Source organism: Veillonella sp. CHU110, assembly GCF_003992255.1.
Lineage (GTDB): Bacteria > Bacillota > Negativicutes > Veillonellales > Veillonellaceae > F0422.
The window spans coordinates 57672-115342 of the sequence record NZ_RQVA01000002.1 but is presented as its reverse complement, the minus strand read 5'-3'; the positions used below and the strand labels follow the sequence as shown (position 1 = coordinate 115342).

Below are 57671 nucleotides of genomic sequence, written 5' to 3'. Positions count from 1 at the left end.
GATCAGTTTGAGAAGGAATATGTTGCGGTCTTCTATTTGCTAGTAAATACTCGCCATAGGCTACATAGCGTAATTACTTAGCGAACCATTTGTCATAAATTTTTTGGTACGTTCCATCTTCACGCATTTCTTTTAAAACACCATTTACTTTATCACGTAATGCTGTATTAGATTTATTGAAACCAAATACTGTGCCAGGAGCTTTTGTACCTTCACCTACTAATTTAAGATCTTTATCAGCACCTTGTTTTAAGTAGTACATAGCTACTGCTTGGTCAAGAATAGCACCATCAATAGTGCCTGCTTTCAACTCCATGAAGATATTACTATTAGAATCCAATTCTTTTACATCCGTACCTGGAATTGCTTTTGCCATTTCTACAGGAACAGTACCGATTTGTACACCTACACGTTTATTAGCAAGATCATCCATTTTAGTGATATTTGTGTTATCTTTACGAACGATAGTAATGAAACCGCCTTCATTGAAATATGGATCGGAGAATGACAACGCTTGCTCACGTTCTGGTGTCGCATTAATACCCGCTGCAATCATATCAATATTGCCAGATTGTGTAGCTGGAATCAATGCATCAAATCCCATGCTGACAAACTCAAGCTTCAAGCCCAAACGCTTCGCTATTTCTTCGCTTAAATCCACATCAAAGCCGATGTACTTATTGCTATTTTCTTCAGCGAACTCAAATGGAGGGAATGTAGTTTCTGAACCTACTTTTAATACCCCTGCTGTTTGTGTTAATTGTGCTTCTTTTTTTGTATCGCTACCACAACCAGCTAATAAACCAACGCCAAGAACTGCTGTACATAGGATTAATCCTAATTTCTTCATACCAAACATAATAACCTCCCATAAAAATATACAACTTCTTTGTTTATTTATACAAGATTATACCATAATCAAACAAAATTGCAAGACCTTTTTTTTACAAAAAGTACGATTTCTATTTAACTATATATTCCCAACCATAAGAAAGGCGCAGACATATTTCTGCGCCTTGTATAGTATATTGAAAATTTTATAATTATAAGAAGTCTTTGATTTTATCGCGTTTACCACGATTTCTTAGTTTCGTTAACGCTTTTCCTTCGATTTGACGAATCCGTTCCCGTGTAACACTAAAGAATTGGCCTACCTCTTCTAATGTACGTGGTTTACCATCTTTCAAGCCAAAACGAAGCTCCAATACTTGTTGTTCTCTTTCAGTAAGACATGTAAACACTTCTTTGATTTGTTCACGAAGTAAGATAAAGCTAGCTGCATCATCTGGTGCTACTGCATCTTTATCTTCCAAGAAGTCGCCCAAATGGGAATCTTCTTCTTCCCCGATTGGAGTTTCCAAAGACACTGGTTCTTGAGAAATTTTTTGGATTTCACGAACTCGTTCCACTGTAATTCCCATACCTTCGGCAATTTCTTCTGGACTTGGGTCACGACCCAAATCTTGTAATAATTGACGAGAAATACGAACTAATTTATTGATGGTCTCTACCATATGTACAGGTATACGAATCGTTCTCGCTTGGTCCGCAATAGCCCTTGTAATAGCTTGGCGAATCCACCATGTAGCATAGGTGGAGAATTTATACCCTTTTGTGTAGTCAAATTTATCGACTGCTTTAATAAGGCCTAAATTTCCCTCTTGGATTAAGTCCAAGAATAACATACCACGACCTACATAGCGTTTTGCAATACTTACTACTAGGCGTAAGTTAGCATCAATCAATTTTTGTTTTGCCGTATCACCTAAACGAACTTCTCGATACGTCGCATCTTCTTTAGCCCCAGCTTCGATTTGTTGTGCTAGAATAATTTCCTCATCACCAGACAACAAAGGTACACGGCCAATTTCTTTTAAATACATCCGCACTGGATCATCAATATTCAAGCCTTCAGGAATGGAAAGATCTAAATTGATTTCTTTTCCTTCCTCTTCATCTTCCTCTGTGATATCGATATCGCTGCTCAAATGTTCAACATCTACATCAACTTCAATGTCCTCATCTAATAATTCTTCATTGATCGGCAACTCACCTTCAGAATCGTGATCATCCTCTTGCATCACTTCAATTCCTAAATTATTAAATACTGCATACATACCATCTAGTTGTTCAGCTGTTACTTCCACTTGCTCCGAAAGAGCATCAGAAATTTGTTTAGATGTAATAGCCCCTTCTTTCTTTGCTTTCTCCAATAGGATCGCTATAATTTCTTGCACTTGCGATTCTTTTTTCTTCTTTGCCACGATGCTCTTCCTTTCATTCTATGCGGACCACTGTTTAATTAATTCCTGTAAATCCTGACATATGCGTAATTCTTCTATAAATCTTGGATCATTGGATCGGCTTAACTGATCCGCTAATCGACTATGTTCCTTATACTGATTGCGCAGTGATTTCAAACGTACACTGCGGATGAGTCCATGTAATATGTCTTCTCTCATTTCCCGTTCGATAAGAACAGACCACTTACCAAATAAGTGCCATGACTCTGTATCTAACTGTGCTTCTAATGCCACCTCTGAAAGTTCTTCTCCACTTTCAACAATCTTTCCAATCCCTTTATAATACGTAATATTAAAAGGATTAGTTAAGTCCTCTTCACTAATGTATTGGTGCACTAGTGCATAGATATCCTTATCCCTACCTGCCCAATACAGCAATTCCTCTTCGTCGGTAAACGTTTCCTGTTTAGGCGCTTGCACCTGCTGTTTTACTTCTATTTTTCCCTGACGAGCGAACTGTCTAAAGTAGGTAAGAATCGTACTCACATCCATCCATAGTGGAAGGGCTAATGCTTTTAAATATTCCTCGCGTCGCACCTGGCTTTCATGCCCTGCAATGAACGGAAATAGCTCTTCTAACACAGCCCGTTTTCCCTCTGGTGAATTCGTATCATGATGTATTAAACTTTCATTCAGTAAAAACTCAAAATCACTAGGCGCTGCATCCACCAATTCTTGCCATGCCTGTGCCCCATGATTCTTGATATATTCGTCAGGATCCTTACCATCTGGCATAGATAAGACTTTTACTGAAAATTCTGTATTTTGCAGTAGTTCTATAGCACGCTTTGCCGCAGTTCGACCAGCTCCATCCATATCATAGGCCAATACAATTTCTTCAGCTTGACGCATTAATAAACGACCATGATCTTTTGTATAAGCCGTTCCCAAAGAGGCCACCACATTGGTAATGCCAGCATTGTGAGCACTCAGCACATCCATATACCCTTCAACAAGAATGGCTTGCTTTCTTTCTCGAATGGTACGGTACGATTGATTAAATGCAAATAATAGATGCCCCTTATTAAATATCTCTGACTCGGGAGAGTTCAAGTATTTGGGGTTACTGTCATCTAATACACGTCCTCCAAATCCTAATACGTGTCCTTTTGCATCCATAATAGGAAACATAACCCGTTTTCTATAATAGTCGTAGATTTTCTGCTGCTCATTCTTGCGACACAATCCTAGTTCTACCAGGACATTGGCATCAATCCCACGTCCTGTAAAGGCATGATACAGTTTATCCCACCCATCTGGGGCAAACCCAAGTCGAAACTTTTCTATGGTATCCATCGTAAGACCTCTACGCAACAAATACTCGAGGCCCTCCTTACCTAATTCTGTTTTTATTAAGCAATTATGAAAGAACGTAGCCGCTAGTTCATTGATTTCATAGAGTAACTCTTTATGAGCCATGCGCTTTCGCTCTGCCGAAGATACATTGCGTTCTGGTAAGGCGATATTCGCACGATTCGCCAACCGCTCAATAGCTTCGGGGAATGTTAAATTATCATATTTCATCAGAAAGCTAATAACATTACCTGATTCACGACAACCAAAGCAATAAAAAAAGCCCTTTTCAGGGGTCACACTAAAGGAAGGCGTCTTTTCATTATGAAATGGACAACAGCCCCAGTAATTTTTCCCCTTTTTCTTAAGTGAAATATGCTCAGAAATGACAGATACAATATCATTAGCATCTTTGACTTGTTCAATTATTTCATCGCTAAAAAACTTGCTCATGTCATTCTCCTAAATTATCGACTATACGGATTACAAAATTTTAATTTTCCCTATTTAATAGTATTCTACATCAACAGAAAAACTCCTACTTGTGGTGCTTTCTTTTTCTTCACAATATATATGCAAAATTTATATACTCTGAAAAAAAAGAAGTTAGAGCAGCCGAGGCTGCTCCAACCACTTATGCAGATTATTTTTTTGCGTAATCTACGACTCGTGTTTCACGAATTACCACAACTTTTATTTGTCCTGGATATTCTAATTCGTTTTCAATGCGTTTTATAATATCACGCACTAATAAGTTAGCTTCTACATCGTCTACTTTATCAGGTTTTACCATCACGCGGATCTCGCGACCTGCTTGGATAGCAAAGCATTTTTCAACGCCTTCAAAGGATTCTGCAATCTCTTCTAACTTAGATAATCGTTTCAAATAATTTTCTAATGTTTCACGGCGTGCACCTGGACGCGCTGCAGAAATAGCATCTGCTGCTGCCACTAACACAGCCTCTACAGATTTGAACTCTTCATCACCATGATGAGCACCGATACAGTTTTGTACTAATGCACTTTCATGATATTTCTTGGCGATATCTACGCCGATTTCTACATGAGATCCTTCAATTTCATGAGTTAAGGCTTTACCAATATCATGTAACAAACCACCGCGTTTAGCTAACACAACGTCACAGCCTAATTCTGCTGCCATCATGCCTGCCAAATGAGATACCTCAACAGAATGTTTTAACACATTCTGTCCATAGCTTGTACGATATTTCAATCTACCAAGTGTACGAATTACTTCTGGATGTAAACCGTGTACATCAGCTTCAAATGTAGCTTGTTCACCAGCCTCTTTGATTGTGTTTTCCACCTCACGGCGAGCTTTCTCAACCATTTCTTCAATACGAGCTGGATGGATACGTCCATCTACAATCAATTTCTCCAATGCAATGCGAGCTACTTCGCGACGAATCGGATCAAATCCAGATAAGATAACAGCTTCTGGTGTGTCATCAATAATTAAATCGATACCAGTCAGTGTTTCTAAAGCACGAATGTTTCGGCCTTCACGACCAATGATTCGGCCCTTCATTTCATCATTAGGTAATGTAACTACTGATACAGTAGATTCTGCTACATGATCAGCCGCACATCGTTGAATCGCCATAGAGATAATTTCTCTAGCATTTTTTTCTGCTTCTTCTTTTGCTTGTTGCTCTAATTCTTTGAGCATCACAGCAGTATCATGACGAATCTCTTGTTCCACTTTTGTAAGCAAAATTTGTTTTGCTTCATCAAATGTTAAGCTAGAAATACGTTCTAACTCTTCCATTTGTTGTTGATGTAATACTTCGATTTTTTCTTCCGCTTTTTCTAAATTGCGTTCCTTATGATGTAAGGACTCTTCTTTACGCTCAATACTATCAAGCTTTTTGTCCAATTGCTCTTCTTTTTGCAATATGCGTCGTTCAAGACGTTGTAACTCATTACGTCGATCCCGATTTTCTTTATCTACATCAGCGCGCAATTTGTGAATTTCTTCTTTTGCTTCCAGTAATGCTTCTTTTTTCTTAGACTCTGCTAAACGCTCTCCGTCTGCCACAATTCGTGCCGCTTCTGTCTCAGCCTTATTCAGCTTACCTTCTGCAATATTGCGACGCAATAAATAGCCTACTCCAAGACCAACTAATACCATTACTACGGCAATAATGCTGTATTCTAAAATCGTTTTCACCTCCTACATGCATAAAAAAAGGAGAAGTCGATACATCCGCTTCCCCGGTTTCTCGCCCATTTTGCTTTTTTAAATTTTATTTTGCTTATTATTAAGGCTATTATAATTGTAGTCCATACACAGTGGAATGTCAAGATAAAGCCCCTACTCAAGGTAGGGGCTCCATTCATGACATATACTTTGAATTGTACTCACAGCGAATCCTCTGTTCTTTAAAAAATAAATTATTTTTTTCTTATTCAGCTTCTCCGCTTCGCCGCGTTCTATTTCTTCTAGTAAACTTTCATCAGAAATAGAAAATCGTTGGTCTAGCAAATTGACAGCCACCGAACATTCATCATAGTCATCTAATATGCAAGACACGTCCAACCCTCGTTCACGCATCTTTTCACGGATATAATAAGTACTATATTTTTCAGCCTCTATATACGATCGCAAGGCTTCTTCTGCTAGTTCATCATCATCCAAGTACGACAATTCTATTAATTTTTCTTCCACTTCCGCAATGAGTTCACTGGGTACGGACCTTTGTGATAATTTACGTCGTAATTCCAGAGTACTTAACGACCTGGGGCACAATAAACGCAAAGCCTGATCTAAAGCACTAGAGAAATTCCAATCCTTATCACCACTTCTAGAGAATGCCATTATTCTATATCTGCTGCCACTGTATCAGTAACTGCATCAGCTTCATCGTCATGTCCAAGGACATTCAATGGTTCCGCTGCTAATGTATCACGAATGATAGAGTCAATTTCTTGGGCAATTTGAGGGTTTTCTTTCAAGAATACTTTAGCCGCTTCTTTACCTTGACCCATACGTTCTCCATTATAAGAATACCAGGCACCAGACTTTTTAATCACTTCAATATTGGCACCGATATCAATCAATGTACCTTCATAGGAAACACCTTCCCCAAACATCAAATCAAATTCTGCGACTTTGAATGGAGGGGCTACTTTATTTTTCACAACTTTTACTTTTGTACGGTTACCTACATGTTCTTTAGCAGAAGTCAACGCTTCCCCTTTACGTACATCTAAACGGATAGTAGAGTAGAATTTTAAAGCACGACCACCCGTAGTTGTTTCTGGGTTACCAAACATAACGCCTACTTTTTCACGTAATTGGTTAATAAAGATAATAACCGTTCTAGTTTTACTGATGGAGCTTGTTAATTTACGCAATGCTTTACTCATCAAACGCGCATGTACCCCAACGTGAGCATCTGTCATCTCACCATCAATCTCTACTTTAGGTGTTAAGGCCGCTACGGAGTCCACAACGATTAAGTCTACTGCACCAGAGCGAACCAAAGCCTCAGTAATTTCTAATCCTTGTTCACCATTATCTGGTTGGGAAATCAACAAGCTATTGATATCTACACCTAATTTTTTCGCATACACAGGGTCTAAGGCATGTTCCGCATCGATAAAGGCAACAACGCCACCATTGCGTTGCGCTTCTGCTGCTGCATGTAAAGCCACCGTAGTTTTACCAGAAGATTCTGGTCCATAAATTTCAATAATACGGCCCCGTGGGAATCCGCCTACACCAACTGCCAAGTCCAAGGCCAACACACCTGTAGAAATGACTTCAATGTTCATTTTATCAGCCGCTTCGCCCATGCGCATGATTGCACCTTGACCGAAATCTTTTTCAATTTGTTTTAAAGCCCCTTCTAAGGCTCTCATACGATCTTCTTGAGATCCACTTTTCATATCAATTGCTGCTTCTTTTGCTTTATCCTTTGCCATTGTTCTACCTTTCTATTAATTCTTTATATACATATTGAATCGCTCGTTCCGCTACACTTTTACGGATACTGTCACGATCCCCTATAAATATCTCTTTATGTACAGTAATACCTCGTGGTGCACCAATACCGATATACACAAGACCTACTGGCTTTTCTTGACTGCCACCGCCGGGACCTGCTATCCCTGTGGTCGCAATAGCATAGTCTGTATGTAATACACGAAATACACCTTCTACCATTTCTGTAGCGGTTTCTTCACTGACAGCACCATGTACTGCCAATGTATCTGATGATACGCCTAATACTTGTTCTTTCACCGTATTCGCATAGGAAATAATACCACCCTGATAATATCCACTGCTACCACCTAAGTCAGTCAATGTTTTTCCTACTAGGCCGCCTGTACAAGATTCAGCAGTTCCTATGGTAACGCCTCTTTCTACAGCCAACTTGTGAAAGTCTTCCAACACCGATGTATCTAAACTACGGATATCTTTCAAACGTTCTAAGAGGATAGATCTCCATGGACCTAATTTCTCTTGACAGTCTACTTTTGATTCGCCTTTTGCAGTTAAACGAATTTCAATATATCCTGGTTTGATCAATAGTGCTATAGTTGGGTTCTGCTGATTCTGAATCAAGTCTTGCAACAGCGTCTCGAGTTGCATTTCACGATATCCATACACAGCATACCGCTCAGAATAGATAATTCCTTGTTGTCCAAAGCGTTGTTCTAAAAAGGGGCTCACACTTTCTACAAAAGTTCCTTGTAATTCTGATGGAGGACCTGGTAATAAAATATATACCGTGTTATCCTGCTCCACTACTACTGCTGGTGCTACTCCTACTGGATTATGTAATACCTTCGCCCCTTCTGGTAAATACCGATCTCGGTCAGATTCGTAAGGTTTCACCCTACCTTGTTTCTCATAAAAGGAATCTACCTCACGACCTGCTTCTTCATGAAATACCAAAGGCAATCCTAGCGCATCTGCTAAGGATTTACGAGTAATATCTCCCTGGGTTGCACCTAAGCCTCCAGAACTGATCACAATATCTGCTCGCTCCCCTGCTCTCTGAAACACTTCTTTCATACGCTCAGGATTATCCCCTACCGTCGTTTGGTATGACACAGAATAGCCCCGACTGTTCAATTCTTCGCTAAGCCATTTTACATTTGTATTGACAATATGTCCTAGTAATAATTCCGATCCTGTAGAGATTAATTCTACGATCATGCTATCACCATCCTATACAGTTTCTACTACCACGTCATAAGCGAAACCTTGTGATACTTTTACAGTCACAATATCGCCTTCAGACAGTCCAGTTACATCTTCTACATACATGTTGCCATCCACGTCAGGAGCCTGCATTTGTAGACGACCTCGTGCCAAAAACTTACCTGGCTCTACTTCATCGATAGATTCTATCATACCTTGATGAATCGTTCCCTCTAAGTCACGATTATGTTCCTCTGAGACTTGTGCTTGGATCGCCATTAATGTATGGTATCGTTCTTCTTTCACTTCCTCTGGAATTTGGTCTTCCATCATACCCGCTGGTGTGCCATCCTCTTGGGAATAAGTAAATACACCCATATGATCAAAGCGGATGTCTTTGACAAAATCTGCCAATTCTTGGAATTGTTCTTCCGTTTCTCCAGGGAAACCTACAATAAGGGATGTGCGCAATGTAATATGTTCACTGCGATTGCGAATTTTATGTAATAAGGCCACAATGTTTTCCCGTGTATCCTTACGATTCATACGTTGTAACACAGTATTGTTAATATGCTGTAGTGGCATGTCGATATACTTGCACACCTTTGGTTCTGTCATAATTGTTTCTAACAATTCATCAGAGAAATGTTTTGGATACAAGTACAACATGCGAATCCATTCGATACCATCAATTTTTGCCAACCGTTTCAACAGCTCTGAAAGCAACGGTGTACCATTGTTCAAATCAGCTCCATAGTACGTAGTATCTTGGGCAATTAATACGACTTCTTTCACGCCTGCTTCTGCCAACTGTTGCACTTCTCGTTCAATGGACTCTATAGAACGACTACGATAGGCCCCACGCACTTTTGGGATGATACAGAACGTACAGCCATTATTACATCCTTCAGAGATTTTTACATACGCACTGTAATCCGGTGTCGTCATCATACGCGGCATACCTTCATCATACATATTTGTCATACTATCCATGATACAAATACGTTGACCATTTTGAATAGCCTCCACAGCTTCCATAATACGATTCCAAGATCCTGTACCAATGAGGGCATCAATTTCTGGAATTTCTGTAAACAATTCTTCTTGGTATTGCTGACTTAAACAGCCCGCCACGATAAGACCTTTACAGTCTCCATATTGCTTGTATTGACCAGCCTCTAATATAGTATTAATCGATTCTTCTTTTGCTTTCTCGATAAATGTGCATGTGTTGATAATAATTATTTCTGCTTTTTCTAACTCTTCTGTGATTTCATAGCCATTATCTTGTAAAGCTCCTAGCATCACCTCTGTATCCACCAAATTCTTGGCGCAACCTAAACTAATATAACCTAACAACTTACTCATGGTGTATCCTTTCTAAAACGCACTTGTCGTATCCATTCTTGTAATAATTTTGTTTCCTCTGCCTGTGCAATACCACCGGTCCACAATACTAACGGATTCCCTTGCCTATCCTTATGAGATGCTATTGTATCTATCGTTGCTATATAATGCACATCGTTATCTTTCCATATGGCTTGTAGTCGCTCTGAAAGCAACCATGTAATAAAGGCTTTACTTTCACTTTCATTCGTAGTGCCTTTTAAAATGGCAACCCCCATCATATCATAGGGCGTACCCTCTCTAGGATATAGTATAGTCAGAGGATATTTATGAACTTCATATAATTTGGCATCAGAATATCTACCAACGCCAATGTCAACATCACCGATAGCTGCCATACGCACAGGAGATGGTAATTCCTTTGCATACTGCACAATGTGCGGTCGCAAACTGTCAAAGTACGATATAGCTCCTTCTTGTCCATAAATACCACCAAAGGTATTTAGCAATGTAATTGCCCGTTCATCCGCCACAAAGTCTGTCACTGCAATGCGCCAAGGTCCTGTATAGGCCAAAGAAAACCATGTATTGACGTATTTCCCTTTAGCATTATAAAAATCATTATGGACTGCAAATACATACGGATCATACCATATACCCACCCACTGTTCATTGGTTCCATGAAAGGTATCCTCTACATTTTGAGTGATATTTGCAGGCAATCTATGAAACGCTCCATGCGTGACACCTTGTCCTAGATTAGGCACAGTAGAGATAACTAGATCTCCTTGTTGCTCTCCTTCTGGCAAAGCTAATCGAGTCCCCATTTGCTTTTGACCTATAGGAATCATATGAACTTTAACTTGGGCTTCTTTTTCATAGGCTCTTCCAATCGCCATCATCAAGTCAGGATCACCATCTGTATATACAGTCAGTTCCGACCGAGTTGGCACCACCAAATGATCTGCATCGGCTTGCTTCAATTCACTTAGCCACAGGCCTGCTCCAAAGAGTCCTCCCAAGACTATTATAAAGATACAAACCAATCGCACTCGTTTCATAGATTCACCCCCTTTTAAGTATTAGCGACACATATCTGAAATTCCTCTATCCTTACTTCTTCTTTTTCCTTACACCTATACCAATTTTAGAACCACTATTTTTCTTTTGTCCCCCTTTAGACATTCCTTTTCGAACGCCTCCACCGCTTGCATATTTCCCATCATGTGAAGTTTGTTGCTGTCTCGATGTGGCTGAATTTCTCTTAATATATCTAGGAGGAATTAAACAGAGTGGTCCAAATCCAATTAAATCTCTTCGATTCGCTTTTAGCAAGGCTTCTTTGACAAGATCGTAATTTTCTTCTCGTTTATATTGCATCAACGCCCGTTGCATAGCTTTATCTCTACCTTTTTTAGCCACATAGACAGGTTCCCCTGTGAGAGGGTTGATCCCTGTATAATACATGGCTGTGGATAAGCTACCGGGTGTAGGAATAAAATCTTGTACCTGTTCTGGTGTCATATTTTGATCACGCAAAAATTCAGCTAATTCAATAGCATCCTCTAAGGTACATCCTGGGTGAGAGCTCATAAAATAAGGTACCAAAAATTGTTGTTTACCTAATTTGCGATTCGCCTCATCAAACCAAGATTTAAATTTTAAAAAGTAACTTTTATTCGCTTTTCCCATAATGGTCGTCACATGTTCTGACACATGTTCCGGGGCCACCTTGAGTTGACCACTTACATGATGCTCACAAAGTTCTTTTACAAACTCTTTGTTATTATCATCCAATACATAGTCATAGCGAAGTCCAGAACGAACAAATACTTTCTTTACACCTTTTACGTTACGGACCTTACGCAAAATGCTCACATAGTCATCATGATTTGTATTTAATTGAGGACATGCTTTGGGCGCTGCGCATGTTTTCCCTTTACAAGCACCTACTTTTAATTGCTTTTCACAGGCTACATGACGGAAATTAGCAGTAGGTCCCCCTACATCATGAATATATCCTTTAAAGCCATCCATCGTCGTCATTCTCTTAGCTTCCTCTACAATAGATTCGTGGCTACGATTTTGAATAATTCGTCCTTGATGACTTGTGATGGCACAGAAAGAGCAGCTACCAAAACAGCCGCGATGACTGGTGATACTAAACTGCACTTCTGCTAAGGCCGGCACTCCACCAGCCCCATCGTACATAGGATGCCACTTTCTCATATACGGCAAGCTATACACATGGTCCATCTCTTCTTGTGTGAGAGGTAAGGCTGGGCTATTTTGCACTACATATCGATTACCATGACCTTGTGCAACAGCTTTTCCATAGTATGGATCTTGTTCATCAAATTGTATTTTAAACGCCTTTGCAAAGGTATTTTTATCTGTGGAAATAGCTTCATAAGAAGGACATTCAATGGCTCCTTCTGGGATTTCATTCGCCACGTAGCAAATACCTTTGATAGTCGGTAATTGTTTTCCAAGTTTATCTGTATCCAATGCCTCTGCTAAGGCAACAATTTGCTTTTCACCCATACCGTAGATAAGGACATCTGCCTTGCTATCAATGAGCACTGATCGCCGAACTGTATCTGACCAATAATCATAATGGGCAAATCGTCGCAAACTCGCCTCGATACCACCAATGACAATCGGCACACCCTTGAAAGCTTCTCGCATACGGTTTGCATATACTACCGTTGCTCGATCTGGTCGACGTCCTGATTCTCCGCCTGGAGAATAGCCATCATCACGACGATGTTTTTTGGCTGCTGTAAATTTATTGAGCATACTATCTAAATTACCTGCTGTCACCAAAGATGCTAATCTTGGCTTTCCCAGTACTTTAAATGCATTCACATCATTCCAATCAGGCTGAGCTATGATTCCCACTCGATATCCATGGGATTCTAATAATCTACCAATCACAGTCGGCGCAAACGAAGGATGGTCTACATAGGCATCGCCACTAATAATGACAAAGTCTAATTCTGCCCACCCTCGTGCATCCATTTCTGCTTTCGTAGTAATTAAATATTGTTCTTTCATACGATTCCTTATACTGTATTACACGAAAAATAGCCAACCTAAGAAAAGGGCAATGATGAGTACTAAAACTGCTAGTATAATACGTTCCTTCATCAATGTACGTTGTCTTCTCGCTCGTCTTCCTTGGTACGTCAATCGTTGCTTAGGCTCTTCTAATATGTCTTGTTCACGTCCTATCTCTGACTTATCTTGTCCCTTAGCAGATATTCTTCGTTTAGGAATCGTTAATGACTCACCAATACTATTTTTAAAAGCATCTACCATTCTCCGACTATCAATTCCTAAAAATTCACTATAGTTTTTGATAAAGCCTTTTATATAAATACTTCCTGGTATCTGGTTAAACTCATTATGTTCCAACGCATGTAAGTAAGCTACTTTTATATGTAATACATCTTCTACTTGTTCTAATGTGTATCCGCGTCGCTGACGCTCTCGTCTAAGTTCTTCGCCAATCGATGCCATAGAACCTCCTATATATATAGGTGCCATCTACATAACGCAAATGGCACACTACTCTAATCTACTGTAAAATTGGGGAAATATAATTCTCGAATTTGATCTTCTCCCATTAATATATCTCGACCTTTACTACTATTCGTAGGTGGTCCAATAATCTTCATATCTTGCATCGTATCGATTAAACGACCAGCTCTAGAAAAACCTACACGCAATCTACGTTGCAAAATAGAAGCAGAAGCACTTCGCTGTTCCAACACAATTTGTACAGCTCGTTCTAACAATTCATCCTGCTCTTCATCAGTGCTCACAGCATCTGAAGTTTCAGCACTCCTATCTGTTTCAGCCATCATAGCCTCATCATATTCAGGCTGTCCTTGACCTTTCACAAAGGCAATCAATTCTTCTACTTCTTCATCAGAAATAAAAGCACCTTGGATCCGAATTGGCTTATTCGCTCCAATTGGATTGAACAACATATCGCCACGACCCAAGAGGCGTTCTGCCCCCGCTTGGTCAAGAATGGTACGAGAATCGATTTGAGTGGCTACTGTAAAAGCAATACGGCTCGGCACATTGGCTTTAATTTTACCTGTAATCACATCTACCGACGGGCGCTGCGTTGCCAATACCATGTGGATACCTGCAGCACGTGCTTTGGCAGCCAAACGGTCAATAGACTCTTCCACATCAGGATTTGTCATCATCAAGTCCGCTAATTCGTCGATAATAATTAAAATTAATGGCATTGCTTTGGTTGGGTTTTGTTTATTATAGCTTGCCACATTACGTACACCCGCAGTAGCCAATGTCATATAACGAGCATCCATTTCACGGACCGCCCAGCGAAGCACTGCAGCAGCCTTATTCATATCTGTCACTACGGGCAGCATCAAATGAGGAATACCATTATATACAGATAATTCAACCATTTTAGGATCTACTAAAATCAACTTTACTTCATCAGGCTTGCGGCTAAACAAGATACTAGAAATCAGTGTGTTCACACAAACCGATTTACCAGATCCTGTAGAACCTGCTACCAATAAATGAGGCATTTTAGCCAAGTCCGTTATAACCGGCATATCCGCAATATCTTTACCAAGGCCTACCGGAATACCACCACTAGCTTGTTGAAACTCTTCGCAGTCAAGTACATCTCGTAAATGTACAGCTGATACATTTTTATTGGGAATTTCAATACCCACTGCAGACTTTCCTGGTATAGGTGCTTCCATACGAATATCAACAGCGGCTAAGCTCATTTTCAGATCATCTTGTAGTCCCATAATACGACTTACTTTTGTCCCTTTTGCAGGCTCTAATTCATAGCGGGTCACCGTAGGGCCTTGCGTAGCATTGACAACCTTTGCGGTAATGCCAAAATTATCTAATGTTTCTTCCAATAATACCGCATTATGAGCCACTTCTTCACTTGTGACAGGGTTTGATTTTCCTTGTGAAAGCATCGTTAACGGAGGGTATTGATATGGCTTTTCAATCGTCCGTGGACGAGCCACTCCATCTATACTCACCGCTACAGCAGCAGTATCCTCTTTGGTTGTTTCTATCGTTGGCACTTCCACCAAAGGCTCTACATAATTTGTAGCCTGTAAAAATGATGGCGGAGTGATAGGATCTAATGTCGTAGATCTCTCTGTTCCATACGGTTCTTCATCTACATCGGTGCTATAGATATCTCCTGATGTATCATTTGATGAGAAATCATCTGTAACTTCATCTTCACGAGGTTCCAATTCAGGAATATAGCTATCTTCATCATCGTCTTCCACAGGATTAGGATCCATTATTACTTCTGTATTAGACTGCATTGGTTCTACTGTAGCAGTATCCTCTATACTTCCATCACCATGTTCTGCCAACTCCACTACAGTCGTAACTGACGTACTATCAGCATCTTCTGCCTCTATACCTACAGATCCTTCGGATTCTAGATCAGACGTTGTATCTTTGTCTTTAGGGTAACGCATATCCTTTTCACGGTCATAGGCTTTACGACGTTCTTCACGCCATTCTTCTTTCCATTCATGTACTTGCTCACGAATAGCCGTCGCTGTTTCACTTGCCTTTTCTTGCGCTATTTCCAACCCTATACTAGCTGTGTCTTTCGCTTTATGAAGGCCCTGGCGAAGGGATAACCTAGTCACCCCAAGTATACATAATATGGCAATGACAGCCGTTACAAAAATGCCACCCATATCCCCTAAGAGTTTTCTAAATAGCATACCAAAGAGGCCCCCTATAACGCCTCCATTATCTGCTAATGCAGTGGTTGCTAACTCATCACCGGCTGGTACTTTCCACAATACCATTTGCACCATAACTACTAGCAATACAACTGTATATAAAAGACCTTTTCTCGTAACAGAAGCTAGTTTCCCCTTATATAACCAGCACCAGCCATTGTAGAGAAGCCATACTGCTACAGCCCATCCACCTAGGCCGAACCCATAGGTAAAAATACCGCTAATGACACTTCCCAAGGTGCCTGTATCGACGCCCATCATACCGATGAGGCCTACAATAGCAAAAGCCATCACTAGGAGCCCCTTTATTTCTGTACGATTCGTAGGCTTCACGTTGTTTGAAGTACTCTTACGTTCCGTCTTAGAGCTTCTTCCTGTGCTCGATCGTTTCGATTGTATCTTCTGTTTACCTTTCTTTTCCTCAGCCATATTACACTCCACATTTCCGTTCCTATCATATACCTTAGCACTTAATTATACCATTTTCACCTATGAAAGTATATCGAAAAACCTCAACATTAGTTGGTACAAATACATTTCTAGAGAGTTTCTATTATTTCGATTGTTTCCTATCTTCCCATTGTTCAATTAACGCTCTTTCACAGCCACGGTCCAATGGAGTATACATCATTTCACCTGCTAAATTATCCGGTAAATATTGTTGCTGTACATATCCATTCGGATAATCTTGTGCATACCGATAACCTACACCATGCCCTAACTGTTTAGCCCCACCATAATGGGCATCTCGCAAATGCATCGGTACCTCTCCCTGTTCCTTATGCCGTACCACTTGTATGGCCCTATCAATCCCCACATAAGCAGAGTTACTCTTCGGTGCTAATGCAATATACAACGCCGCTTCCGACAAAATGATTCTCGCTTCTGGTAATCCTACCATATGTGCGGCTTGCGCTGCTGCATTAGCCACTACGAGCGCTTGTGGATCTGCTAAACCTACATCTTCTGCCGCACAAATAATGATACGCCGCGCAATAAATACTGGATCTTCCCCGGCCTCAATCATGCGTGCTAAATAATACAATACTGCATCTGGATCAGAACCTCGCATACTCTTAATAAAAGCAGAAATTACATCATAATGGTTATCACCTTTTTTATCATACCGGTATACCCTACGACCTAACACCTTCTCAAGTATGTCTACAGTAATTTCTCCTTGAGATCGAACCATAGCCCCCACTTGTTCCAAAATATTCAAGGCCATGCGAGCATCTCCATCTACAAAACGGCCTATATCTTCCAACAGTTCGTCTGTAGCAACAATCTCTTTCTTGCCTAGACCATATTCTGTATCTGTCAATGCTCGTCGTAAAATAGCTACTAACGCTATGGGTTGTAATCGTTCTAATGTAATCAAACGCAACCGAGACAATAGGGGGCGATTTACTTCAAAAAAGGGATTTTCTGTGGTCGCTCCGATCAAAATAATTTGTCCGCTTTCTACGGAAGGTAATAATACATCTTGCTGACTTTTATTGAAACGATGAATTTCATCTAAAAATAAAATTGTTCGTTGCTGTAAGGAGTTACGAAACCGTACCGCTTCTTCTATTGTGCTTCGCAACTCTCCAATCCCAACATTAGTTGCATTGAGCATAACGAATCGACTACTAGTTAATTCTGAGATAATCTTAGCTAATGTTGTTTTCCCTGTTCCCGATGGCCCATACAATAGTAGTGACGGTACCGTATCTTCTTCAATCATAGATCGAAGAAATGTCCCTTCACCTACCACTTTCTCTTGTCCAAAAAAATGATCTAACGTCCTTGGACGCATACGCACTGCCAATGGCTCAAAGGGATCCACCGATTCTATAGTCTCAAACAAATTCATCTTCACACCTCCCTATTTAAAGTTTTTTTCGTAGTATTTCCAAACTGCTATTTTACAAACACAATCATCTAAAACTCAAACATACATACCTTTATTATCTGTATTTTCATTATACAATTATCTAGTTATATAGTCTATATGTTCTTATTAATACAAAAAAAATAAACCACCATTAGGCGGTTATATAAAAGCCCCACTATGCCGTATCCATACCGTGTTTTGATCCTGCAAAGGCAGGTGGGTTTCCTCCTCGTAAGTTTACAGTCCTCGTAGAGGCAGAGCGCCCTCACAAGAGCGAGAATCCCTAAATTAAAATGTTGGCTCAAAACTGCGATATAACACGCACATAGCAGGAATTTCTTTACCCATAGTATAGCAGAAAGGAACGGCCATTTCAAGAAGAAATACACCGTTCCTTTCCTTACAAGTATAACAATTTTCTATTGGACAAATTCGATTATACTAATTTTTCTTTTGTCACATCTGTTTTGATGTATAGTTCACGTAATTGTTTAGGTGCTACTTCAGATGGAGCTTGGCTCATCAAGTCCGATGCGCTTTGTGTTTTAGGGAATGCAATCACATCACGGATGGATTGACGTTTCGCCATCAACATAACAAGACGGTCTAAACCAAAGGCACAACCACCATGTGGAGGCGCACCATATTCAAAAGCATCTAACATAAAGCCGAATTTAGAACGACTTTCTTCTGTGCTTAAGCCGATCGCATTGAATACTTTTTCTTGTACATCAGATTGGTAAATACGGATGGAACCACCACCGATTTCAACGCCGTTTAATACCATGTCATAGGCAATGGCTTTAACAGCGCCTGGATCTGTGGCTAATAATTCCATATCTTCTTCACGTGGAGATGTGAATGGGTGATGCATTGCTACGAAGCGTTTATCTTCTTCATCGTATTCAAACATAGGGAAATCTGTTACCCACAAGAAGGCTAATTTATTTTCATCAATTAAGCCACGACGTTTACCCATTTCAAGACGTAATTCACCAAGAGCTTTTGCTACAACTGCAGGTTTATCTGCAATCATCAATACCAAGTCACCTGGCTCTGCATTCATTGTTGCACCAATGTTGCGCACTGTATCTTCGCCTAAGAATTTCATAATTTGAGATTTGATTGTGCCATCTTCATTGAAGCAAGCCCAAGCCAAACCTTTGGCACCATAGATGCCTACGAAGTTTGTCAAATCATCTAATTCACGACGTGGAATCCCTGCATAACCTTTCACCACGATACCTTTTACTTGACCGCCGTTGTCGATAACAGAACGGAATACTTTAAACTCAGTATCTTTCACACAGTTTGTTACATCTGTGAAAGTCATGTCAAAACGGATATCTGGCTTATCAGAGCCGTATAAGTTCATCGCATCATCCCAAGTCATGCGAGGCATTGGCAATGGAATCTCAACATCTTGTGCCGCTTTGAATACATGGGCAATCATTTGCTCTTGCATATTCAAAATTTGTTCTTGATCCATGAAGCTCATTTCAATATCGAGCTGTGTAAATTCAGGTTGACGGTCTGCACGCAAATCTTCATCACGGAAACAACGTACAATCTGGAAATATCTTTCATAGCCAGCTACCATCAAAATTTGTTTAAAAATTTGTGGAGATTGTGGCAATGCATAGAATGTACCAGGATTCACACGAGATGGAACTAAGTAGTCACGTGCCCCTTCTGGTGTACTTTTTGTCAACATAGGTGTTTCAATTTCCAAGAACCCATTGTTATCAAAAAAGTCACGCATTGCTTTTGTCACTTTGTGACGCAAGATCAAGTTCGCTTGCATTTCTGGACGGCGAAGATCTAAATAACGATATTTTAAACGAATATTTTCATCTACATCGATATTATCTTGGATATAGAATGGAGGTGTTTTCGCTGCATTCAATACGCGCAACTCTTCACAGTACATTTCAAACTTACCAGTTGGCAAGTTTGGATTCACAGCCGCTGCATCACGTTCTGTAATCGTGCCACGTACGCACAACACATATTCGTTACGTACATCTTCTGCTTTATGGAAAGAATCCATATTGTGATCTGGAGATGCCACGATTTGCACCACCCCAGAGCGATCACGTAAATCAATAAAAATCAACCCACCATGGTCACGACGGCGCTCTACCCAACCGCAAAGTACCACTTCTGTTCCCACTTGTTCTGCACCGATTAATCCACAATGGTGAGTACGGTGTAAACCTTTCATAGTTTCCATTCTAATTTCCTTTCACTAATTCAGTTATACGGTTTGTAATCTCAGCTAAGGATACTGTTTCTTGTTCAGACGTATCCATATATTTTAAGATGACTTTACCTTCAGCTAATTCATTATCACCAATTATAATAACATATTTTGCGTTAATTTTGTTAGCATACTTCATTTGACTCTTCATAGATTTACCAGAGCCTTCCATTTCTGCCTTTACATAAGCATTGCGCAAGGCATTTGTAATTCTAAAAGCTTCCTTCTGTGCCATTTCACCTAAGGCTACTACAAAGACAGAATCTTCTTGTTGTTGCTCTGGCAACAAACCTTGTTTTTCTAGAGCCAATAACAAGCGCTCCATCCCCATCGCAAACCCTACAGCTGGTGTATGTGGACCATCTAGTTCTTCTACTAGACCATCGTAACGACCACCACCTGCAACAGCACTTTGCGATCCTAATGGAGTATACTGTACTTCAAAGGCAGTTTTTGTATAATAGTCTAAACCACGAACTAGGCGTGGATTTAAGGTAAACTTCTCTCCTGCTGCCGTCAAATATTCTTTTACATGATGGAAGTGATCTTGACACTCTTCACATAGATTATCGCTTAACTCTGGTACACCCACCGCTAACTGTTGGCATTTTTCTTCTTTGCAATCAAGAATGCGCAATGGATTTTTGTACAAACGACTTTGGCAAAGTTCACATAATTCTTCTTTTTTAGGCTCAAAGAAAGCAATTAATTTTTCTCTGTATGCAGGGCGGCATGTTGGGCACCCTACAGAGTTCATTTCTACATTTAAATCTTTTAAACCTAAATCACGTAATAATTGCAATACCAAAGAGATACATTCCGCATCAGCACTTGGCGCTTGTGTACCCAATAGTTCTACCCCAAATTGGTGGAATTGACGATAGCGTCCTGCTTGTGGCTTATCATGACGGAACATAGGCCCAATATAGAACCATTTTGTAATGGATTCTTGACCATAGATTTTATTTTCTAAATAGGCACGTACTGCCGAAGCTGTTCCTTCTGGGCGCAATGTATAGGATTGATCTTTTTTATCCCCCGTAGGAAAGGAGTACATTTCTTTTTGCACAATATCTGTCGTTTCCCCAATACCACGCAAAAATAAGCCTGTTTCTTCAAACATAGGTGTACGAACTTCTTCAAATCCGTAAGTCTTACATAATCGACGAATTGTATTTTCAATATAATACCAATTGCCAAGAACACTTGGTAATAAATCTTGTGTTCCTCTTGGTTTTTGAATAGCCACTAGCTGTCCCTCCAATGTTCTTTACTTAATGTATTACGTTTTTCCAATAACCGATTCATGTCTTGTATATATGTATCTACATCTTTCGGCATATATTGTTTCTTTTGTCTAAAATCTTGACCACCAATCCATTTCGATACACTACCAGGACCAATGGAAAGTATAGACTGGCGTTCTTCTATCATTTGTATATTATAGATACTTTCATAGTGAGGCAAGGTATAGCCAATATTCTCCATTTGCCCTACCATATACTGTTGGCGATACATATAATAGGGTATATATCCCATACCTAACAGAGCCTCATGAGTGCTATCTAACATGTGTTGCACTAGATGCTCGGAAGGAATCTCCTGAGCATAGGAGCTGGCATACAAAGGACTTCCCTTCTTTAATGCCAATGTATGAATCGTCACATTATGTGGCCGTAACTGATCAATATACTTCACATTCTCTTCCATATCTTGTAAGGTCTGCCGTGGTAATCCGGCAATGAAGTCCATATTAATCGAACAATCCATAAAAGAAACAATGTATTCATACATTGTTAAGATATCCTGTACTGTATGACCTCGCCCTATGATGCGAAGTATATCGTCTTGCATTGTCTGTGGATTAAGACTGATTCTCGTCACTCCCGCTTCTATCATAGAAGTAATCTTACTGTGACTCAGCGAGTCTGGACGACCTGCTTCTACGGTAAACTCATGACCTGTCGGAATCAACTTTTGCAAGGAATGCAATACCCTGTGAAAGTCACCATCACCTAAACTAGTAGGTGTACCTCCACCCATATATAGGGATTGTACTCCTAACCCATGATAGGCAATGCACTCGTTCATATTCGCTATATCTTGTAGATAGGCACTAACAAACTCTTGTACCTTTCCATACCCTTGGATAAGCCCATAGGGAAATGAGCAATAGGTACAATGAGTTTCACAAAAAGGAATCCCACTGTACATACTGACTTCCTTAGGGGACACTGTAGCTTGCTCCACATAGAGGCGTTCTTGCTTCACTACTGTTTCCAATAAATTCCATTTCTGAGGACTAATACCATGCGTTGTTTCTAATTCATCACGAACTAAATCTAACGAACCCAAAGAGTCCCATAATTTATGAGTTAATTTTGTTGGTCTAACACCAACGAGCGTCCCCCAAAGACTTTCTGTAGTCCCCAATAGTAATCGCAGTTGCGTCAATAATTGACGACCTATGACTTTACGCCCCTCTACAGTATCTTCTCCAAAAAGAGAACGTACTAGCACATAGCCCTTATATATTTCTGATGGTACAGCTGTATCAACACAATGCAACTGCGACTGAACATCTGTATGGTAAAACACCTTCACCTCTACAGCATCAATATGGTCAGCAGTGTCTATAGATGTTACATGAATCATAAAGTCTGGATTTTCTTTATTCGAGAATAATCCCACTGCTCCACACTGATGAGCTACGATAGAACCCAGCTCAACAGGACCTTCATAGTGGTATGTATTATTCATGACCCTTTTCAGCTTCTAATGCTTTGGCAGCTTCGTGACAGTCTCCACAGAAACCATAGACTTTCAATTGATGATCGGTAGTATGGAAGTTTAATTTTTTAGCAATGATAGATTCTAATGTTTCTAACATATCATCTTCAAATTCTTTGACACAGCCACATTTTACGCAGATTAAATGATGGTGGAAATGAGAAAATTCATCACTATTTAATTCATAGCGATTACGACCATCACCAAAATCTAAACGTTTTACTAAATCTAACTCTGTGAACAAATCCAATGTACGATAAATCGTAGCTAATCCAATATCTGGATTGTTCTTTTTCACTAAAATATACACATCTTCTGCGCTGAGATGTTTTTCTTCTGCTTCGATGAATGTTTGCAAAATGATTTGACGTTGTGTAGTCAATTTATACTTTTTATCTTTAATGCGCTCTTTCAATTTGTCCATTGTTGCTTGTACTTCTGTTGTTTTATCCATGATGTTCCTCTTTCTGTAATCTATAATATGTATTAAAATACCATAAGCGTTTCGCTATAATTTGTGTGGTCGCCGTAACTGGTACTGCTACCATCATACCGATGATACCAAAGAAATAGCCTCCCACGAAAATTGCCGTAATAATCACTAATGGTGGCAATTTTATGACATGCCCCATAATTTTCGGCATAATAATTTGTCCATCTAACAACTGTAAAATACCATATGTAATAGCCACTTTCACTGCTAGAGGACCACTAATAACAGCCCCTAAAATAATGGCTGGTACAGCACTCAAGAAAGGTCCAATAATAGGAATCCATTCTGCAATGCCTGCTAGTACGGCAAGTACCAATGGGTATGGTAAATCGTACACATAACAGGCAATGAAGGTAAGGCAAAACATATTGGTTGCCAGTAACAACTGACCTCGCAAATACCCTCCTAATGTACGATGAATATCTGTCACCACTTCTTCCAAGTGCGTGGAGGTAGGCTTTGAAAAGATTCCTAAAATTGCTTTTTTAATGTCACGTCCATCTTTTAATAAGTAGAACGTTAGAATTGGCACCAATAAAAGCTGCAGTAATGTACTGGCTAAAGAAACAATAGCAAGCACACTTCGTTGCGCTAAGTCGACACCATAATTGCCAATTTTTATAAGTGTGGAGTTGATAATACCATCAAATTGATGAGGAATAATACTTTCTCCATCCACCCCTTGTAGCCCTTTCACCACAAGAGCAAATTGGTCGAGTACGTACGGTAAATTTGCCAATAATTTTGTTAATTCCCCAATCACAGGCACGATCACATGACGTACTAGTAAGAAGGATAACAAGATGACAATCACAAAGGAAGGAATGATGGCAATCCATCTAGGACAGCCTTTCCAATACTTTTGAAGTCCTTCTTGTGTAAGATTTACCAAAGGCCACAAAATTAATGTTAGTACAATGGCCACTATTAAGGGCATAACGACAGGCAAGGCAATCGAGATTCCTATAGTGGCTAAGACTAGCAAAATACAACGCAGCCAATATTGTATGGATTGTTTTCCCATCCTATCACCTATCGCACAAAAGGATTATACTGCTTTTCTTCACCAATTGTCGTCTCCGGTCCATGTCCTGGATACACCTTTGTATCATCTGGTAATGTATAAAGCTTTTCCTTGATGCCTTTACTTAACAACTCAAAATCTCCATTAGGAAAATCTGTTCTGCCTACAGAGCCTTGAAATAGGGTGTCCCCCGCAAGTAATGTGCCTTCTGTATAATAGCATACACCACCTGGTGTATGTCCAGGCGTTTCTATGACTGTAAACACTGTGTCACCCAGAGGGATCGTATCTCCCTCTTTCACATAGCGTACATCATCAACTTGTACAGTAATAGGTCTACCGGAACGAGCGCTTAGATTTACTTCTGCGCTTTCTAAATACTCTGCATCACCTTTATGTATATACACAGGCACATGATAAGCATCTACCAATGTTTGCACGGCCCCTATATGATCACTGTGACCATGAGTCAATAAAATTCCCTTCACTTTAAAATTATGACTCTCAAGAATCTCTTTTAATTTTTCACCCTCATCGCCAGGGTCCGTCACAAGGCATGTATTATCTGCTTCATTATGAGCAATATAACAATTCGTCCCATACGCACCTAAGGGCATATAATATAACTTCATCTGTACACTCCATTAAAACTCTTTATGACTATCTAACAAAATCGTAACAGGCCCATCGTTGACAAGGGCTACTTCCATATGAGCTTGAAACTGTCCAGTACTCACTGGAATCCCCTTTTCTTTGAAAGCTTCCACAGTGCGTGCGTATAAAGCTTCTGCCTTGTCAGGAGCTGCTGCTTTCATAAAATTGGGGCGCCGTCCTTTGCGCGCATCTCCATAGAGTGTGAACTGTGACACTACGCAAACCTCGCCGCCTATATCTAGGAGCGATAGGTTCATTTTGTCATTGTCATCCTCAAAAATTCGCAGATGGCTTACCTTATCACAGATATATTGCACATCTTCCAAGGTATCATCGTCTGCAATACCTAGCAATACTAGCAACCCTTGCTGAGTACTGCCAATGATAGTGCCTTCCACTGTAACAGAGGAAGAGCTCACTCGTTGTACTACTGCTCTCATGTTTTTCCTCCGCGATGCACAGAATACACGTCTTTGACTCGTCGCAATTTAGTCATAACATAGTCTAGCTGCGATAGGTCTTTAATATCCAAGATTAAATGGATTATCACATCTTTTGTATCATCCGTTTTAGCATTGATATTAGATATGTTAATCTTCATTTCTGACAAGGCTGCCATCACTTCCATCAACAATCCACTGCGATCATAGGCATGTACAGACACATTGACTTGGAACTGCTCCTGCGTAGCGCCTTCCCAATCCACTTCGATCATACGATTCACATCATCAGGTGTATGTCCAATATTAGTGCAATCCGCACGATGAACAGATACACCACGGCCACGTGTGATATAGCCGATAATATCATCACCCGGAACAGGATTACAGCAACGGGCCATACGTACCATGACTCCTGACTCACCTTTAACTAATACGCCACTGCTGTTTTTTTTCGACTTCCCATGATGTATTTTCAGTCGATCGATAACAGCCATCGTATCTTTTCGTTGCTCTTCTTTAGCAACATCTTGCTTATGCATATCGATGAGCCGCAACAGTACAGTATTAACAGAAAGGCCTCCAAAGCCAATGGCAGAAAACAGTTCCGCTTCACCACCGGCATTCAAAGATTTTGCGATTTTCTCTAAGCGCCCACTCTTTGTAAGTTCTTTCCAATCGTAACCTAGTCGCTTTGATTCTTTTTCTAGTAATTCGCGGCCTTTAACAATATTTTCTTCTTTATTTTCTCGTTTAAACCAATTTTTTATTTTGGTTTTACTTTCTGTAGAACCAACAATATTCAACCAATCTAAGCGAGGTTTACCATTTTTAGACGTAACAATTTCTACAATATCGCCATTTTGCAGCTCATAATCTAGTGGAACAATTTTCCCATTGATCTTAGCACCTACGCATTTATTCCCCACATCTGTGTGAACGCGATAGGCAAAATCAAGTGGCACCGTCCCTTTCGGTAACTTCATCACATCGCCTTTTGGGGTAAATACGAATACTTCACCCGTAAAGACATCTAGTTTCAAAGCATTTAATAATTCTTTTGGATCACTGCCATCTTGCCATTCCAAAACTTGGCGAATCCACCCTACCTTGGCATCAAAGTCAGCTTCTGCTTTACCTTTATTACCTTCTTTATAGCGCCAATGGGCCGCTACACCATATTCGGATACACGATGCATATCCCATGTACGAATTTGAATTTCCACAGGTTGCCCCATTGTTCCAATAATCGTAGTATGTAGCGATTGATACATATTGGATTTAGGCATAGCAATATAATCTTTAAATCGGTATGGCAATGGTTTCCATAAACTATGTACAGTTCCCAATACGGCGTAACAATCTGGAATCGTATCTACAATGACACGAACAGCATACAAATCATAAATTTGAGACAAGTCACGATTGTCTTTTTTCATTTTTTTATAAATGCTGTAGAAATGCTTAGGACGCCCTTTTACATCTGCTGCAATATGAGCCGTCTCTAATGCCTTTTTTAAGGTATCCATCGTATCATTAACGATATTTTCACGAGCCTGCCGCTTTTCACTCATCTGCTGAACAAGATCATAATATTTTTCAGGTTCTAAATAGCGGAATGACAAGTCTTCCAATTCCCATTTAATATTAAAGATCCCCAGACGATGTGCTAAAGGGGCAAAAATTTCCAATGTTTCTTGCGCAATACGTTGTTGCTTGTCAGGACGCATATACTTTAACGTACGCATATTATGCAATCGGTCGCCCAACTTAATCACAACAACCCGCACATCTTTTGCCATGGCCAAAATCATCTTGCGATAATTTTCAATTTGCTGTTCTTCTTTCGTTTGGTATTGAAACTGATTCAGTTTTGTCACACCATCGACTAAAAAAGCTACCTCGGGGCCAAATTCAGCTTCCATATCGTCTAACGTCACTTCCGTGTCCTCTACGACATCATGTAATAATGCTGATACCAATGTGGACCGATCAATTTGCAATTCACTTAAAATCGTTGCGACTCCCAAGGGATGTAAAATATAGGGTTCCCCTGATGCACGTTTTTGCGGTGCATGGGCCTTATCAGCCAATGCAAATGCACGTTCTATGACGGGCCAATCTTCTTTTGGCAAATACGATTGCACCCGATCCATGAACTGTCCAAATTCACGCTCTTTATTAAATGTATGTTCATGAAGGTTGCTCATAGTACTTACCATTATGATCCCTCCTGACTATAGTTCATAAATGTCAATGATGTATGCAATTCCAATTTTTGTTTGACTTGCATCCATCGATATACATGTCGTCCATCTTCTATGACTTCTTCTTGTAAAATTCCCAACTCTTTAAATACTTCTAATGAAAGCATCACTTCTCGCGGTGTCATCTCGCGAGGTTTTCCTTCTAACGCTTCCCTCTCTACAATATATTTCGGTGCCGTAGGAGATCGGAACACATTCTTGACTAGCACATACATCTTGCGAAGGCCTTCCACAGTCAACTGTTCCCGTTGCTCTTCCAGAGGGCTCATATCCTGTACAATCAATTGAGGGCGTACTGTGCCTTGCCATTCATTTTTTTGTAAGGTAAAAGCTACTTTCACAGGATCATCTGCAAAAATTTCTTGCATATAATGTTCCCCCTGCCATGCCACGGCATCAACAGGACCTTGCTGACCTTGCAGTACAATTTTACAGTGATTTTTCTGAAAGCCCATAGGATATAAATTCTGCACGGCAATTTCTGGAATAGCAAACACCGGCGTACTATTTCCCATGCCGTAAGGCTCTAACGTTGCAATTTGATCAATTAAATCGATGGATATATCTTCACTAGATACAATGCCATCAATATCTACAATAGGAATATAATCGGTATCTACTAAATGTTCACGACAATAGGCACTCGCAAGGTCTCGTAACGCATCAATCTGATCTGCCTTCACACTAAATCCAGCCGCCTGTGAATGTCCACCAAATTGAATCAATACATCCTTCGCCGAACACAACACATCATAAATATTACAATTATCAATACTTCGACAAGAACCTTTTCCTATGCCATCGTGAATACTGATGACCATCGTTGGCTTATAAAAAGCTTCTACTAATCGTGAGGCTACGATACCGATAACCCCTGGATGCCAACCCTCGCCTGCTACCACAATACATTGCTCAGCCAATGTCCCTTGTGCTAGTACTGCCTGATAGGCTTCTTCAAAAATAGCTCGTTCTATCTGTTGTCGCTCTGCATTCGTTTCTTGTAGTTCTTCCGCAATTTCCATTGCTTCTTGCGAGCTATCTGTAATTAACAATTCTACTGCTCTTGTGGCATGGGTCACTCGACCTGCCGCATTTAACCTTGGTGCTAACGTGAATCCTATATGTCCTGCAGAAATAGCTTTTCCCGTCAAACCTGCCACTTCTATCAGGGCTTGAATTCCCAAGTTAGGGCTCTCCGTCATTTTTCGTAACCCTTCGCGGACAATAATACGATTTTCTCCCACAAGAGGCACCACATCTGCTACAGTACCTAGTGCTACAATATCTAAATCATCACCATATTCTTCACCAGTACGGCGTTTCCACAGTGCTTGGCACACTTTAAAAGCAACACCAACACCAGATAAGTTTTTATCCTCATATGGGCAATCCGGTTGTTTGTGATTCACAACTGCTGTAGCCCGTGGGACTTGAGGCGGTGCTGTATGATGATCTGTAATAATCATAGATACTCGATCACGTACAGCTTCTACGATATCATAGGAACTAATCCCACAATCTACAGATATGATTAGATCTGTTTTTTCTTGAATCAAATATTCTAAAGCCTCTAAATTAAGGCCATATCCTTCACTTTGTCGCTCCGGTATGTAATAGCTTACATTAGCACCTAAGCGCGAAAAAAAGCGATACATTAATGATGTAGCTGTAATTCCATCCACATCATAATCGCCATAAATTACAATGGACCCATTAGATGCTAACACCCTTTCAATCTCTTCCACAGCTTCTCGCATGCCTTTTAATGTGAAAGGGTCCAACAAATCGTCCATTGTACTATATAAAAATGTTTGACCTGCTTCAACCGTTGTAATCCCACGGTTTGCCAATAAATGAGAAACTATGGGGTGTACAGATAATCCAGAGGTCAATTTTGTTTCAATTGCTTCTTGTGTAACGGCAACATTCCAACGTTTGCCTTTGTGCGTTTCTACCTTTTTCATACGTACCTCAGGATGGATTTTTCTTTCATTATCATTATCATTATTATACATCAAAAGGATATTATTTTCAATAACTCTCATTATTAAAATGCAAAAAAATCCCAGTACCATAAAGGTACTGGGATTTGCAATCGCCAAATATTAACGTTTGGAGAATTGAGATGCTTTACGAGCTTTTTTAAGACCGTATTTTTTACGTTCTTTCATACGTGGGTCACGAGTCAAGAAGCCTGCTTTTTTAAGAGATTGACGAAGTTCGCCATCTACTTCTAATAATGCACGAGACACACCGTGACGAATTGCACCAGCTTGACCGGATGGGCCGCCACCAGCAACAGTTGCCACAACGTCGTATTGTTCTAAAGTGTTTGTTAACACCAATGGTTGTTTAACAATTAACTCAAGAGTTTGACGACCAAAATATTCATTTAATTCACGTTTGTTTACAGTGATTTTACCTGTACCCGGTACCAGACGAACTCTAGCAACGGAAGATTTTCTACGACCAGTGCCGTAGTATTGTGCTACTGCCATTATTTGTTCCTCCTCCCGGTATTAACGGATATTTAACTCTAACACTTCTGGTTTTTGAGCAGCATGTGGATGCTCAGCGCCAGCGTATACATTCAATTTACGGTATTGTTGTGCACCCAATTTATTTTTTGGAAGCATACCTTTAACTGCCATTTCAATTACGCGTTCAGGATGTTTTTCCAACATCATAGCAAGTGTAGTGAAACGAGATCCGCCTGGATATCCAGAATGACGGAAATACTCTTTTTGTAATAATTTTTTACCAGTTACACGCACTTTTTCTGCGTTCACAACGATAACGTGGTCACCAGTGTCTGCATGTGGTGTAAAAGTTGGTTTATGTTTGCCCCGAAGAACTTTAGCAACTTCGGCAGCAAGACGTCCTAAAGTTTTACCTTCAGCGTCAACAACATACCATTTGCGCTCAATATTGTTCGCATTGGCCATAAATGTAGTTTTCATGCTGCTTTCCTCCTAATAACAAGAATGTATTAACAGAAGCAATTGCCACCTTCCGGGGCTAGTGGAAGTCCGTACAAATTGCTTACCGAAATATTATACTCAAAACACAAGGGATATGTCAAGATTTATCCTAAAGATTTCTTCAACAACCAATCGATATCAACCTTCTCTGGAGTCACAATGAATTTGTGTTCTCCAAACTTTTCAAACCCATAGCGTTTATAAAAATGTTGTGCTTTATAATTTTTCTCCCACACACCTAGCCAAGCCCAAGCAAAATCGCCTGACTCAGCAATGCGCATAGCTTTATCGAATAACGCTCTGCCCACACCATATCCTTGGTATGCTTTCAGCACGTATATTCGCTGCACTTCAAAGGCATTCTCTAATTTACGCTCTGTTTGTGCCCCGCCCCAGTTTACTTTCAAATATCCTGCCAACACATCATCTACGTAAGCTAGATATGTTTCGCTCTCATCATTGTCCAACTCACGTTTCAATACATCATGATTATAGGCCTCATCAAAAAAGGCTTGTAATTCCTCTTCTGTATTGTCATAACTGAAAGTTTCTCTAAATGTGTCTGCACACAAGTTAGACAATGCTGGAATATCTGTTTCTTGAGCTCTTATAATGGTGACAACAGAACCCGTTTGTTCACGAGATTCCCCTAGGATGCGCACCTCTGGTTCTAACTGCACTCCATGAACTGCATGAATCCGCTTTTGCACCTCGTGAATCACACCGAGTACATCATTGGCTGTAGCACCTCCACGATTCACCACAAATCCAGCATGTTTCATAGATACTTCTGCAGGACCTACTGACAACCCTTTTAATCCAGTTTGGTCAATCAAGGTACCTGCATAATATCCCGGTGGGCGCTTGAAGGTAGAACCTGCACTAGCATGCTCCAAGGGTTGTTTAGATTCCCGTTTTTCAGTGAGATCGTCCATTCGTTCTTGGATATCAGCTGGGTTCCCCTCTTGCAGCTCCATCGTCACCCGTACGATGATTTCATGGTTCTCGTGAAAACGGCTATGACGATAGGCAAACTGCAATTCTTCTCGACTATAATGGTGCAAGTTCCCTTGCATATCGACCGCATCTACGCCAGTTACCACTTGATCCATTTCGCCATCATAGGCACCCGCATTCATGAATACAGCTCCACCTAAACTACCAGGAATGCCAATGGCAAATTCCAAGCCACTTAAGCTTTCACGTTGGGCGTATTCGGATACTTCTTTCAACGTAAATCCTGCACTCATAATGATTTGCGTTCCTTCACGGAGCTTTTCTTCTTGTAGCTCTTTTAAGCAAAGCACAACGCCACGCATTCCACCATCTTGGATGAGCACATTAGAACCTAATCCCAATACAAAAGGCTCTACCTGATGGCTATGCAGTACATGCATAATAGCTTGTAATTCTTTCACTGAATGAGGAAGAATTAACACGTCTGCGGGCCCTCCAATTTGAAAGGTCGTATACGGCGCTAACTCAGCATCTACTTGGATTCTATCTGCAGAAACAGCTTGCTGCAATGCTTCAAGTAGTGTATTCATATTAGTTTGCCTTTTCTAAAATTTTCATACCTTCTGTGATTGGTTCACTAATAATACGATACACATCATTTGCTACTTGTGTCCAACGTGCATGAGCTGTTAAGTACGCATTAGCGCCAGAGTTCGCTTGTACCATTGGCAATAATCCTTCTAATTTTTTCAATAATTCTTCCGCTTCAGGGACATCAGCCATTTTTGCATATTCCAATTGCATTTGCAAAGACATGAATTCTTCTACCATGCCTTTTGCAGCCTGATCATCTTGAATGGCTTCTTGAGCTGCCATCATTTCTTTATACTCTTCGCTATCGCGCATTGCTTTTTGTAATTCATAAGCTACATCGTAATTCATAGTTCCTCCTCAATCCTGTTAGGATTTCATTCTTATATACTTTCATATATTGTGTATGCTATACAGTCTATATTATCTAATCTTTGCTCATTCTGTGAAAATCTACGATATTTCACTATATATAGGCTATACCATATGATTAGACTTACTATATTTACTATTTTCTATAAACCAATACCTACTATCAAAAGATTACACCTCGATAGATACTCCTGGCCCAACCGCCTGTAAATCTGGGAACCCCAATTGGCGCATACCTTCATAGGCAATGATTGCCACCGCATTCGATAAATTTAAAGACCGTGCCTCATCAATCATCGGAATGCGAATGCAGGTATCTGGATTGGCCGCCACAATTTCTTCTGGCAAACCTTTTGTTTCTTTACCAAACACGAGCATATCTCCAATTTCATATTGCACCTCAGCATGGGTATGGGCAGCCTTTGTTGTGGCATACCAAAAACGACGATCTTTATATTGTTCATACACTTCCTCTAGGGATTTATGTATTTTCACGTCCACTAAATGCCAATAATCTAAACCAGCTCGTTTTAAGTATTTACTATCCAAAGAAAATCCCAATGGCTCTACTAAATGTAGTGTCATATGATTGGCCGCACAAAGCCGTGCAATATTGCCTGTATTCCCAGGTATTTCCGGTTCTACTAATACAATCTCCATCATCCACCTACCATTTCATCGCTTAAAATGGCCACTTTTACCACCTTGTTTTTCTACAAGGTATACTGGGCCTATAGTCATACTTTTATCGACGGCTTTCACCATATCGTACACTGTCAACAAGCCAACTTGAACAGCTGTCAAAGCTTCCATCTCTACTCCTGTAGGACCTGTCGTTTTCACAGTACTACGAATGCACACGGCTCGCTTTTCTTCTACTAATGAGCAATCTACACTGACCTTCGTCAATGCCAAAGGATGGCATAAGGGAATCAGGTTCGATGTTTGCTTGGCACCCATAATAGCTGCCAACTGTGCCACCGCTAATACATCGCCTTTTTTGACATTTCCACTGGCTACAATATAGAAAGCTTCTTCACTGAGGGTAATAAATCCTTCTGCAACGGCCACGCGCTCCGTGTGATCCTTTGCAGATACGTCCACCATGTGCGCGTTACCACCTTCATCAAAATGCGTTAATTTCATAGATACCTCCATGTCTTGTATATTATACCATAGAGAGAGATAGGCCGTCAGTACTGTAGTATACATTAAATTTATCTATAAAAAAGGACTGTAACTAAAATGTAATCTAACTACATTTTATCACAGTCCCTTTTATCATGTTTTAATAATCAAGCCACATCAATATAAAGCTTGCAAACATTAGAGCCATAATTTTCAATCCCGCATTCTCTTGCAAGGATAATGGCAATCTATGCCCAAAAAATGTTTTTGCAAATGCATAAGCACCGCCTGCTAAAAATAAGATTCCGGCTATATCTTTCATATCAATTCTCCCTGTTATATCTTAGACAATAACTCTCTTTTCTTATCTTCAAACTCTTTCTCCGTAAGGATCCCCATATCTTTTAACTCCCCTAATTTTTTTATATTTTCTATGATATCATTTGTGTCAACGTTAGCACTCTCTCTAGAATCTTCTGTAGTTATTACAGATTTATCTTTGCCCCTTACACGTTCTGCATTTCTTTTCAATATAATCGTTAGAACAGAAGCACACTCTTCTAATGCCTTATAAATAGCCTTAAAATCACTTGACGCTCTAGACTGGGATGGCACTCCAGAGTGCTCACCTATAAAGTTAATATATCTTTGAGAGTCTCCTATGCTATTTAATATTAATTTAATTTGAAGCATTTTACACTGGCGATTATCCGTCCTTGCTGGTAACATCGAGCCAATAATTCCACCGGCTTCACCAAACAGCAGTCCACCTACTGCAGCTCCAACCAAACTGCTACCAACACCCGTTTGGTTACCATTATCTATGATAGTAAAGTCTACTATATTTTCAAACGGCACTATATAATCTGTAATAGTATCGCTGAAGAATCCTGTATCTAATAAAGGGACATTAATGAGGCCTCTCTTTTCATCTACCTCTATATATACATTATCCATTCTACCTGGTGCTACACGATGCACTCGATGTGTCACCGTAAAGTCTTCCGGAGAAACCCATTCCTTCTTTTTATATAAAGAAAGCAATTCCTCATACTCTAAATCTTTAATTTCCATATTAATTAGATTTCTACTTTTGAAGCATATAGGGCAAAGGTATTTTTCAGATTTCTTCATCATACCTTTCTTCAACTGTTTATCAAAGTCAGCTACAATTGATGCTTCACAGGAAATACATTTATATGTTCCCATATCGGTTATCCTTTTCTTTCAATTATGGATTTAAAGAAATAAATTGATCTTTTGTACGATGCAATGCACTTCCTACAACTATAAATGCTAACCCTTTACTATTAGCTACATCTTGCGGTACATCAAAATATAGTTTTTTTGTATGTTCTACACCAGGGTTAACCATATCTAAATAATCTTGATTAGCATGTTCAATTCGGTAAGAGTATGCATAAGAATTATTACCTAAGACCATCCCTATTTCATCACCCTCTAGTTTTACTGGGTTATTACTAATATTTTTATACTTTAATGTAACAACTACATATACACCTTGTGGTTTTTGGTGTTCAACTCCGTCTTCATCCACCCATTGTGGCATAATCTCTCTGTTTAATACTGTAAATTCAAGCTCTTTTGTCTTTACTACTTCGCCTATTTTATGTGTAGTATCCGACTTTGTTTCTGATTCTGTTTTTTTAGTTTCTTTTTCATCCTCTTTTTTTGCTTCTACTTTTGTAGGTGTTCCTGTTTCTTTAGGCTTTGCATCTTGCGTTCCTCCAGAAAGCCACAGTCCAACACACACAATCACGAACGAAGTTCCCAAAATCTTTAATCTAGGCTTAGTTGTAAAAAATGGTGCTACTTTTCTAGGAATAAATAGCCCCACTACAAACCACACAAATGCTGCTAACATTAAAAATCCACCCATCGTTTTCCTCCTTATTAACAATTCTATCCCCTAATACACAAATAACTATTAAGGTCTACTTTTATTAATGATTATACAAAATGTCCCCCCCCGTCAACATTTACACCAAAACATTCTTCTAAGAAAGACATCACATTTATAAAAAACAACTGACTCTCATATATATCTATAAGAATCAGTTGTTTTATGCAAGAATCAGTTGTTTTATGCAAGTATCATTCATGTATGATAGATAAATAAAGCTAAGAAGACCTTCTATTATAAGTCCCCTAGACATTAAATTTATGATTGCTCTCATTATTTCCCAAATGATATAATCAAAGTACCATACAGAGAGGGAGGGATTCGTATGAGTAAAGTAAGTTTAACGTATTATGGTCACGCTACATTTTCACTCACTAATGGTGATGTAACACTAGTATGTGACCCATTTTTCACAGGCAATACTTGGGATATGGCCAAAGCAGAAGATATACAATGCCAATATATCTTTGTGTCCCATGGTCATGATGATCATTATGGCGATACAGATACAATTGCCAAGAAAAACGATGCACTCGTTATCTCCACAGCTGAGGTAGCAGGTAAGGCAGCTTCCGCAGGCGCTCGTACACACGCCATGCATCTAGGTGGAAAGTTCGACTTTCCATTTGGTTCTATCCGATTAACACCAGCCTTCCACGGTTCCGGTGTACCTGGTGGACATGCAACAGGTGTGATCATTGAATTCTTTGGTAAACGCATTTACTTCGCAGGGGATACAGCACTATTTAGCGATATGAAATTAATCAATCGCCACGGTGATATCGATTATGCTTTATTGCCAATCGGAGATAACTTCACAATGGGTGTGGAGGATGCTGTCACAGCTGCATCTTGGATACAAGCCAATACTACCATTCCAATCCATTACAAAACATGGCCTGTCATCGATAAAGAACCTGCTACCTTCGTAGCTCTATTAGAAGCGAAACATAAACAAGCGGGACTTGTCGTAGACCCTGGAGAAACGATTGAGTTATAAACGTCTCATAGGCAAAACGTATCAATACTCATATACATTAACACACAAAGGAGATCATCTTATGAAACTACGTCGTATGTTGTTAGCCATGGTCTGTCTATTTGGATTTATGTTTATAGCAACTCCTATGGAAGCGAATGCTGCAGATACATGGGTGTATTCGTTTACAAACGAACGTTCTGGAGAACGTAACGATTGCTATGTCATGACTGAATCTATTAATTGGAGTCCTGATTTATTAGGCCTACGTTGTCGTATAAAAGTTGTAGTCAACGGTCGCATCATCGGAATTGAAAACTGGCATTTTGTGAGTCTGGGACCTAACCACTGGCGCTACGAAGTAGGACCAAATTCTAGAACTATGAGTTTAGTATGGCCAAATAGCCTAGCAGACAAAATTTTACAATTAGCTTTTAATTACGTATAAGGTGTTAATTACACTCTTAAAAACTGGTTCTCTGTCAAATGTGAGGACTGCTCATAAAAAGTTCGTAGCACTAGCTATCTAAATAGCTGGTGCTATTCTTTTTGCTTAATAAAGGTATATAAACTCTAAATCGTTCAAAATAGCACAAGCCATAACTTATTCTCTTTAATACTTTAATATTATAGAGCCTAAGAACTTTATCAATAAAAGCACTTTACATGCTAAAAAGCATATAAAAAGGACTGTACCAAAAGTGTAATACAACTACACTCCGGTACAGCCCTTTTTTATTATCACGAAGATTGACTATTCTAGACGTCAAATATAATGCTACACATGTTAACCATGCAAGCAACATGCATTTAGATCATCAATATTCCAACGATATCCTGATTGCCTTACCTAGAAGAAACTCACTTATCTTCTATACTCTTTTCCATAAGCTAATTGATAGCCATTGAAAAATATTTGTGCAAGACTATTGCTCACAACATTTCGGGAATCTAGTATGAACATAAAAGATTTCCAGTCGCCTCTATTCATATATTTATAGTACACTGTACCATCTGAAGCTACGGAAAAAGCATGCACCTTTTCTTCTACATTCCCATAAAACTTTGTGATCGCTGTAACTGTAAATCCCTTATCACCATGTTCATCAACAAAGGGATGCACAGATGATACATCAATATATGTTCTTTCTATAGTTTCTGCCAATACTAGACGATAATTCAGTTCTTCATCCAAATAATGTGCATCCACATGCATTACATTAAACCATATAACCCCTAATAAGGCACAAAACAGCATCTTGCATAATAATTTCACGATATTCTCCTTTCGAAGATAACATAAAGCCTTTCGCAACTCGATTATCAAAGCAGTTACAAAGTATATATTACATCAGCCCCTTGTGTTCTGCATCTTTGACCAAAGATTCCGCATGATCTAACATAATATCAATTAACAATACATTTCCTTTATCTCTAACTTCATATTTAGGAAGTGTAAATTCACTAACGTGTCTTATAAACCCATAGTAATAACCCGATTTATGAATATTCTTAGTCTCCGTAGAGATACCATATAAAACAACTATATTTGCCGAAAAGCCTGTTCCTTCAAACCCTCCAAGTAATACATTTGTATCAGTAATATCCTTTGGATGCTTACCAATTCGTTGCAACAAAATACCTAACGGTTCATATGGTTTATGGCTACCTGCTCCATATTTAGAGGGAATAAAAAATTGTTTCAAGACATCTGTTTTAGGACTAGCATTACGTATTAAAGCCAGTTCATCCAGTTCTTTACTATAAACGGCAATAACTTTTTCCCCATCTTGTTCTACTAAAGCTGTAAATCCTGCATCATCATGTTCACTTGTAGCCAATAATTTTCCAAGAGTTTTCCATTTATATCGTTTCGCAAATTCATCAAGCTTTATTTGAGTTTTTTCTTCAGGAGTTTTTTCTTCAGGAATTTGTTTTACTAAATTCCAACTACTACCTTTCAACTCTCGGATCGATTCTTTAGTTACCTTATCCTGCTCACTGAGATGAGGAGGAAGCAAAAATTTAGTAAATACAAACAAAAATAGTATTGCTCCCACCGTCATCATCACGCCAGCGAAAATACGAACTTTTTTAATATACGCCTCAGATATATTTTGTTTATTTTTAATCTGTACCAATAATATAATTGATACTACGAATAAAACTATTATAGTTCCAACAAACATGGCAATCCCCATTGGATGATACACCTTAAACGTCGCTTTAATAGGCACTCCTTCACCACGTGTATAAGCTTTCTTGATATCCCATGTCAAGGAGCGTCTATCTTTGCTAACCGTATCAGCATTTGTCGTAAGCACTGCATTAGGAATATCTAAATGATACGTGACCTCCATTTGATCAATAATTTCTTTTGCATAAGCATCAGTCTGACTATCGAAATCTGCCTTTATAGATAAATCAAGATCGTACACATCATATAACCATCCTGATTTATAACGAACCCCACCAAATCTATTTGGTGGATTGAAAATAGCTTCTCCACTTGCTACAGCTTCCTGTATAGAAGAATAATTTTTAGAGCCTTCTACACCATTTTCAATACGATGCGTTACATATCCTCGCTTTTGGAACTCTTGTTCAATGTCTTGTGAAAAGCCTTTTAGATTAAGTTTTTCCATGACTGGCAATAACTGCATATTAATCCGGTTAGTAATACTACCATCTGTATGAATCGTGGTTCCCGTCTCTGTTTTCACACACCCTGAAACAACCATCATAAATAGTACTATAACAGTTGTAAATAACACTCTCATATGCTTCATATGCTCTAACTCCTTAAAGTCACCTAATTTTTAAGTATACCCTACCATATATAACAAAATCCCCAGGTAACTCCTAGGGACTTTTGTTATATACATATCTTATCAAAATCCAACTACTAATATACCAATAGATATCGTAGTTATATGGACATATTTATATATGTTTTACGCTTCTGTCCATTCTGTATGGAATGTACCTTCTTTGTCTGTGCGTTCGTAGGTATGAGCACCGAAGAAATCACGTTGTCCTTGGATTAGGTTTGCTGGCAATACGCCACGACGATAGGAGTCGAAGTAATCTAAGGATGCGCTAAATGCAGGTGTTGGGATACCGTAACGTTTCGCTGCAATGATCGCTTCACGCCATTTTGCTTGGTGTGTTTGCAATGCTTCTGCGAAGAATGGATCCAACATCAAGTTGTTCAAATCCGGATTATTCGTGAAAGCTTTTTTGATGTCTTCTAAGAATGCTGCACGGATAATGCAACCACCACGCCATAATAACGCCATATTGCCGAAGTTAATATTCCAGTTATATTCTTTCGCTGCTGCTTTAATCAATGCAAAGCCTTGTGCATAGGAACAGATTTTAGATGCATATAAGGCAGAATGAATAGCTTCTACTAAGGCTTCTTTATCACCTTCAAAGACTTCTGTTGGACCTGCTAACACTGGTTCTGCCAAGACACGTTCAGATTTGTAGGCAGACATAGCACGAGCAAATACCGCTTCTGCAATGGTTGGAATTGGCACACCAAGGTCTAACCCTTCTTGGCTAGTCCATTTGCCAGTACCTTTTTGACCTGCTTTGTCCAAGATTTTTTCTACTAATGGAGTTCCATCAGTATCTTTTACTTTCATGATTTTAGCAGTGATTTCGATGAGATAAGAATCTAATAATCCTGTGTTCCATTTCGCAAATACGTCGCCGATTTCATCATCGCTCATGCGAAGTAACTCTTTCATCATGAAGTATGCTTCGGAAATCAATTGCATATCACCGTATTCGATGCCGTTGTGCACCATTTTTACATAATGGCCAGCACCGTCATCGCCTACATATGTGCAACAAGGGCCGTCTGCCACTTGGGCTGCAATGGATGTAAAGATAGGAGCCAATTCGTTATAAGATGCTTCGTTGCCACCTGGCATCAAGCTTGGGCCATTCAAAGCACCTTCTTCACCGCCAGATACGCCTACCCCTAGGAAACGGAAACCTTTGGATTCTAAGTATTTTGTGCGACGAATTGTATCTGGGTAATGAGAGTTACCACCGTCGATTAATGTATCGCCTTGGTCTAAATATGGCAAGAAGGCTTCAATCATGTCGTCCACAGGTTGGCCTGCTTTCACCAAGAACATGATTTTACGAGGTTTTTCTAACATCGCTACAAACTCTTCTGGAGTATGTGCTCCGCCGATTGTTCCTTCGTGGCTGTAGTTGGCTACAAACTCATCTGTTTTTTGTGGTGTACGGTTGTACACTGCAATGCTGAATCCATGACGGGCAATATTACGGGCCAAGTTTTGTCCCATAACAGCCAAACCGACTAGACCAAATTGATATAATTTTTCACTCATCGTCATACCTCTTTCTTGATTGACTACTGTGCGCGAGCTTGTTCTTTCAAACGAGCCAACATCACTGATGAACTAAACATAATAATACCTGCAATGACGGTTGCCAAAGCTAGGTTTTCTCCGAAGACGATAAATCCCCAGAAGGAGTTAAAGAATACTCCTACATATTGCATAAATTGTGCCACCACCGCATTCGTTGCTACAAATGCGCCAGTCAAGAAGAACTGTGCCACTACGGAAATGGCACCAATAATCCCTAAATAGAGCGCTTGCGTTGCGTTAGGCCACACAAAATCTGGTATCATCACGATTCCCCCTACTAGCATGGTGGTCACCAAGAAATAGAACATGATTTCATAGGAACTATGTCCACCTTTCAAGCTAATGGTGCGAATCGTTGTATAGGCCGCTGCCGATAAGGCTGCTCCTGCAATGGCAATGAAAGAATACCAATGCAATCCCGATAAATTCCAGGGTTGAATCATATACACAACGGCTATGAAAATTAACCCAAGCCATTTAGCAGATCCATTAGGCAATTTTTCTTTCAATACAATATTGCTGAAAATCAGCACGAATATGCCAGACAGTTGGAATAAGATAGACGCATCTGCCATGGACATATACACCAAGGCAATGAAATTACTCAAATTTCCTAGTCCACCGAAGATACCTCGCAAGGTTAATAGTCCTCGATGTTCTGTGGAAAAGGAAATTCCTTTTTGTCGCATCACTATGAGTACGGCAATTGTTCCTATAAGCCCTCTGAAAAATGTCACCTCTGCCGCAGGCATACCATCGCCTAAAAGTTTCACGAATAAATTCATGATACTAAATGCAAAGGATGACATAAGGGAAAAGAAAAATGCTTGTACCATAAGTCACCTATTGTTTGAACGTATCCACAAAGGATAGAATTTCTTCTTTCATAGATTCTTTCGGAATCACCTTAGTGAAACGCAATGGCTTATGTTGTAACTCTGCCAATTGTTTTGGGCACCCCACGCCTGTCACAGCCGAAATATTGTCTAAACTTTCATAAGGAGTCGAACCTACTTTGATATCCAAAGCTTCACAAATTGGTGTTGGGAATTTGAAAGGATGCGCCGTGGAGGCAATCACTGTATGACGATGACCATCTTCTGGATGGGCTTCCAATTCTTTCATGTAAGCACCCATCGCCACCGCAGTGTGAGGATCCATCACATAGCCATAGGAGTTGTATACTTGCTCGATAACTGCTTTCGTCATATCATCATCTACATAAGCGCCGGCAAATTCTTTTTGCACCGCTTGTAGTTCTTCTGGAGTGACAGAGAATTTGCTCTCTGCTTTCAACGCTTTCATGCGCTGTGCTGTCAATTCTGCATTTTCACCGCTCACATAATAGATGAAGCGTTCAAAGTTAGAACTTTCTAAAATATCCATGGATGGAGAGATGGTCGTATAAAATGGGCGATTCATATCGTATGTACCAGTGCTGAAGAAGTCTGCGAGCACATTATTTTGGTTCGATGCGCAAATTAATTTACCCACGGGAATACCCATGCGTTTTGCATAGTAAGCCGCCAAAATATTACCGAAGTTACCTGTTGGTACCACTACATTGAACGCTTCATCTTCATGGATAGCTCCTGTATTCACTAACTCCGCATAGGCCGCTACATAATACACCACTTGTGGTGCTAAACGACCTATATTAATAGAGTTAGCAGAGGAGAATTTCACACCTTTGTCTGCTACTTCCTTCGCTACATCAGCATCCACAAAGAGACGTTTCAAGAATTGTTGCGCATCATCAAAGTTGCCTTCGATGGCTGTTACATTGACATTCGCCCCTTCTTGCTTTTGCATTTGTTCTTGTTGCATTGGGCTAACGCCGTCTGTAGGGAAGAACACTTGAATGTGCGTTCCTGGCACATCTTTAAAGCCTTCTAAAGCGGCTTTTCCAGTATCACCAGAGGTAGCCGTCAAGATCAATACTTCTTTCGTTTCTTTTTCCGCTTCCTTTGCTGCCACCAACAAGTATGGGAACAAGGATAATGCCATATCTTTAAAGGCTTGAGTACGACCGTGGAACAACTCCAACACAGACACTCGTTCCAACAAAGAGTGCATAGGCGCCATGTCCGGCGTATCAAAGTTCACTGTATTGTAAGCACTGCGAATCATGGTTTCTAATTCTGCTTCTGTGAAAGTAGTAAATAATTTACTCAACACCACCAGTGCAATTTCTTCATAACTTTTGTCTGCCACATCGCGGTAGGACAAACATTGTTCCGGAAACTCTGCCGGCACATATAAACCGCCATCACTTGCCAATCCATGGAGCAACGCAAAGGTTTCACTCACCGTTTCATGACTACGCGTACTTGTATACTTCATCTTATCATCCTTTATATTTCATTGTACTACACATTATATCGTTACCGTTTATTATAAATTAATGCTATCCATTTAGCAAGAAAAGGCGTATTCCAATCTTGGACAATTCTGTTGCGACACCTTTCATCTTTCATACATATAAATCAGTATTCAATTCTATGAAAGTATTGTACAATGATACATAAGAATACGCTTGACCATATAACACTATTCCACGTATTACTTTTTGTAATAAATATCACATATTTACTTCTGTTCTTACAAAATAAGCATATGCTTTCATCTTGTTCTTGACATAGAAAAAACAAAAGAGTACAATACACACATACAATCAAACATTCGGGAATAGGTGCGAAAGCATAATAGAGAAGCCAGTTAAAGTCTGGCACGGTCCCGCCACTGTAAAGCAGAGCAAATCCAATTTATGTCACTGGGAAACTGGGAAGGCTGGAGGAGCGTTGAAGCTGAGTCAGGAGAACTGCCTATTCATCATTCACCACTTGACCTACGAGAGATAGGGAGGAGAATCAAAGGCCTTTTTCTGATACTCCAAAATACAAGAAAAAGGATTTTTTATTACTACGATATGCGTTATATGGGATACGTCACATATTGATGATCACCTTATCATGGCCAAGTGAACTTACCATTATGGTATTAGCACTCAAAGTGTTGATATAGTTGTCATGATTTTGTATGGGCGTACATCATCATCCTAAAAAGAACCTGCCTGTGGGCAGGTTCTTTTTTTTTGCGTCAACAATAAATATGGGGACTACTCGCACAAGAGCAGTCCCCAATATTTTTATCATATTTTGTTTTTTCTCTATCGTCATTGCCTTTCACATGGTACAATACAATTGCATAGGGGATTCCGGCCCCTTGTATCATACCCTCAAAGGCAGTATGCGTGTCCAGCGCTAGCTCTAGAGGGTTTTTTCTTTGTTCATATACATAGCTTTGAAATCATTATAATCTTCCACCATGTAGTCGGGTATCATGGATAAGGCTTTTTCTTGTATCCATTCTGGGATTCCATAGTATGCTCCTGCCACAGCACCGACAATGGCGCCTAATGTATCGCAATCACCGCCGATGTACATCACATTACGGATAGCCGATTCATAATCTTCACTTTCAAAGAAACATTGCATTCCTTCTGGCACAGTTTTTTGACAACTTGGCTCAAACCTATACGTCTTGTGCAGTTCTTCCACGCTGTACTCGCCAGGGTAGTATGATTTTACCATCTTTTGGATTTCCTCTTTCGTAGCTCCATGCAGTGCTTTGAACACAGCTAACGCCGTCACTTCTCCCCCTTTTAATCCTTCCGGATCATTGTGGGTCGTACCTGTGACAATACGGTTCAGTAACTTGACCTCTTCTTCTGTATTTGCCACATATGCTACAGGACTTATACGCATAGCCGCCCCATTACCCCAACTACCATAGGGTTCTGTCACATCAGATAATCCCCACTGAAAATATTTAGCTCCAAACCCTCCCATCGGTAATGGATTAGAAAGAAAATATTCTTTCATACGATAGACTGTAGCTCGCTGTAACTGTGTCCCCCTTCCTTTTACATCAATTAAAGCCCGTGCAATAGCACATGTTAAAATTGAATCATCTGTAGGCTCACAGCGGTCTGATAAAAACTCAAACTCTCGACATTTGATATTATCGAACTCATAGATTGAACCCGCCATATCTCCAATAATTGCTCCTAACATAGAACTCCTTTCTGGTGTCTCCACCATAATATTTGCGATAAAAACATAGATGTATGCAAAAATTATATACTTCTATATTTTTCATGCAACATACTACGCTATATCTATTGATATAACTGAATTGTTACCATTATACACCATGTCCCTTTAAGAGACAATAACCCTCTAATCCTATAGACAATTATCTATTATAATGATATAATTAAATGTTATAAATGTAAGTTTAAAATGTATGGTTACTAGTATAATACACTATGTAAGTTTGTTTTGGGAGGTAGTATGTCTACATCTTTATTTTCTATGATTAAACATTTCCTACTTGTAGCTGCCCCCGTCATTGCTACACAATTTTCTATCATTGTTGGTAGTTTTATAGCGGTCACATTAACGGGGCAATACAGTACCATAGATTTAGCAGCTATTGGTGTGGGGTACAACTTATGGGTCGCCGCTTTTTTTGGTCTGTCAGGAATTCTCCTTGGTGTGACCCCCATTATTTCTCATGCCTTAGGGGCAAAAAAAACTGAATCGGTAGCTGCTACCATGTGGCAAAATATCTATTTAGGGCTTGCATTTGCAACAGTTCTCATACTTACCACCCTACTTGGTTTATCTCCTTTGTTAGATCTATTGGGATTAGAACCGGCGGCAAAATCTGTTTGCACCCAATATATGAATGCTATGTGTGTAGCCTTTCCAGCTATGATGATCATGTCTGGATTCCGCTACATTGTCGACGCTCACGGAAATACTCGCTACTCTTTATACATCATTGGCAGTAGTGTGTTATTTCAGTCTATTTTCAATGTACTATTCATACAAGGTTATGGCCCCATCCCCGCTCTGGGGGGCTTTGGTGCCGGTATTTCAACGGCCATCGCCTATTGGTATATGATGCTATGTTTTCTCTGGCTCATTACATTCCACAAACACTTCAAACAATATCAGTTTTGGTCATCTTTCACCGGTCCTAGTTGGATACTCATTCGAGATCAATTAGCTCTAGGGATTCCTATTGGCCTCTCTATCTTTGCAGAGATCAGTATTTTTAGTGCTGCTGGGATTGCTATGACTAAATTCGGCACAGAAATTATAGCTGCCCATCAAGCAGCGTCTAGTTTCCTTGGATTAACATTTTCTTTCCCCCTCAGCTTAAGTATGGCCTCTACCATTGTCATCGCTTATGAATTAGGGGCTAAACGATATCAAAATGCTATTACTTACACATGGATTACTCGTGGTGTAGCAGCTTTCATAGCACTTTGCATTGGAACCTATTCTTTCACTCATATCGACTTCTTAGCCAGCCTATATACCAAGGAAAATCATATGATTCCACTTATTGAAAGTTTCATTTCTTACGCCGTATTTTTCACGATTATCGATGCTGTAGGCACACCTTTACAAGGGGTTCTCCGAGCCTATCGTGATGTAACTAGCGTTTCTATTATTACCATCGGCACTTATTGGGGCGTGACCGTACCCGTTGCATACCTTTGCTACCTATTCACAGACTTCGGGCCTTACTCCGTTTGGATTGGATTATTATCAAGTACGTCTTCGGCTGCACTCTGCTATATGTATCGATTACGTAAAGTCCAGCGCAATGTACGGAACATGTTATTCTAAAATCATTAATTAAAACTTAACCCTTTAAATGACGAGGCGTTCCATGAACAGCCTCGTTTTTATGTGATAACGACATACACAGGTAATTAGACACAACCATTGGTACAAAACATATGGTACCAACCGAAACCGCTATAAGTGAATTTACTAGTATAACTGCATACTATACCTCCATTTTGCTTTTGACATATCTTTGCAAATACTATAGAATATAGAAATGTAATTTAAGGGATCTATTCAATGCCCTTTTATATTCATTAATTATTATTACCTCTATATATAAATGTTCCTCGTCTTGCGTGTCTGCATATGCAACTCACGGCATATACACATATCTATTATGCTAAAATATACATACCGCTTCGATGTCTTTATATACATGTATCTTTATTATTTTGTAACAGAAGGAGCTCTTATGGCTACTGTAAATCCAAATTATGAAAACCTACAAGGTTCTTATTTATTCGCTAATATTGCTCGTAAAGTAGAAGCTTTCAAAGAAAGTCACCCTGAAGCAGACATCATTCGTCTTGGTATAGGTGATGTGACACGCCCCCTTGTGCCAGCTGTCATCGAAGCTATGCATGCCGCCGTGGAAGAAATGGGTTCTGCCGATACATTCCGAGGCTATGGTCCTGAACAAGGTTATGATTTCTTGCGCAATGCCATCGCGGAAGGAGATTATGCACCATTAGGTATTACAATCCAACCGGATGAAATATTCGTGTCCGACGGAGCTAAGTCTGACGTGGGCAACATCCAGGAAATTTTCTCTGAAAACAACATCATCGCTATTACTGACCCTGTGTACCCAGTATACCTTGACTCTAATGTTATGGGTGGCCGCACTGGCAAAGCTATCGACGGCATTTATGAAAAAGTAGTATACCTACCAACAAATGCAGAGAATAACTTCTCTCCTGCATTTCCAAAAGAGCGAGTAGACATCGTCTACCTTTGCTGCCCTAACAACCCAACTGGCACCGTATTAAGCCGTGCTCGCTTAGCAGAATGGGTACAATGGTGCAAAGATAACGAAGCGATCTTAATGTTCGACTCCGCTTATGAAGCTTTCATCACATCCACAGATACAGTTCGTTCTATTTATGAAATCGAAGGCGCTCGTGAAGTGGCCATCGAATTCCGTTCTTTCTCTAAAACGGCAGGTTTCACTGGTACTCGTTGCGCCTACACTGTAGTTCCTCATGAAGTAACTGCCAAGAACGCAAAAGGGAAGCGTGTTCCTCTGAACCCAATGTGGAATCGTCGCCAGACCACAAAATTCAATGGTGTTCCTTACATCATTCAACGTGGTGCTGCTGCTGTTTACACACCAGAAGGTCGTGCACAAATTAAAGAACACATCGCTTACTACATGGAAAACGCTCGCATCATCCGTGAAGGCTTAGAAGCTATTGGTCTAACTGTATTTGGTGGTGTTGATGCTCCATACATTTGGATTCAAGCACCAAAAGGCATGACTAGCTGGGACTTATTCGACACCCTATTAGAAAAGGTACATATTGTAAGCACTCCTGGTTCTGGTTTTGGTCCTGAAGGCGAAGGCTATCTACGTCTCACTGCATTCAGTAGCCGAGAAAATACAATTCGTGCAGTCGATCGTATTAAAACACTACAATTTTAATATTCCTCTTTCCTCTATGGGAATTTTTCGCTATAATGATACATGCGAAAACAACGGGCACAGTCCCTCATTTCATCATATACTGTAATCTCCTATTACAGTTCGATAGTATTTAATATTAATGAAAGTATCAACTTTCACGAAAGGAAGTAACAATGAGCAACATTCGTATTGGTATCGTTGGATACGGCAACCTTGGTCGCGGTGTAGAAGCGGCTGTAGCATTACAACCAGATATGGAATTGGTAGGTGTATTCTCTCGCCGTTCTGGTTTACAAACTGTTAGCGGCGTACCTAGCTACACAATGGAAGAAGTAGAATCTTTCAAAGGCAAAATTGACGTAATGGTATTATGCGGTGGCAGTGCCACAGACCTAATCGATCAAACTCCAGCTATTGCAGCCCATTTCAATGTGATCGACAGCTTCGATACACACGCTCGTATCCCTGAGCATTTCGAAAACGTTCGTAAAGTAGCACAAGAGGCTGGTACTGCGGCTCTTATCTCTTGTGGATGGGACCCAGGCATGTTCTCCTTGCAACGTGTGTACGCTGAAAGCATCTTACCACAAGGCGATTCCTACACATTCTGGGGCCGTGGCGTATCCCAAGGTCATTCCGATGCAATCCGCCGCATCGAAGGCGTAGCAGATGCTCGTCAATACACTGTGCCTAAACAAGAGATTATCTCTGCTATCCGCAATGGTGAAACACCTGAAGTGACAGCTACTTCTTCTCACCTTCGCGAATGCTATGTAGTGTTGGAAGAAGGCGCTGATGCAGCTCGTATCGAAAATGAAATCAAAACTATGCCTAACTACTTCGTTGGCTACGAAACAACAGTAACTTTCATTTCCCAAGAAGAATTAGATGCGAACCACAAAGGCATCCCACATGGTGGTCTTGTGATCCGCAGCGGCGAAACGACAACAGGTACAAAACACATCTACGAATTCGGTTTACAATTAGATTCTAACCCTGAATTTACTGGTGCTGTATTAGTAGCCTTCGCTCGTGGCGTACATCGCTTAGCAGCACATGGTGGCCGTGGTGCTTTCACAGTATTCGACATCGCACCAGCTTGGTTGTCTCCTAAATCTGCTGAAGAATTACGGGCACATTATCTATAAGATATATGACACATACAAAAAGCACAGACCACAAATCTGTGCTTTTCATCTACCCCAGCCCCATTTTCCTAGAACGCAGTGGCACCATATACATCTATTGACGTTCTTTTGTCAAAATTAACAAACGCTTAGAGTCCACGGTATGTTCCCCCTCCCCCTAGAACGCAGTGGTAGAATATACATCTATTGGCGTTCTTTTTTCCAAAATTAACAAACGCTTAGAGTCCACGGTATGTTCCTGAACAAACATTATGCAATACCGTTTGTGAAGGAATATGCCGTGGACTCTCCTTTGCTAACTAGCGTATAGAACGCCACAAGATTTTCATTGTGCCTCAAGTGACATTTGCCAACTTTTACAATATTAGTTATAATATTGGCATAGACAAGCGTAACGCACCTATCTCATAGGTGCGTTTTATACCGTTTATCCATAAATGAAAGCTACCTGTCTAGACAAGTACACACAACTAGCACTTGCTGACTCAGCCCCATATGGGCTTTCACATGACATATTAAGTGTGTGACACACTATACTATCGCTTTAGGGCTATACAAGATATAAAAGGAGATACCATGAGCACAAATTTAGAAGTAGGCATTGTAGGCCTTCCAAACGTAGGAAAAAGTACATTATTTAACGCTATTACAAAAGCCGGTGCAGAAGCTGCAAACTACCCATTCTGTACCATCGAACCAAATGTAGGCGTGGTAGACGTACCAGACGCTCGTTTAGCTGTATTAGCTGAGATGTTCGGATCCAAACGCATCTTGCCTGCTGCTATGCGCTTCGTAGATATCGCTGGCCTTGTGGCTGGCGCTTCCAAAGGGGAAGGATTGGGCAACAAATTCTTAAGCCACATCCGCCAAGTTGATGCCATCGCACAAGTCATCCGTTGTTTCGATGACCCTAATATCACACATGTGGCGGGTTCTGTAGATCCTGTTCGTGATATTGAAATCATCAATACTGAATTATGTTTAGCCGACCTTGAAAGCGTAGACAAACGCTTACAACGTATTGCAAAACTGGCAAAATCCGGCGACAAAGATGCTCGTATTGAAGCACCTATTTTAGAAAAAGTATCTGCTGCATTAGGTGATGCAATCCCTGTTCGCGCCCAAGGCTTAACTGAAGATGAATTAGACATCTTAAAAGACTTAACCTTATTAACAGCAAAAAAATCTTTATACGTAGCCAATGTGGGCGAAGATGAAGTATCCGACTACTCTGGCAATGAATTTGTCAAACAAGTAGAAGAGTATGCAGCCAAAGAAGGGTCTGGTGTTGTGGTTGTATCTGCTCGCATCGAATCTGAAATTGCAGAATTATCCGACGAAGAAGCCACAGCTTTCTTAGCTGATCTTGGTTTAGAGGAAAGTGGCTTAACAAAATTAATCAAAGCTAGTTATTCCTTATTAGGTTTAATTAACTACTTCACAGCTGGTGAAATGGAAGCTCGTGCTTGGACTATTGTAGAAGGCACAAAAGCACCTCAAGCAGCTGGTAAAATCCACTCTGATATCGAAAAAGGCTTCATCCGTGCAGAGATTGTATCTTTTGACGATTTAGAAGCTTGTGGCAGTCAAAATGCGGCCAAAGAAAAAGGTCTCGTTCGCCTAGAAGGTAAAGACTATGTAATGAAAGACGGCGATGTAACTCATTTCCGTTTCAACGTATAACAACGAAAAAAGCTAGGAATGCTCTGCGGAGTATTCCTAGCTTTTTTAATAGTCATCAAATTCTAGGGCATCCCCTAGATAGAACATGATCCATGTGCATATGGAAGTATTTCTTTCCCCTTTTCATAGTAATACATATGAGAAGGGGTTATTTTATGTTCCTCAAATATTCTAAGCACATCTTCCATATACGACTCTGCTACGCCTATGGCAAGTCCACAGGCACTAGATAGCTCTAGTGGCACAGGCATTAATTGATGAATGACGCCATGAATAGCGAGAGCCTTATCGGCTTTATCTGCAAAGTAGTAAGAGCTAAATAGAATGAGTACTTTCATAACACTCATTACAACGTAACCACTTGTTCTTGCAGTAAGCTTTCTGTGATGGCATATAAATTCGTAATCGTCCCTACTTGTACTTTATCTTTCACGCCATAAAAATCTAAACAAATACCACAGCCGGCGATTGTTACACCAGCCGCTTCCAATGCTGTCAAGTTGTCCAGATGGTCCGATCCTGTTACGAGCATGTTTACGGCACTATTAATGCAATAGATAGCCTTCGGTTTTACATCTGCTTCCGTCAATACATAGAGGAAAGATTTCATCAAGTTGTGGCCTAATTCTTCACTGCCTTCTCCTAAGTAATCTTTCGTTAGGAGTAACACTTTGTCTCCTACGCCTTGAGCCGGCATGACTGGTGTTGACATCTTCACCTCAGGAGACTCCATCTCTTGTGTGATAGGTGCTCCCATAGCCGCTTTTTCTGCTTTCATTTTTTCATAGGCTGCAATGCTTCGCTCTAAACTACCTGTCCCATTGGTCATATAAAAAGGAGCATCTCCTCCTGCTATCGTCGTATTTGTTATCACCTTACCCAGAGGCGCAGCAAATTCATTTTCGAAAATATCTTCCAAATCTAAGTCATCTAGATCGTTAGAGGTTTGGATATTCAAAGCACTAGCAGTGGCCAACTCCTCTGTAACAACAGTTGGGGGAATTAAGACAACGATATAATTACCTTCTTGCTCCAGCACATGATTCTCGTATCCTCTATATTCCCCTAATTTCACCACATTATCGCGGCTTACATCATTATCCACTAAAACTTTCACATAGGTAGTGCCATCCGCATCCATCGCTTTTTTTGCTTCTATCACTGGCTCTGGGCACGCCTTTCCACGCATATCTAACATAACTTCTTTATTTGACATATATATACTTCCTTTCCTTCTGCTTCACACGACCTATGATGGCGGCGTGCCTGATTCCTACTAACTGTAATTCTGAAAGCAACCTTTCTCCTTCATCCTCACTACAAGCAAACAATAGCCCTCCCGATGTTTGAGGGTCAAAGCAAATATCACTCCACACCGTATCTAACTCACTAGCAAACTCTACCGTACTAGATAAGGCTTTACGGTTTCCATACGTTGCCGCAGGGACTAATCCCATACGAGCTGCCTCTTGTACATCTGTGAACAGAGGTAATGCCTCTACATACAACTCCATAGATACTTCACTAGCTCGTGCCATTTCAGATATATGGCCTAACAAACTAAAGCCCGTAATATCCGTACAGCTATGAACCATAAACCTTGCAGCCACATCTCGCGCCATACGATTTAAGGTACACATGCTATCTATAGCCTCTTGTGCACCTTGAGGAAATAGATTACCCTTATCTGCCGTATTCATAATTCCTGTTCCAATAGGCTTTGTAATAATTAATACATCACCTACTTGGGCCCCCGCATTCGTCCAAATCGACTGAGGATTCATGAGCCCTGTCACAGCCATCCCAAAGAGGGGCACTTCATTTTCTACACTATGGCCACCTAATAGAGCTACTCCAGCCTCTTCTAACACCTCATTGGCACCTTCTAAGACCATTGAAAGTATGCCTTCTTTCACAAGAGCCACAGGAAAAGCCACTATATTTAATGCGGAAATCGGTGTTCCGCCCATGGCGTATACATCGCTAAGTGCATTGCAAGCAGCCACACGACCATACAATCTCGGATCACCTACGGGAGGTGTAAAGAAATCTACTGTTTGCACAAGTGCCTGCGTATCACTAATACGATATACACCTGCATCTTCCATCCCACTAGCATTGGTTACTACTGCAGGATGGCTAGGCATCTGAATATGTTGTAATACATCAGCCAATATGTGAGGACCAATTTTACAGGCACATCCACCCTTAGTTGCATATGTCCTCATATCTACCATGCGCACACCTCCCAAATACACAATATCCCTTACAATACATTGCAGCCCTATTAAATCGGTATATACAATCTCACTCTATATCACTGGACGCAACTTTCGATAGTATCTTTTTAACACTTTTTTCAAATTTTGGACGAGGTATCATCACCTGATGTCCACATCCTTGGCAGACAATCACGAAATCAACACCAGTTCGTTTGATTTCCCAGTTCGTACTTCCACAGGGATGAGACTTCTTCATTTGTACCACGTCACCTACCTGATATTTTACAAATCCCATAGGATCCTCCTTTATTCTGTGTAGTATGAATATAGTATACCATCTAACAATAGATTTCTCTACAGTCATCCTACAGCTCTCAAGACATTGACAAATATTCCTATAATATTTTGTCTATTATTTCAAAACCATATCGTTACACTACACTTTCCTATATAGAAACCCTTTATATAGAGCCTTTTCTATGTATTATCATTTCTCTTTTGCATCATGAGTTCGATTCTCAATTTCTATTTTGTTAAATTCCCTATTATTTTTAGGGAATTAACAACTGATAAACCCTTTATTTAAGCCGATTGAGAGATTTTATCATTTATAAAAAATTTTAAATTTTTCTAAAAAAAGACTTGCATTTCTCATTTTCATAGTCTATAATGTAATCAACAATGATTATTCGTTAAGTAACGAAATCGATAGGGAATCAGTCAAGTGATTGTTCCCGTTAAACAAATAAGTATTTATTTTAAAAACTATGTAAAGTACATGGAGGAAAGAAAATGCCAGAATTAAAAGGTACACAAACAGAAAAAAATCTTCAAGCAGCATTCGCTGGTGAATCTCAAGCTAATCGTAAATATACATACTACGCAAGTGCAGCTCGTAAAGCAGGTATGAACAAAATCGCTGATTACTTCGAAGAAACAGCAATCAACGAATCCGCTCATGCTAAAGTATGGTTCAAATTGTTACATGGTGGCGATGTAAACTCTGACGTAGCTATCAACTTAAAAGATGCTGCTGCTGGCGAGCACTACGAACACACTGTAATGTACCCAGAATTCGCTAAAGTTGCGAAAGAAGAAGGTTTCGCTAAAATCGCTTACTTATTCGAACAAGTTGGCGTAATCGAAGCTCGTCATGAAGAACGTTACCTTGACCTTGTAACAGCTGTTGAAGGTGGTACAGTGTTCAAACGTGAACAACCAGTTGCTTGGATCTGTGCTAACTGTGGTTACATCCACATCGGCGAAGAAGCTCCAAAACTTTGCCCAGTATGTGCTCATCCACAAGCATTCTTCTCCCAACATGGAGAAACTCTTATCTAATCTATAACCAAGTGGTTTCTTAGATAAGCTCTATAGATTTGTATCAAGTGATACACAGCAATAACGATAGGAACTAAGTAGTTCTAAAGATAAGTATCTTACATATGCAATATACTAAGTAGTAATAAGGTTTACCCAAGTGGGTCAAGTTACATCATCATTTCCCAAGTGGGTTAGATCTAGTATAGGTATACTAAAGCGACTGTGAAAACAGTCGCTTTTTTGCATACTAATCTATGCAAACTTATGAATATCACCTACATAGTGATATAACTATCTATTAGTATTCATCATCTTCTCTTCATATTAGTGGGATATACTTTAGATACAAGGTCCACTTTCTTAGATGAATACTAATCACAATAGTATGTACCAGAACCTTGTAAGTAATCGTTTCTAAAATATCTCTACGATAATTGTGAACATTACTACACCCTTACCTATATTTTATACACAGAACGATGAGAAGGAGACACTTATGAAACGTGCACTACTATTAACAACACTAGCTATGACGATTGGTTCTTCCGCATTTGCTTCCTCTATGAATTATCCAAATTTCCAAAGCGACCACAAGCCAATGTCTTTCAAAATGGCGTCCACTGAAGATATGAAAGCGTACCAAAAAGATCTAGAAAACTATTTGGCAGATACAGATGCTATCATCCAATCTTTAATTACTAAAAAAAGAGCTGCTATTGATGCCTACAATGCAGGTGTTCGTGAATATAATAAGGATGATTTCTTTCACAAAGATCGAATCGATCCCTATTCCTACGATGAAAGTTATTCACAAACAAAACGAGTGGGCGGTCATTCTTATCATACCTTTGGTGATACTGTTATCATCACAACAAGCAATACCCTTCCTATGATAGAAGAAAAGAAAGATCAAAAAAAGGATGAGGATGATGCATTTGCTCGTATGATGCGCCGCATGGAACGTCATTTAGGTGTTGACCGTTGGTAATTTCCTCTATATGCCCCATTAAGCGTGCATATACACTATCCCCTTACTGATATACTCCCTACTATAATAAAAGCCTCTATCCATCGATAGAGGCTTTTATTTTGTATATACTAATAGATAATTGTCTAACTTGTACCCTACTAGAAACATACTCATACAAAAAGACTGTAACTATCTATACAGCAGATAGTCACAGTCTTTTATATACTTCGTATTACTTTCACTATATATGCATACTATATAGTCTATCGTATATTATCGGATTGTTTTTGTATCATTAAATGCATCTTGGTCGAAAGTCCCTTGTAATCGATCTACTACGATAGCATTCGTCATGGAACCACTTACATTGAGCATAGTACGTCCCATATCTAAAATTGGATCCACTGCCAAGATTGGAGAAATGGAACCGAAGAATCCACCCATACCTGTACCAGACAAGGATACAGAAGCAGCCATCGTAGCTGTACCAGGAACTCCTGCAATACCTAAAGAACCAATAGCAATAACGATAACACTCATAACATACATCGTAAAGTCTAATGGTACACCAGACACACGAGCAATGTAGACAATACATAATGCTGGGAAGATACCTGCGCAACCTTGCATACCTGCTGTCGTACCAAAGCTCGCTACGGTATTAGCTGTCGCTGGATTAACGCCCAATTTTTTCGTTAACGTTTCCACTGTTAATGGTAAGACACCCATGCTAGAACGAGATGTAAAAGCTAAAATCAATGCTTCTTTTGCTTTACGGAAATACATCAATGGACTGACACCGAATAGAATGAGCAAGATAGATTGTACCACTAACATAATGGCCACACCCACATAAATTAGGACTATGAATAATCCCATATCTGCAATAGCACCAAATCCTTTTTGTGCTAATGTAGTCGCTAATAAGGCAACGACACCGTATGGCATCAAGCCAATAATGAAGTCGGCTACCCAGAAAATTAATGTATACGCTTCATCAAATAGTTTTGTAAAAATTGCTAAATCGCTAGCACCATGTTGTTTTACTAAACGTGCTACACCACCGATGATAACACCAAATACAACAATGGAGATAACATTTGTTTGAGCCATCGCATTCACTGGATTAGACGGAATCAAAGCACGTAATGTATCTACAACTGGTTTTACTTCACGCATTTTAGAATCGCCAGCAGCGCCTAATGTACCATCACCTAGTCCTGTGAAAGATCCCAAGGCTAATCCTACAATTGCCGCAATACCTACCATCACAAGTGCTACAATACCTGTCGAGGATACTAACCGTTTTAAGTTCGCATGCTTATCCATATGCAAGATAACATATACGATAGAAATGAAAACCACTGGAATGACTAACATTCGAATTAAATCGATAAATCCGCCCCCGATAAGAGAGAACCACTTTGTACTTTCTTTGATAAACACTACATCCATTGGATTATTCGGGAATCCCGCAATAAACTGTACTGCAACACCTAAAATAGCACCAATTAATGTAGCAATCATAACTAGTGTACCAAACTGAATATTTCGTCTTTGTAAAAAGTACACATAGCCCAAGGCAATCACAAATAATACCAATATTCCTATTGTCATAGGATCACTAATCATAAGAAATTGTTGAAAAAATGGTATATCCATACAATTACTCCTCCTTTTCTAGACCACTCTATAGTCCTTCTAACTTCTTTTTGTACTTACTTCTATTGCAAGTTATAACATGCAACATTATAGCACTCTATCCCTATACGGTCAATATCCTATTTATTTCATAGGTTAATAGGTGGAAACTATATATTCCCCAGTATTCATGCATTTCTATTCTAAAATCAGAGTATTTTTAGCATTTATATCGATAGAGTTCTCAATTATATATTATACATACTGTGCTAGTTATCCTACATCTTATACATAAAAAGAGC

General features: G+C 39.8%; 50 protein-coding genes, 1 other RNA gene, 1 pseudogene and 1 riboswitch. Of the genes and pseudogenes, 8 read left to right on the top strand and 44 right to left on the bottom strand.

The window, feature by feature from the left end:
- Nucleotides 1-73 precede the first annotated feature (73 nt).
- From EO122_RS01295 to EO122_RS01145, 33 genes and pseudogenes are all read right to left on the bottom strand, one after another.
- A complete protein-coding gene (locus tag EO122_RS01295; RefSeq protein WP_127009029.1) occupies nt 74-859 on the bottom strand; it encodes a basic amino acid ABC transporter substrate-binding protein in 786 nt (261 codons plus the stop codon).
- Between the two features lie 184 nt (nt 860-1043).
- Complete coding sequence (gene rpoD, locus EO122_RS01290; protein ID WP_127009028.1) at nt 1044-2264, bottom strand: RNA polymerase sigma factor RpoD; 1221 nt, start codon at nt 2262-2264, stop codon at nt 1044-1046.
- 18 nt (nt 2265-2282) lie between these two features.
- Nucleotides 2283-4049 (bottom strand): DNA primase, encoded by a 1767-nt coding sequence (gene dnaG, locus EO122_RS01285; RefSeq protein WP_127009027.1) that lies wholly within the window; start codon nt 4047-4049, stop codon nt 2283-2285.
- A gap of 190 nt (nt 4050-4239) precedes the next feature.
- Entirely contained in the window at nt 4240-5787 is a 1548-nt protein-coding gene (gene rny / locus EO122_RS01280) for a ribonuclease Y (RefSeq protein ID WP_256359606.1), read from the bottom strand.
- Nucleotides 5788-5931: 144 nt separating this feature from the next.
- Nucleotides 5932-6435, bottom strand: coding sequence for a regulatory protein RecX (locus EO122_RS01275; RefSeq protein WP_127009026.1), 504 nt, complete (start codon nt 6433-6435; stop codon nt 5932-5934).
- Nucleotides 6435-7544: a recombinase RecA gene (recA, locus tag EO122_RS01270; RefSeq protein WP_371413166.1), complete on the bottom strand. Its 1110-nt coding sequence runs from the start codon at nt 7542-7544 to the stop codon at nt 6435-6437. Before recA ends, EO122_RS01275 begins: the two co-directional genes overlap by 1 nt.
- Before the next feature lie 4 nt (nt 7545-7548).
- Nucleotides 7549-8784 carry a competence/damage-inducible protein A gene (locus EO122_RS01265; RefSeq protein WP_127009025.1) on the bottom strand — a complete coding sequence of 412 codons (1236 nt, stop codon included), beginning with the start codon at nt 8782-8784 and terminating at the stop codon, nt 7549-7551.
- Between the two features lie 12 nt (nt 8785-8796).
- Nucleotides 8797-10137 carry a 30S ribosomal protein S12 methylthiotransferase RimO gene (gene rimO / locus EO122_RS01260; protein WP_127009024.1) on the bottom strand — a complete coding sequence of 447 codons (1341 nt, stop codon included), beginning with the start codon at nt 10135-10137 and terminating at the stop codon, nt 8797-8799.
- The gene (locus EO122_RS01255; RefSeq protein ID WP_127009023.1) at nt 10134-11177 is read right to left on the bottom strand and encodes an ABC transporter substrate-binding protein; all 1044 of its coding nucleotides are present in this window, start codon (nt 11175-11177) and stop codon (nt 10134-10136) included. Before EO122_RS01255 ends, rimO begins: the two co-directional genes overlap by 4 nt.
- 52 nt (nt 11178-11229) lie before the next feature.
- On the bottom strand, nt 11230-13173 hold the full coding sequence (locus EO122_RS01250) for a YgiQ family radical SAM protein (RefSeq protein WP_127009022.1): 1944 nt from the start codon (nt 13171-13173) through the stop codon (nt 11230-11232).
- Nucleotides 13174-13191: 18 nt separating this feature from the next.
- Entirely contained in the window at nt 13192-13638 is a 447-nt protein-coding gene (locus EO122_RS01245; RefSeq protein WP_127009021.1) for a helix-turn-helix transcriptional regulator, read from the bottom strand.
- Between the two features lie 53 nt (nt 13639-13691).
- Nucleotides 13692-16328, bottom strand: a complete 2637-nt coding sequence (locus tag EO122_RS01240; RefSeq protein ID WP_127009020.1) for a DNA translocase FtsK — start codon at nt 16326-16328, stop codon at nt 13692-13694.
- Between the two features lie 124 nt (nt 16329-16452).
- Nucleotides 16453-17757 (bottom strand): replication-associated recombination protein A, encoded by a 1305-nt coding sequence (locus EO122_RS01235; protein WP_127009019.1) that lies wholly within the window; start codon nt 17755-17757, stop codon nt 16453-16455.
- 186 nt (nt 17758-17943) lie between these two features.
- A non-coding RNA gene (gene ssrS, locus EO122_RS01230) (6S RNA) lies at nt 17944-18116 on the bottom strand.
- Nucleotides 18117-18214: 98 nt separating this feature from the next.
- Nucleotides 18215-20011 carry an aspartate--tRNA ligase gene (gene aspS, locus EO122_RS01225; RefSeq protein WP_127009018.1) on the bottom strand — a complete coding sequence of 599 codons (1797 nt, stop codon included), beginning with the start codon at nt 20009-20011 and terminating at the stop codon, nt 18215-18217.
- 1 nt (nt 20012) lies between these two features.
- Nucleotides 20013-21287: a histidine--tRNA ligase gene (gene hisS / locus EO122_RS01220; protein ID WP_127009017.1), complete on the bottom strand. Its 1275-nt coding sequence runs from the start codon at nt 21285-21287 to the stop codon at nt 20013-20015.
- Nucleotides 21287-22798, bottom strand: coding sequence for a coproporphyrinogen dehydrogenase HemZ (hemZ, locus tag EO122_RS01215; protein WP_127009016.1), 1512 nt, complete (start codon nt 22796-22798; stop codon nt 21287-21289). Before hemZ ends, hisS begins: the two co-directional genes overlap by 1 nt.
- Nucleotides 22791-23282: a Fur family transcriptional regulator gene (locus EO122_RS01210; protein ID WP_126937630.1), complete on the bottom strand. Its 492-nt coding sequence runs from the start codon at nt 23280-23282 to the stop codon at nt 22791-22793. The genes hemZ and EO122_RS01210 overlap by 8 nt, the downstream gene beginning before the upstream one ends.
- Nucleotides 23275-24345 (bottom strand): AI-2E family transporter, encoded by a 1071-nt coding sequence (locus EO122_RS01205; protein ID WP_127009015.1) that lies wholly within the window; start codon nt 24343-24345, stop codon nt 23275-23277. The genes EO122_RS01210 and EO122_RS01205 overlap by 8 nt, the downstream gene beginning before the upstream one ends.
- An 8-nt stretch (nt 24346-24353) precedes the next feature.
- Nucleotides 24354-24977, bottom strand: coding sequence for an MBL fold metallo-hydrolase (locus tag EO122_RS01200; protein ID WP_127009014.1), 624 nt, complete (start codon nt 24975-24977; stop codon nt 24354-24356).
- Nucleotides 24978-24989: 12 nt separating this feature from the next.
- On the bottom strand, nt 24990-25439 hold the full coding sequence (gene dtd, locus EO122_RS01195; RefSeq protein WP_127009013.1) for a D-aminoacyl-tRNA deacylase: 450 nt from the start codon (nt 25437-25439) through the stop codon (nt 24990-24992).
- Nucleotides 25436-27595, bottom strand: coding sequence for a bifunctional (p)ppGpp synthetase/guanosine-3',5'-bis(diphosphate) 3'-pyrophosphohydrolase (locus EO122_RS01190; RefSeq protein ID WP_371413168.1), 2160 nt, complete (start codon nt 27593-27595; stop codon nt 25436-25438). Before EO122_RS01190 ends, dtd begins: the two co-directional genes overlap by 4 nt.
- A gap of 65 nt (nt 27596-27660) precedes the next feature.
- Nucleotides 27661-29670 carry a single-stranded-DNA-specific exonuclease RecJ gene (recJ, locus tag EO122_RS01185; RefSeq protein ID WP_127009011.1) on the bottom strand — a complete coding sequence of 670 codons (2010 nt, stop codon included), beginning with the start codon at nt 29668-29670 and terminating at the stop codon, nt 27661-27663.
- A gap of 141 nt (nt 29671-29811) precedes the next feature.
- On the bottom strand, nt 29812-30204 hold the full coding sequence (gene rpsI, locus EO122_RS01180; protein WP_126937624.1) for a 30S ribosomal protein S9: 393 nt from the start codon (nt 30202-30204) through the stop codon (nt 29812-29814).
- 21 nt (nt 30205-30225) lie between these two features.
- Nucleotides 30226-30666, bottom strand: a complete 441-nt coding sequence (gene rplM / locus EO122_RS01175; RefSeq protein WP_126937623.1) for a 50S ribosomal protein L13 — start codon at nt 30664-30666, stop codon at nt 30226-30228.
- A 125-nt stretch (nt 30667-30791) separates the two neighbouring features.
- On the bottom strand, nt 30792-31349 hold the full coding sequence (locus EO122_RS08295; RefSeq protein ID WP_240632628.1) for an N-acetyltransferase: 558 nt from the start codon (nt 31347-31349) through the stop codon (nt 30792-30794).
- Nucleotides 31332-32234: pseudogene (gene murB, locus EO122_RS08290) on the bottom strand (UDP-N-acetylmuramate dehydrogenase); the annotation flags it as partial. The pseudogene murB and the gene EO122_RS08295, both read right to left, overlap by 18 nt.
- Nucleotide 32235: 1 nt before the next feature.
- On the bottom strand, nt 32236-32586 hold the full coding sequence (locus EO122_RS01165) for a YlbF family regulator (protein WP_127009010.1): 351 nt from the start codon (nt 32584-32586) through the stop codon (nt 32236-32238).
- A 192-nt stretch (nt 32587-32778) separates the two neighbouring features.
- Nucleotides 32779-33267, bottom strand: coding sequence for a tRNA (uridine(34)/cytosine(34)/5-carboxymethylaminomethyluridine(34)-2'-O)-methyltransferase TrmL (trmL, locus tag EO122_RS01160; RefSeq protein WP_127009081.1), 489 nt, complete (start codon nt 33265-33267; stop codon nt 32779-32781).
- Nucleotides 33268-33282: 15 nt separating this feature from the next.
- On the bottom strand, nt 33283-33753 hold the full coding sequence (gene moaC, locus EO122_RS01155) for a cyclic pyranopterin monophosphate synthase MoaC (protein ID WP_127009009.1): 471 nt from the start codon (nt 33751-33753) through the stop codon (nt 33283-33285).
- 142 nt (nt 33754-33895) lie between these two features.
- Nucleotides 33896-34057 (bottom strand): hypothetical protein, encoded by a 162-nt coding sequence (locus EO122_RS08185; RefSeq protein WP_164724045.1) that lies wholly within the window; start codon nt 34055-34057, stop codon nt 33896-33898.
- Nucleotides 34058-34071: 14 nt separating this feature from the next.
- Nucleotides 34072-34944: an SHOCT domain-containing protein gene (locus tag EO122_RS01150; protein ID WP_127009008.1), complete on the bottom strand. Its 873-nt coding sequence runs from the start codon at nt 34942-34944 to the stop codon at nt 34072-34074.
- A 22-nt stretch (nt 34945-34966) separates the two neighbouring features.
- Nucleotides 34967-35635, bottom strand: a complete 669-nt coding sequence (locus tag EO122_RS01145; protein ID WP_127009007.1) for a DUF4352 domain-containing protein — start codon at nt 35633-35635, stop codon at nt 34967-34969.
- 349 nt (nt 35636-35984) lie between these two features.
- Here EO122_RS01145 and EO122_RS01140 point away from each other — a divergent pair, with 349 nt between their 5' ends.
- Both EO122_RS01140 and EO122_RS01135 read left to right on the top strand, forming a co-directional pair.
- A complete protein-coding gene (locus tag EO122_RS01140; protein ID WP_127009006.1) occupies nt 35985-36659 on the top strand; it encodes a metal-dependent hydrolase in 675 nt (224 codons plus the stop codon).
- 61 nt (nt 36660-36720) lie between these two features.
- Nucleotides 36721-37086, top strand: a complete 366-nt coding sequence (locus EO122_RS01135; RefSeq protein WP_127009005.1) for a hypothetical protein — start codon at nt 36721-36723, stop codon at nt 37084-37086.
- Between the two features lie 417 nt (nt 37087-37503).
- On the opposite strand, the gene EO122_RS01130 is transcribed toward EO122_RS01135, so the two are convergent.
- The 6 genes from EO122_RS01130 to EO122_RS01105 form a co-directional block, all read right to left on the bottom strand.
- Nucleotides 37504-37914, bottom strand: coding sequence for a hypothetical protein (locus EO122_RS01130; protein ID WP_127009004.1), 411 nt, complete (start codon nt 37912-37914; stop codon nt 37504-37506).
- 70 nt (nt 37915-37984) lie between these two features.
- The gene (locus EO122_RS01125; protein ID WP_127009003.1) at nt 37985-39427 is read right to left on the bottom strand and encodes a hypothetical protein; all 1443 of its coding nucleotides are present in this window, start codon (nt 39425-39427) and stop codon (nt 37985-37987) included.
- A gap of 165 nt (nt 39428-39592) precedes the next feature.
- A complete protein-coding gene (gnd, locus tag EO122_RS01120; RefSeq protein ID WP_127009002.1) occupies nt 39593-41008 on the bottom strand; it encodes a decarboxylating NADP(+)-dependent phosphogluconate dehydrogenase in 1416 nt (471 codons plus the stop codon).
- Between the two features lie 23 nt (nt 41009-41031).
- Nucleotides 41032-41886, bottom strand: coding sequence for a DMT family transporter (locus EO122_RS01115; RefSeq protein ID WP_127009001.1), 855 nt, complete (start codon nt 41884-41886; stop codon nt 41032-41034).
- Nucleotides 41887-41893: 7 nt separating this feature from the next.
- Nucleotides 41894-43393 (bottom strand): threonine synthase, encoded by a 1500-nt coding sequence (gene thrC / locus EO122_RS01110; protein ID WP_127009000.1) that lies wholly within the window; start codon nt 43391-43393, stop codon nt 41894-41896.
- A gap of 330 nt (nt 43394-43723) precedes the next feature.
- Nucleotides 43724-43894: riboswitch (cobalamin riboswitch) on the top strand.
- A gap of 425 nt (nt 43895-44319) precedes the next feature.
- The gene (locus EO122_RS01105) at nt 44320-45126 is read right to left on the bottom strand and encodes an ADP-ribosylglycohydrolase family protein (RefSeq protein WP_164725922.1); all 807 of its coding nucleotides are present in this window, start codon (nt 45124-45126) and stop codon (nt 44320-44322) included.
- A 279-nt stretch (nt 45127-45405) separates the two neighbouring features.
- Here EO122_RS01105 and EO122_RS01100 point away from each other — a divergent pair, with 279 nt between their 5' ends.
- The 4 genes from EO122_RS01100 to ychF all read left to right on the top strand — a co-directional run bounded on the left by EO122_RS01100 (nt 45406) and on the right by ychF (nt 51213).
- Nucleotides 45406-46755 (top strand): MATE family efflux transporter, encoded by a 1350-nt coding sequence (locus EO122_RS01100; RefSeq protein WP_127008998.1) that lies wholly within the window; start codon nt 45406-45408, stop codon nt 46753-46755.
- A 415-nt stretch (nt 46756-47170) separates the two neighbouring features.
- Complete coding sequence (locus EO122_RS01095; RefSeq protein WP_127008997.1) at nt 47171-48400, top strand: LL-diaminopimelate aminotransferase; 1230 nt, start codon at nt 47171-47173, stop codon at nt 48398-48400.
- A gap of 155 nt (nt 48401-48555) precedes the next feature.
- Nucleotides 48556-49530, top strand: coding sequence for a diaminopimelate dehydrogenase (locus EO122_RS01090; RefSeq protein ID WP_127008996.1), 975 nt, complete (start codon nt 48556-48558; stop codon nt 49528-49530).
- Between the two features lie 576 nt (nt 49531-50106).
- Nucleotides 50107-51213, top strand: a complete 1107-nt coding sequence (gene ychF, locus EO122_RS01085) for a redox-regulated ATPase YchF (RefSeq protein ID WP_127008995.1) — start codon at nt 50107-50109, stop codon at nt 51211-51213.
- 74 nt (nt 51214-51287) lie between these two features.
- Here the strand turns inward: ychF and EO122_RS01080 are convergent, their stop codons facing one another.
- The 4 genes from EO122_RS01080 to EO122_RS01065 form a co-directional block, all read right to left on the bottom strand.
- A complete protein-coding gene (locus EO122_RS01080; RefSeq protein WP_127008994.1) occupies nt 51288-51560 on the bottom strand; it encodes a DUF3343 domain-containing protein in 273 nt (90 codons plus the stop codon).
- Entirely contained in the window at nt 51560-52429 is an 870-nt protein-coding gene (gene yedF, locus EO122_RS08420) for a sulfurtransferase-like selenium metabolism protein YedF (protein WP_127008993.1), read from the bottom strand. Before yedF ends, EO122_RS01080 begins: the two co-directional genes overlap by 1 nt.
- A complete protein-coding gene (gene selD, locus EO122_RS01070; protein WP_127008992.1) occupies nt 52419-53450 on the bottom strand; it encodes a selenide, water dikinase SelD in 1032 nt (343 codons plus the stop codon). The genes yedF and selD overlap by 11 nt, the downstream gene beginning before the upstream one ends.
- A 70-nt stretch (nt 53451-53520) precedes the next feature.
- Complete coding sequence (locus EO122_RS01065) at nt 53521-53730, bottom strand: DUF951 domain-containing protein (RefSeq protein ID WP_126937597.1); 210 nt, start codon at nt 53728-53730, stop codon at nt 53521-53523.
- Between the two features lie 497 nt (nt 53731-54227).
- On the opposite strand from EO122_RS01065, the gene rbr reads away from it, so the two are divergent.
- The gene (rbr, locus tag EO122_RS01060) at nt 54228-54776 is read left to right on the top strand and encodes a rubrerythrin (protein ID WP_127008991.1); all 549 of its coding nucleotides are present in this window, start codon (nt 54228-54230) and stop codon (nt 54774-54776) included.
- Between the two features lie 478 nt (nt 54777-55254).
- Nucleotides 55255-55746 (top strand): hypothetical protein, encoded by a 492-nt coding sequence (locus tag EO122_RS01055; protein WP_127008990.1) that lies wholly within the window; start codon nt 55255-55257, stop codon nt 55744-55746.
- A gap of 255 nt (nt 55747-56001) precedes the next feature.
- Here the strand turns inward: EO122_RS01055 and EO122_RS01050 are convergent, their stop codons facing one another.
- Nucleotides 56002-57390 (bottom strand): cation:dicarboxylate symporter family transporter, encoded by a 1389-nt coding sequence (locus EO122_RS01050; RefSeq protein WP_127008989.1) that lies wholly within the window; start codon nt 57388-57390, stop codon nt 56002-56004.
- Between the last annotated feature and the right edge of the window lie 281 nt (nt 57391-57671).

Bases quoted from the DNA above. Each gene is read 5' to 3' on its own strand.
- EO122_RS01295 (WP_127009029.1), bottom strand. From the start codon at position 859: ATGTTTGGTATGAAGAAATTAGGATTAATCCTATGTACAGCAGTTCTT.
- dnaG (WP_127009027.1), bottom strand. From the start codon at position 4,049: ATGAGCAAGTTTTTTAGCGATGAAATAATTGAACAAGTCAAAGATGCT.
- EO122_RS01275 (WP_127009026.1), bottom strand. From the start codon at position 6,435: ATGGCATTCTCTAGAAGTGGTGATAAGGATTGGAATTTCTCTAGTGCT.
- recA (WP_371413166.1), bottom strand. From the start codon at position 7,544: ATGGCAAAGGATAAAGCAAAAGAAGCAGCAATTGATATGAAAAGTGGA.
- EO122_RS01265 (WP_127009025.1), bottom strand. From the start codon at position 8,784: ATGATCGTAGAATTAATCTCTACAGGATCGGAATTATTACTAGGACAT.
- rimO (WP_127009024.1), bottom strand. From the start codon at position 10,137: ATGAGTAAGTTGTTAGGTTATATTAGTTTAGGTTGCGCCAAGAATTTG.
- EO122_RS01255 (WP_127009023.1), bottom strand. From the start codon at position 11,177: ATGAAACGAGTGCGATTGGTTTGTATCTTTATAATAGTCTTGGGAGGA.
- EO122_RS01250 (WP_127009022.1), bottom strand. From the start codon at position 13,173: ATGAAAGAACAATATTTAATTACTACGAAAGCAGAAATGGATGCACGA.
- EO122_RS01245 (WP_127009021.1), bottom strand. From the start codon at position 13,638: ATGGCATCGATTGGCGAAGAACTTAGACGAGAGCGTCAGCGACGCGGA.
- EO122_RS01240 (WP_127009020.1), bottom strand. From the start codon at position 16,328: ATGGCTGAGGAAAAGAAAGGTAAACAGAAGATACAATCGAAACGATCG.
- EO122_RS01235 (WP_127009019.1), bottom strand. From the start codon at position 17,757: ATGAATTTGTTTGAGACTATAGAATCGGTGGATCCCTTTGAGCCATTG.
- aspS (WP_127009018.1), bottom strand. From the start codon at position 20,011: ATGGAAACTATGAAAGGTTTACACCGTACTCACCATTGTGGATTAATC.
- hemZ (WP_127009016.1), bottom strand. From the start codon at position 22,798: ATGAATAATACATACCACTATGAAGGTCCTGTTGAGCTGGGTTCTATC.
- EO122_RS01210 (WP_126937630.1), bottom strand. From the start codon at position 23,282: ATGGATAAAACAACAGAAGTACAAGCAACAATGGACAAATTGAAAGAG.
- EO122_RS01205 (WP_127009015.1), bottom strand. From the start codon at position 24,345: ATGGGAAAACAATCCATACAATATTGGCTGCGTTGTATTTTGCTAGTC.
- EO122_RS01200 (WP_127009014.1), bottom strand. From the start codon at position 24,977: ATGAAGTTATATTATATGCCCTTAGGTGCGTATGGGACGAATTGTTAT.
- dtd (WP_127009013.1), bottom strand. From the start codon at position 25,439: ATGAGAGCAGTAGTACAACGAGTGAGCTCTTCCTCTGTTACAGTGGAA.
- EO122_RS01190 (WP_371413168.1), bottom strand. From the start codon at position 27,595: ATGGATCGGGTGCAATCGTATTTGCCAAAAGAAGATTGGCCCGTCATA.
- recJ (WP_127009011.1), bottom strand. From the start codon at position 29,670: ATGAAAAAGGTAGAAACGCACAAAGGCAAACGTTGGAATGTTGCCGTT.
- rpsI (WP_126937624.1), bottom strand. From the start codon at position 30,204: ATGGCAGTAGCACAATACTACGGCACTGGTCGTAGAAAATCTTCCGTT.
- rplM (WP_126937623.1), bottom strand. From the start codon at position 30,666: ATGAAAACTACATTTATGGCCAATGCGAACAATATTGAGCGCAAATGG.
- EO122_RS01165 (WP_127009010.1), bottom strand. From the start codon at position 32,586: ATGAATTACGATGTAGCTTATGAATTACAAAAAGCAATGCGCGATAGC.
- trmL (WP_127009081.1), bottom strand. From the start codon at position 33,267: ATGGAGATTGTATTAGTAGAACCGGAAATACCTGGGAATACAGGCAAT.
- moaC (WP_127009009.1), bottom strand. From the start codon at position 33,753: ATGAAATTAACGCATTTTGATGAAGGTGGTAACGCGCACATGGTGGAC.
- EO122_RS08185 (WP_164724045.1), bottom strand. From the start codon at position 34,057: ATGAAAGATATAGCCGGAATCTTATTTTTAGCAGGCGGTGCTTATGCA.
- EO122_RS01150 (WP_127009008.1), bottom strand. From the start codon at position 34,944: ATGGGAACATATAAATGTATTTCCTGTGAAGCATCAATTGTAGCTGAC.
- EO122_RS01145 (WP_127009007.1), bottom strand. From the start codon at position 35,635: ATGGGTGGATTTTTAATGTTAGCAGCATTTGTGTGGTTTGTAGTGGGG.
- EO122_RS01140 (WP_127009006.1), top strand. From the start codon at position 35,985: ATGAGTAAAGTAAGTTTAACGTATTATGGTCACGCTACATTTTCACTC.
- EO122_RS01135 (WP_127009005.1), top strand. From the start codon at position 36,721: ATGAAACTACGTCGTATGTTGTTAGCCATGGTCTGTCTATTTGGATTT.
- EO122_RS01125 (WP_127009003.1), bottom strand. From the start codon at position 39,427: ATGAAGCATATGAGAGTGTTATTTACAACTGTTATAGTACTATTTATG.
- gnd (WP_127009002.1), bottom strand. From the start codon at position 41,008: ATGAGTGAAAAATTATATCAATTTGGTCTAGTCGGTTTGGCTGTTATG.
- EO122_RS01115 (WP_127009001.1), bottom strand. From the start codon at position 41,886: ATGGTACAAGCATTTTTCTTTTCCCTTATGTCATCCTTTGCATTTAGT.
- thrC (WP_127009000.1), bottom strand. From the start codon at position 43,393: ATGAAGTATACAAGTACGCGTAGTCATGAAACGGTGAGTGAAACCTTT.
- EO122_RS01105 (WP_164725922.1), bottom strand. From the start codon at position 45,126: ATGTTAGGAGCAATTATTGGAGATATGGCGGGTTCAATCTATGAGTTC.
- EO122_RS01100 (WP_127008998.1), top strand. From the start codon at position 45,406: ATGTCTACATCTTTATTTTCTATGATTAAACATTTCCTACTTGTAGCT.
- EO122_RS01095 (WP_127008997.1), top strand. From the start codon at position 47,171: ATGGCTACTGTAAATCCAAATTATGAAAACCTACAAGGTTCTTATTTA.
- EO122_RS01090 (WP_127008996.1), top strand. From the start codon at position 48,556: ATGAGCAACATTCGTATTGGTATCGTTGGATACGGCAACCTTGGTCGC.
- ychF (WP_127008995.1), top strand. From the start codon at position 50,107: ATGAGCACAAATTTAGAAGTAGGCATTGTAGGCCTTCCAAACGTAGGA.
- EO122_RS01080 (WP_127008994.1), bottom strand. From the start codon at position 51,560: ATGAGTGTTATGAAAGTACTCATTCTATTTAGCTCTTACTACTTTGCA.
- yedF (WP_127008993.1), bottom strand. From the start codon at position 52,429: ATGTCAAATAAAGAAGTTATGTTAGATATGCGTGGAAAGGCGTGCCCA.
- selD (WP_127008992.1), bottom strand. From the start codon at position 53,450: ATGGTAGATATGAGGACATATGCAACTAAGGGTGGATGTGCCTGTAAA.
- EO122_RS01065 (WP_126937597.1), bottom strand. From the start codon at position 53,730: ATGGGATTTGTAAAATATCAGGTAGGTGACGTGGTACAAATGAAGAAG.
- rbr (WP_127008991.1), top strand. From the start codon at position 54,228: ATGCCAGAATTAAAAGGTACACAAACAGAAAAAAATCTTCAAGCAGCA.
- EO122_RS01055 (WP_127008990.1), top strand. From the start codon at position 55,255: ATGAAACGTGCACTACTATTAACAACACTAGCTATGACGATTGGTTCT.
- EO122_RS01050 (WP_127008989.1), bottom strand. From the start codon at position 57,390: ATGGATATACCATTTTTTCAACAATTTCTTATGATTAGTGATCCTATG.